Origin of the sequence: Massilia consociata, from assembly GCF_042432755.1 — a bacterium.
GTDB lineage: Bacteria > Pseudomonadota > Gammaproteobacteria > Burkholderiales > Burkholderiaceae_D > Telluria > Telluria consociata.
The window spans coordinates 56,504-98,931 of sequence record NZ_JBHLWP010000007.1 but is presented as its reverse complement, the minus strand read 5'-3'; the positions used below and the strand labels follow the sequence as shown (position 1 = coordinate 98,931).

Genomic DNA, 42,428 nt, shown 5'->3' with positions numbered 1-42,428 from the left:
AGACGTCCAGCGTGGCCAGGTCCTGGCCAAGCCGGGCTCGATCAAGCCGCACACCAACTTCACCGGCGAAGTGTACGTCCTGTCGAAAGACGAAGGCGGCCGTCACACCCCGTTCTTCAACAACTATCGTCCGCAGTTCTACTTCCGTACGACTGACGTGACCGGTTCGATCGAACTGCCGGCAGACAAGGAAATGGTCATGCCAGGCGACAACGTGTCGATCACCGTCAAGCTGATCGCTCCGATCGCGATGGAAGAAGGTCTGCGCTTCGCAATCCGCGAAGGCGGCCGTACCGTCGGCGCGGGCGTGGTTGCCAAGATCCTGGCCTAATTTCGGTTAGCCGGACAGGAAGGGCGCTCGCAAGGGCGTCTCTTCCACCCAACGATGGGGACAGACTTTTTGGTCTGTCCCCATCTTTATGAGAGGGAACGATGTTATACTCCCGCCTCTTGAGCAGTACCGAAGTACCTTTTACACATTGCCGGCACCTCGCCGGAACGTTCTTTTAAAGGAAATAGCATGTCCGCTCCGAACCAGAAAATCCGCATCCGCCTGAAAGCGTTCGACTACAAGCTGATCGACCAGTCCGCCCTGGAAATCGTCGATACCGCCAAGCGCACCGGCGCGGTTGTCAAGGGCCCGGTCCCGCTGCCGACCCGCATCCAGCGTTTCGACATCCTGCGTTCGCCGCACGTCAACAAGACCTCGCGCGACCAGTTCGAAATCCGCACCCACCAGCGCCTGATGGACATCGTTGATCCGACCGACAAGACCGTTGACGCACTGATGAAGCTGGACCTGCCGGCTGGCGTCGACGTCGAAATCAAGCTGCAGTAATCCTCAGCCAAGCCGTACATTCGCAGGCGCAGCAATGCGCCGCGGAGCGAGGGCCGGGCCGTCCGCGAGGACGCCCGGCCCTTGTCATTCCGGGCTCAGTTCATGAACTGGTACAGCACCGGCACGAGCAGGCCCGCAAGCACCGTGCCGCCGCCGAGCAGCAGCACCAGCAGCGCGTAACGGCCGAGCCAGCCGATCACCGTGGGGTCGCGCGACATGCCTGTGAAATGCGAGCGCAGGCCGGCGGAAGTAAGGCGCGTGGCATCGTCCGGCAGATGTTCGAAGTCTGGCATGGGGCCTCCAGGCAAAAGCCCATTGTCGAGCCCGCTCTCGCAGCACACTTTGCGCTACCGCATATCGCCTGCGCAGGATTGCAGGCGTGGCAGCGCTTTCCAGTACCGCGTCACCGCGCCATCTCCTGCCGTACATCGACCGCCCCGAACCGCTCGCAGCCCGCGTCAACGCAGGCTGAGCCAGGGCGCGGCGCGCCCCGGCCAGGCGCTGACAGGCCCGTTCAGCCCTTGGTGCCGGTCTTCCAGCGCAGGCCGAACCCGAAATGCCGGTCCATCAGCTCGTGCGCGCTGGTGCCGCCTTGCTGCTGGAAGTACTCGGCCAGCTTGGTGACCTGCAGGCTGCCGCCGCGGTTCTCGATGAGGGCGATCGCGCACATCATCTGGTTGCCGCCGCCGTCCAGCCGCACCTCGATCGGCGCCTGTTCCGGCGCGGAGATGGTCACCACGCCGTCGGTCGCCGCCCAGTTGGGCACACCCTCGTAGATGAAGGAGAAGATCAGCGCGCGCCGGATCTGGTCGAAGCGCTCGCCGTTGATGTACAGGTTTTCGCCGCCGGCCGCCGCGCCGGTACGGTCGTCGGCATCGAGCCGGATGAACGGCTCGCGCTCGAAGTCGCCCCAGGCGTTGCCGAGCGCCTGCACCAGGCCGCGCCGGCCGTCGGCGAGCTCGTACATGCAGCCCAGGTCGAGGTCGATGCCGCCGCGTCCCTTGCGGGCCGCGCCACCCAACCCGCCCAGCCCGCCGCCGATCAGCTTGTCGAAGAAGCCGGTTTTTGCCTGCGGTTGCGGCGGCTGCGGCGCCGCCGATACCGACTGGTTCCAGTTCAGGTTGACATGGATGCGGCCGAAGCCCCTGCCGGCGCGCTTGTCGAGCGAGACCTTGTCGCCGCGCTTTTCCAGCGTCACCTTCGACAGCGAGACCTTCGGTTGGGCCGGCGCCGGCGGCGGGGCCGCAGGGGAAGCGGGAGCGGGGGCGGGGGCGGCTTCGGTGCCGCCGAAATGGGCCAGCAGCGCCGACAGGCCGCCATTGAAACCCTGGCCGACCGCACCGAAGCGCCAGGTGCCGTCGCGGCGATACAGCTCGCCGACGATCACCGCCTTTTCGTCCCCGAAATCCGCTCCCGACCACGGGAAGCGCACCGCGCTGCCGAGGTTCAGGGAGCAGGCGCCGAGCGCACGCATCGTCTGGGCGCCGTCGATGGCCGCCACGAACACCAGCTTGGCGATGGTGGCCGGCAGCCGCTCGAGGTCGACGGCGAAGCGCGCCGCGCCGCCCGCCAGGTCCAGCCGCACCGCGCCTTCCGGGCTGGCCAGCTGGTTGTAGAACACCATGTAGCGGTCGTCCGACAGCCGCTCGGACGCGTCCAGGCCGAAGCACGAGACGTCGACCGACATGCCGGGGGCCTGGATGGCCACCTCGACCGTGAATGCGGTGCCGCAGCCGAGGTCTGCCAGCTTGCCTTTCTGGCCACGTGCGAACAGGTTCATGAGGGTTCTCCTTCCATCGATGGGGTGCGTCCCGACGCGGTGCGGCCGCCGTCGAACGCGTGGGCGCCGAACAGGCGCGATTGCGCCACCAGGCGCTCGGCCCAGGCGCGGTGGGTGGCGACCTCGCACATCGCGTCGTCCATGCGGAATACCGCCGGGCTGGCGTCGTCGAGGATGGCGTGCGCCACGGCGAGATCCTGCGGGCGCACCTTGTAGTGCTGCTCGATCGGCGCGATCTGGGTCGGGTGGATTGCCGTCTTGCCGACCATGCCGTAGGCGAGATCTTCCGTGACTTCCTGGTCGAGCAGTTCGGGCAGGTCGAGGTATTCGAACACCGGCGCCGTCAGCGCGAAACCGTAGGGGCGGAAGGTCGTCACCAGCCGCGCGATGACGGGGCCGAGCGGAGTGCGGTAGATCGTCATGCCGCGCGGACGGCGCAGGCCGAGCAGGGCGAGCAGGTCGTTGCCGCCGATGCGCAGGGCCAGGATGCGGTGGCGCACGCCAGGCGCCTCGAACACCGTGCGCAGCTGCTGCATCTCGTTGTCGCTGAAGACTTCCGCCGTCTCCAGCGTCGGCATCAGGACGTGGCCGGTATCGCGCACGAGGCGGAAATAGGTGTCGAAGTTGTGCCGCGTGACCTTCGGCAGCACGAAGCCGGTCAGTTTCTCGACGCCGGGCATGGCCAGCACGCGCGCCATCACTTCCGGATTGCGCACGCGCACGAAACGTTCGGCCGCGATGTCGGTCTTCATGTTCGCCAGCACGACCGACAGGTTGAACAGCGACCAGCTCAGTTCGCGCTCGGCAACCGCGTCCTCGGTGCAGAAGATGAGCGAGCGCGCCTGCGGCAGCTTGTCGCCGTTGGCAATCTGCGCCAGGTTCTTGTGATTGGCAGGCACGTACAGCGATGCCCCCATGGGCTTAACCATCTGATGCACTCCTGATCAGGGATACTGCGTGATAGGGCAGTGCCGGGTCGATCTCGACCGGCACCTGTTTTTCCTCGGCCAGCACCAGAAGGTGGGCAAGGGCCGGATGCGCCGCATCGGCCGCCCCGGGCTGGCGCAGCACCAGCAGGCGCGGCACGCGGCGCAGCAGCACGCGCGTGGCCTCGCCGATGCCGGGCTTGATGAGGTTGACGTCGGCAATGCCGTAGCGCCGCATGGCGTGGGCAAGGTAACTGCGCGAGCGCTCGGCGGCCTGCGCGGCATCGAGTGCTTGCGCCGCGGGGAGGCCGGCGCCGGCCTGCGACCTTGCCAGCTCCACCAGCGCATCGGCAAAGCGCTGCGACTGGTCGTGTTCGGCGAACTCGCCGTAATACACGCAGCCGTGAAAATCGTCCGGGCCGATGCGCTCGTCCAGCACCGTGCGGCTGACCAGCCCCGACACCGTCGCGTTCAGGATGCTCGACGGGATCAGGTAGTCGTCTCCCGATGCCGCGCAGGCGGCCGCCCCGGCCAGGTCCGACAGCACGTACAGGCCGTTGTCGATGTGCGATCCGTGGGCGGCATTGAAGGCGGAGACCGACAGCGCCAGCTCGCGCGCGATCACGCCCTTGCCCGTCCAGCCGTCCACGAACACGATCGACTCCGGGGCGTGGCCTTCGGCCAGGATGTGGCGCAGCGCCGCGCCGTCGATGCCGCGGTCGCGCACGATCGATACCGAATAGTGGACGGCCTGGCGGCCGAGCACTTCGCGCAGCAAGCGCGTGACGACGACGCCGACCGGCGTGCCGGCACGCGCCAGCGACACGATGGTGATCGGGCCCGCGCGCCGCGCGGCGACCAGCGCCGCCAGCCGCAGGCAGTCCGCCGCCATGCGCGCGTTGTTGGCGCGGCAGGCCTGCTCGAACAGCGCCATGTAGCGCGCCGACGGCACCGATTCCGGCGACAGCATCTGGCTGTAGTGGCGCCGGCCCGACTGGATCAGCCGTTCCTTCTCCGCCACGCTGGTGAATTCCTGCGCCTGCAGGCGCGTCAGCAGGAAGTCCACCTCGCCGCTGCGGTAGCTGCCGGAGAAGCTCACAAGGCCTCCACGGTCAGGCGCGCGAGCTGGGTCGCGCGAGGGACGATGGCGTAGTCGCAGGCCGCCATGAAGCGTGCGTCCGAGCGGCTGTCGCCCATGCCGAGGGTGACGATGTCGCCGTGCTCGGCGCGCAGCAACGCGGTGACGTGGGCCACGGCATGCGCCTTGTCGAGCGCCTTCGGCAGGATGGCGAGGTTGTTGCCGTTGCGGTGGACGAAATAATCGCGCTCGCCGTCGGCGATCCACGGCCGCACCACCTCGGCCTCGATGCTCGCCAGGCGCTCGTGGCGCTTGTCCGGGTCCTTCACGACCAGGAAGAAGGGCGTGGCGAAATCCTCGATCATGCGCGCGCGGTCCTGGTAGCCGGTGCGCGCGCCATGCTCGTCGATGTGCCGGGCCAGCTCCTGCAGGCCGGGCAGGGCGGCATGCATCGCGCCGCGCATTCCTTCCAGCCAGCCCTGGTCGGCGCTGCCGCCGGGCTCCAGCACCACGCCGCCGTAGTTGATGATGGCGTAGCTGTCGAAGGGCAGGTGCACGCGGCGCAGGCCGTCGAGGTCGCGCGCGGTGGTCGGGATCACCGTGGTCCCGTCCTGCACGAAACTGAAGAAGGCGCGCTGCGCACGGGTGGTGTACGAGCACACGCTGCCGTCCTTGTAATAGGCGGCCGGTTCGAGCGCGTCGGCCGCGCCGCACTTCTCGAACGTCTGGAACAGCGTGTCGTCCAGGTCAGCAAACAGGAACTTCTTCAACGTGGTCCTCGGACTTGAAGTGGAACAGGCGCGCACCCAGCTGGCTGGCCAGCTCGCGCAGGGCGGCACTCGGCGCGGTTTCGTGGCAGACCAGGACATGGTCGTACTGGCCGGGCGCCACGTTATAGATGAAGTTGGCGACCCCTTCGCCGTAGTTGTCGGGGAAGCGCAGGACGTGGCCGACCGCGCCCCAGGCGAGAATCGGCGAGCGGGTCGTGGACTGCACCCGGACGTCGACGCCGCGCCGCTCCAGGGCGGCGCCGAGCAGGGTCGCCGCATGCATGAATTCCCCGGTGCCGAGCACCGCCACTGTCGCGCCGGGCGCGAATTCGCCGGCCAGGCGCGCGGCCAGCGTCTCCGGCGCCGGCAGGGCGCCGGCGAGCCCGAGGCGTCCGAAGCGCACGCTGGCGCCGCGGTCGGCGTCCGGGTCGAAGCGCTGGGCCTCGCCTGCCGGCACGGTGTACTCGCCCGGCGTGAAGCGGTATTCGCCGCTCACCAGCGCACCCATCGTGACCGGCAGGCCGAAGCGGGCGGTCAGCGCCTGCGTGGCCTGCTCGCCCATGAAATTCGTGATCGTTGCCAGGTGCACGCGTTCGATGCCCGGATTCAGGCGGCGGCAGGCGTTGGCCAGGTTCAGGAAGGTATTGCCGGTGCTGGCCTCGTCGTCGACCAGCACCAGGGTGCGCGCATGCAGGAGCAGGTCGCGCAGGGCCGGGTCGTGCGGCAGGTGCAGGAACTGGCGCGGCGCATGGCTGTGCGCTTCTTCGAATTCGATCAAGGGGCCGCTGCCGACGCGATAGCGCGTGGTATGGATGAACAGGGCCGGGTGGCCCGGGTGCGCCCGCAGCCAGGCTTCGAACACGCCCTGGCCCAGGCCGATCGCGGTTTCCGCCATCGCGATGAAGACGACCGGTGCGCCGGAGCGCGGCCCGTCCGTGGCCGGCACGGTCGCGGCCAGGCGGTCGTGGATGGCGATCATGCAAGATGGCGTCACCGGCCAGTGCTTGCCGAGCACCTTGCTCAGGAACAGGAAGCCGCGCTTGGCGTTGGCGCGCGCGGCAAAGCCGAGCAGCTCATCGACTTCCTCGCTACCCTGCTCGAGGGTGAGTTCGAGCGTGCCGGTCGGGAGCTGGACGCTGCGCCGGGCCAGCAGGCCCGGGTCGGACTTCGCATTCATGCCAGCTCCACCGCGTTGGACACTTCGAGCACGCGCATGCCGTCGGCCACCGCCGGCACCTCGACCGTATCGAAGCCGTCGGCAAATCCCTTCAGCGCGATCCACGGCAGGTTCGGCCCGGCCGCGCAGGCCATGGCGATTCCGCCCGACATGCGCGGATTGATCTCCAGCAGGCGCAGCTTGCCGCCGGCTTCGCGGAACTGCACGTTGAACACGCCATTCAGGCCATGGTCGGCCGCCAGCTTCCTGGTCGCCTCGACGATTTCCGGCCGCATGTCGATCAGCTGCCCGGCGCCGGCCTGGGTCAGCTTGCGCCGCGCCACGGCGGCCACCAGGCGGCCCTGGTCGCCCACGCAGTCGACGCTGTATTCATGGCCGTCCAGGAATTCCATCAGCAGCATGGTGCGGAACTGGCCCAGTTCGGCCAGGCCCCGGCGCAGGTCCTGGTAGCCGATGTGGTACTCGACGCCGCCCAGCAGCAGGGCGGCGCTGCTGCGCGCCTCGTCGATGACGGCAAAGCCGATGCCGTAGATCCCGCGCGACGGCTTCAGGCACAGCTTCGCGTGGCGCGGGCGCAGCTCGGCCCAGGCCGCATCGAACTGTTCCAGGTTCTCGAAGCGGCGGAACTCGGCCACCGGCGCCTGCGGCAGGTGCGTCTCGGCGTAGAAGCCGGCCTTGTCGTGGATGAGCTGCAGGCGCGCAGGCGAGGCTGCGCTCAGCACGCGCGTGCCGATCGCGGCAAAGCGGTCGTGCTGGGCCGCCAGGGTCGTCGCTTCGCGGCCCGGCACGAAGAGGTCGATGCGGTGCTTGCGGCAGAAGTCCAGGCACCAGTCCACGTAGGCTGCCGGCTCCAGCCCGGTCGGCTCCAGGTGGAACTCGTGCGCCAGGGGCGCGGCCGGCGTGTGGCGGTGGGCGTTGCTGTGGATGAGGGTGAAGCGGCCGCCGACATCGGCGTCGCGGATCAGCTTGAGGGCGGCGTAGACGGACGAGAACGTCCTGTTGTACCAGACGCGCATGGAGTCCTTTTAGGGCAGATGAAAATGCAGGCGCCTGCGCATGAGCCCATGTGCAGGCGCCAGGAGGATCAGACGTTCACGCCGAACGAGCGCGCGAGCGGGCCAAGGCCACCCTTGAAGCCCTGGCCGACGGCGCGGAACTTCCATTCGCCGCCATGGCGGTACAGTTCGCCGAAGATCATCGCTGTTTCGGTCGAGCTGTCTTCGGACAGGTCATAGCGTGCGATCTCGGCTTCGCCGTTGGCGTTCAGGCAGCGGATGTAGGCCTTGCCGACCATGCCGAAGTTCTGGCGGCGCGCGTCGGCGTCGTGGATGGTGACGCAGAACGAGATCTTGTCAATGTCGCCCGGCACGCGCGCCAGGTCGACCGCGATCTTCTCGTCGTCGCCTTCACCCTGGCCGGTGGTATTGTCGCCCGCATGGACCACCGAGCCGTCGCTCGACTTGAGGTTGTTGTAGAAGATGAAATCGGCGTCGCCGCGCACCTTGGCGTCGGTCTTGAGCAGGAAGGCGCTGCCGTCCAGGTCGAAGGCGGTGCCGTCGGTCGAGCGTGGGTCCCAGCCCAGGCCGATGATGACCTTGGTGAGCCCTGGAGCTTCCTTGCTCAGGTTGACGTTGCCGCCTTTCTGCAGACTGATTGCCATATGCACTCCTTTTCTGATGGAAGGGGATGGCCCCTGATGCTGCTCGCAGTGCGCGGGGCGGCACCGGGGCCATCGGGATCAAACGCCAATATAGGCGCTAATTGCTCGATTGTACACAGCAGGATTCCAGCGCGCGATGCCGCATTGGCCGCGTGAATGTGTCCATACAGCGTTGCCGGTTCCGTAACAATCCCGTCATAATGTCGGCCGGAAGGAGTCAGGATGGCAACAATGAAGCAGGTGGCGGAGCGGGCGGGTGTATCGACCTCGACCGTCTCGCACGTAATCAACAGGACACGGGCCGTCAGCGGGGAGGTACGCGAGCGGGTGCTGGCAACCATCGACGCGATGGGGTACATCCCGAACGCCATGGCGCGCGGCCTCAAGAACGACAAGACCACCACCATCGGCGTTTCCATCCCCGACAACACCAATCCCTGCCTGGCCGAGCTGCTGCGCGGGATCGAGGACGCGGCCTTCGAGGTCGGCTACAACATCATGCTGTGCAACGGCTACGAGGACCCGCAGCGCCAGGCCGCCCACCTGCGCGGCCTGATCGAGAAGCGCATCGACGGGCTGGTCCTGGTCGCCGGGGCGGCACGCGACGAACTGGCGCCGCTGCTGGCCCATCAACGCGTGCCGATCGTGCTGGCCGACCACGAGGTGCCGGACGTGGACAGCGATTTCATCGGCCTCGACCATGAAGCGACCGGCTATGTGGCCACCCGGCACCTGGTCGAGCTGGGCCATCGCCGCATCGCCTGCGTGGCCGGCCCCGAAGCGGAGCCGGCCGGCCGCGAGCGCCTGGCCGGTTACCGCCGTGCGCTGGAGCAAGCGGGTCTGGTTCCGGACCCGGCGCTGGTCATCCACGGTGCGCCGGATGCCGCCGGCGGACATGCCGCCGCGCAGGCGCTGCTGGCCTTGGCCGCACCGCCCAGCGCGCTGTTTGCCTGCAACGACCTGATGGCGCTGGGCGCCCTGTGCGCCGCCCAGGAAGCCGGCATCGCGGTGCCGGGCCAGCTGTCGGTGGCCGGCGGGGACGACCTCGGCATCGCCGCCTTTTCCAGCCCGCGCCTGACCTCCGTGGCCCAACCGCTCTACGCCATGGGGCGCCAGCTGGCCGAACTGCTCATCAGGCGCATCCGCGGCGAGGACGGGCCGTGCCGCCGCCTGCGCCTGCAGGGCGCGCTGGTGGTGCGCCATTCCAGCGCCCCCCCGGCGCCAGGCCACTAGGCCGCGGCGCGTTCGTCGCCCGGATCGGCAACCGGCGCCACCGCCGGCCGGACTTCGCCGGTCTGCGCCCCGAGGTGCACGATCTGGGCCGGCAGCGCCAGCCGCACGCCCTGTTCGGCCAGCATGGCCACCACGCCCAGGTAGATTGCCTGCTGCGCGTCCATGAAGGCGAGGTAATCGGCGCTCTCCACGTAATACACGACTTCGAAGGTATAGCCGGGTGGCGCCAGGTTGCTCAGGTGGGCGCGGTCGAAGCGCACCTGCGGCTGGGCGGTCACGATCGCCTCGATCAGGCCGGGCAGGGTGCCCAGCAGCGGCGCGGGCGTGTCGTAGGTGGCGGTCAGCTGGAACATCACGCGGCGCGCCTCCATCCGGCGCAGGTTGCGGATCCGGCTCTTGAGCAGGTCGGCATTCGAGAAGATGATCTGTTCGCCGTCCAGGCTGCGCACGCGCGTGGTCTTCAGGCCGATGCGCTCGACCGTGCCCAGCATCTTGTCGACGATGATGAAGTCGCCCACCACGAAGGGCTTGTCCAGCACGATCGACAGGGACGCGAACAGGTCGCCCAGGATGCTCTGCACCGCCAGTGCGATGGCGATGCCGCCGATGCCCAGGCTGGCCACCAGCGTCGTGATGTTGACGCCCAGGTTATCCAGGATCATGAGGAAGACCACCGCCCACAGCACCACCCGTGCCAGGAAGGCGATCGCGCTCGAGGAGGTCATGCGGTCCGGGTCGCTCGCCTGGCGCTCGCGCGCGCCCGCCAGCCAGGCCCGGACCGCATGGTCGCCCCAGATCGCGCATTGCACCAGTATGGCGGCGATGGCGGCGCGGCTGGCGAACAGCTGCACCCGCTCGGGCAGGGCCAGCAGGCTCGCGCCCGCATACAGGCCGACGATCGCCAGCACCGCGAAGCGGGTGGCCGACAGCGCCGCCGCGGCGGCGCCCAGCGGATGCGAGCCGCTGCGTTCGGCCAGCCCCGACAGGCGGCGCAGCAGGATGGATTTGGCGGCATCGAGGCCGGCCGCGACGACTGCCACGGCAGCCAGGGCCACCAGCCAGTCCGCTACCGGGTTGCCGAGGATAATCAGGTCCATGGTGCTTCTCCGGTCAGGCCGCGGGACGTTCGTCGGTGCCCGTGAACGGCGCCTGCTGCGGGGCGGACGACTTGAGCGCCGCGAGCGCGGCCAGGAAGCCGTCGCCCCAGCGCGCCACGTCGTGGTCGTCCACGATCATCGCCAGCCGCTCCGAGCGGTAAGCGGCTTCATCGGCACCCATCGTCAGCGCCTGGTACAGCGTCTCGCTCATGGCGTTGGCGTCGTAGGGATTGACCAGCAGCGCGCCGTGCAGCTCGACCGCCGCGCCGGCGAATTCCGACAGGATCAGCACCCCCGGCCGCCCCATGGCCTTGCGGGTGGCCACGTATTCCTTCGCCACCAGGTTCAGCCCGTCGCGCAGCGGCGTGATCCAGGCGATCCCGCTGGCGGCGTAGTGCGCCACCACCTCCTCGAACGGCAGCGAACGGTAGAAGTAGCGCACCGGCACCCAGTCGAGCGTGGAGAAGCGGCCGTTGATGCGGCCGACCGTGCGGTCGAGCTCCTCGCGCAGGCTGTCGTAGATCTCCATGCCGCTGGCGGCGGGGGTGACGATGTTCAGCAGCGTGACCTTGCCCAGCAGTTCCGGGTGCTGCTCCAGCATGCGCTCGTAGGCCTGCAGCTTTTCCAGCGAGCCTTTTACATAGTCGAGGCGCTCGATCGAGACGATCCCGGTGCGGCCCGCGAGATACGCGTCGATGTCGGCCACCTGCCGCTGCACGGCTTCGCTGGCGGCCAGGCGCCGGATCAGGGCGACGTCGGTGCCGACCGGATGCGCGCCCAGCGCCACGCGGCGTTCGCCGACGTCGATGGCGGTCGTCATGCGGTCGACCCCGAGCGCGCAGCCGTAGGTGAGGAAACGCGGCGCGCAAGCCACGTTGCCGAGTGACTCGAGCGGAGCGAACGAGCGCACCGCATCGACGAAGTTCTCGACGTAGCGCGGCACATGAAAGCCCACGTAGTCGCACTGCAGCAGGCTGCCGATGATGTCGCGCCGCCACGGCAGGATGTTGAACACGTCGCTCGACGGGAAGGCCGTGTGGTGGAAGAAGGCGATCGTCAGGTCCGGCCGCAGCGGGCGCAGGAAGGCCGGGACCATCCACAGGTTGTAGTCGTGGATCCAGGCGGTGGCGCCCGGCGCGGCTTCGCGCGCGGTCTGCTCGGCGAACAGGCGGTTCACTTCGAGGAATCGCTCCCAGTGCGCCTGGCGGAACTCGGCCTTGTCCGGGAACGAGAAGATGATCGGCCAGAACGCCTCTTTCGAGAACTTCTTGTAGAACAGGTCGATGTCTTCGTGGGTGAGGGGAATGCGCGCCGCCTTCAGTTGCGGGTAGGCCTGGGCGTCGACCGCGACGTGCGGCTCGAAGCCGGCGGGAGCGCGGCTGTCCTGCTGCGACCATGCCACCCATGAGCCCTTGCGTCCGCCGGCGAAGAAGCCCAGCAGGGTCGGCATGATGCCGTTCGGGCTTTTCGGGCGGCGCTGCACGGTCACGCCGTCGACCACCACTTCGTCGTAGGGCAGGCGGTGGTAGACCATCACCAGGTCGGCATCGCCGCAGGCGGGGGCCGCGCGGCTGCCGCCGTTCCCGTCGAGCGGCATGCCATGGCGCGCCAGGCCTTCGAGGATGCCGCCGCAGCCTTCGGCGGTGGCGATGTGCGCACGGGCGTTCTTGCGCACGCGCTCGACCAGGGCCGGCTCGGCGCCGCCCACCACCACGCCGCGAAAGCCCGCTTCGAACATCGACAGGTCGTTCAGGGTGTCGCCGGCGACCACCACGCTGGCCGGGTCGAAGCCGGCCCAGGCGGCCAGCCGGCGCAGTGCCGCGCCCTTGCCGACGCCGCGCGGCAGCACGTCCAGGTAGCGGCCGGCGGAGAACAGCAGGTCGCAGCCGAGCGCGGCCACTGCAGCCTGCAGCGCCGGCGTGAGCGCTTCCTCGGGAGCCAGGAACGAGCAGCGCCGTTCCTGCGGCACGCTCTGGCGCACCAGCTGCGGGAAGCCGGCCAGCGCCTTCAGCACCGCCTGGCTGCCGGGCCAGTGCGCGGTCAGTTCGTGCTGCAGCGGTTCGACCGGGCGCAGGTCGCCGTGCACGATGGTGGCGCCGACGTCCGCAATGATGTAGTGCGGCTTCGGGATCGTCGGGTCGCTCAGCAGCGGGATCACGGTCTCGAGTCCGCGGCCGGTGACGAACACCAGCGTGGCGCCTGGAAGCACACCCGTAAACAGGTCGCGCACGCGGCGCCGGGCTTCATGGGTGCCGGCCAGCAGTGTGCCGTCGAGGTCGGTGGCGAGCACCAGGCGGGCGGGGTCGAGCGGGCGGGACCAGCGTTGCGAGTCGATTACTACAGTCATGCGTCATCCTTTTCAGTAGGCCGCCATGGCGCGGTGCGTGCGCATCGCTGCCGGCGGGCCGGGTCTGGGCATGGGGCGGGGCCGGGGAGGCGTCCATGCCGGGGAAGGGCAGCGCGCGCGCTGCCTGCGAAGAAATGAGGGGGCGAAGCTGCCGCCCATGGCCGGGCGAGAGGAGGTCCGGCACCAAAAGCATTTGTACAATAGCATTTCGAGTCGGCATCGACAACCCGCAATCTGTTCCCGGTGGCGGGCACGGATTGCGCCATCGAAAAAAAGCTATTGCAAAATCCAGCACACGCTACGTATAATGCGGCTCCCCGGGCGGTTAGTTCAGCTGGTTAGAATACTTGGTCGACATCCAAGGGGTCGCAGGTTCGAATCCTGCACCGCCCACCAGACTTCCAGATCGCAGGCTCCCAGTAATGGTTGTAGCCTGCAGAGAAAAGGCGCAGCGGTGTGCCTTTTCTGTGCTGACCAGCAGGTCAGATTCCTCGCTCTCTCCAGGACACTGCGGAAAACGCAACAGGCCGAGGTCACCTCGATTTATCCTGTTGCGCCGTTGCCGTTTGCGCGCTATACTAGCCGGCTTCGGTATGGGCATGTCTTTTTTTAGCCCATGCTTTTTTAGTAGTACTAATTAGCCCCGCCCAATCGTAGGTGGGAATGGAGAAAAAATGAGCCTGGGCCTCCTCGGTCGCAAGGTTGGCATGATGCGTATCTTCACGGATGACGGCGATTCGATCCCTGTCACCGTGCTGGACGTGTCCAACAACCGTGTTGCGCAAGTCAAAACCCCTGAAACTGACGGTTACACTGCAGTTCAGGTCGTCTTCGGTCAACGTCGCGCCTCGCGCGTGAACAAGGCCGCTGCCGGCCACTACGCCAAAGCTGGCGTCGAAGCTGGCACGATGCTGCGTGAATTCCGCATCGATTCCACCAAAGCCGCTGAACTCAAAGCCGGCGACACCATCAATGCTTCGATGTTCGAAGTGGGCCAGAAAATCGACGTGCAGGGCACCTCGATCGGTAAGGGCTACGCCGGTACCATCAAGCGTTACAACTTTGCTTCGGGTCGTCAGACCCACGGTAACTCGCGTTCGCACAACGTTCCTGGCTCCATCGGTATGGCGCAGGATCCGGGCCGCGTGTTCCCGGGCAAGCGCATGACCGGTCACATGGGCGACGTTACCGTCACCACCCAGAACCTGGAAATCGCCCGCATCGACGCTGACCGTCAACTGCTGCTCGTGAAGGGTGCCGTTCCTGGCGCCAAGAACGGCCAGGTGATCGTCAAGCCGGCTGTCAAAACCAAAGCCAAGAAAGGAGCCTAAAGTATGGAACTCCAGCTCCTGAATGAGCAAGGTCAAGCTGGCGCCGGCGTTGCAGCTGCCGACACTGTGTTCGGCCGCGAATACAACGAAGCCCTGATCCACCAGATCGTGGTCGCCTACGCCGCCAACGCGCGCAGCGGCAACCGCAAGCAGAAAGACCGTGAAGAAGTCCATCACACCACCAAGAAGCCATGGCGCCAAAAAGGTACCGGCCGCGCTCGTGCTGGTATGTCGTCGTCGCCTCTGTGGCGCGGCGGTGGTCGCATCTTCCCGAACACCCCGGACGAGAACTTCTCGCACAAGGTCAACAAGAAGATGTTCCGCGCAGGTATCTGCTCGATCTTCTCGCAGCTGGCCCGCGAAGGCCGCCTGAACGTTGTCGAAAACCTGTCGATCGAAGCGCCGAAGACCAAGCTGCTGTCGCAAAAGCTGCAGGGCATGGGCCTCGAATCGGTCCTGGTGATCACCGACACCATCGATGAAAACCTGCTGCTGGCATCGCGCAACCTGCCGAACGTGCTCGTCGTCGAGCCGAAGGCGGCCGACCCGATGTCGCTGGTGTTCTACAAAAAAGTCCTGGTCACCAAAGCAGCACTGGCCAAGATCGAGGAGATGTACGCATGAGCACCGCAATCAAATTCAGCGAAGAGCGCCTGATGAAGGTGCTGCTGGCTCCGGTCATTTCCGAAAAGGCGACCTTCGTCGCTGAAAAGAACGAACAGATCGTGTTCAAGGTTCTGCCGGATGCGACCAAGCCGGAAATCAAGGCTGCCGTCGAACTGCTGTTCAAGGTCGAAGTGGAATCGGTGCAAACCGTGAACCGCGAAGGCAAGCAGAAGCGTTCGGGCCGTTTCACCGGTCGCCGCAACCACACCAAGCGTGCTTTCGTGTGCCTGAAGCCGGGCCAGGAAATCAATTTTGTCGAGGAGGCTAAATAATGGCACTCGTAAAGATGAAGCCAACCTCCCCAGGCCGCCGCGGCATGGTGAAGGTTGTGAACAGCGACCTGTACAAAGGCCGTCCGTTCGCAGCCCTGGTTGAAAAGAAATCGAAGACTGCTGGCCGTAACAACAACGGTCACATCACCACCCGCCACATCGGCGGTGGCCACAAGCACCACTACCGCCTGGTTGACTTCAAGCGCAACAAGGACGGCATCCCGGCCAAGGTCGAGCGTATCGAATACGACCCGAACCGCACCGCGCACATCGCTCTGGTGTGCTACGCGGACGGTCACCGTGCGTACATCATCGCCACCAAGGGCATGGCTGTGGGCGACACCGTCATGAACGGCTCGGAAGCGCCGATCAAGGCCGGTAACTGCCTGCCGATCCGCAACATCCCGGTCGGTACCGTGATGAACTGCGTCGAAATGCTGCCGGGCAAAGGCGCACAGATGGCCCGCACCGCCGGCGCCGCTGTCGTGCTGATGGCCCGTGAAGGCACCTACGCCCAGGTTCGCCTGCGCTCGGGTGAAGTCCGTCGCGTGCACATCGAGTGCCGTGCAACCGTGGGCGAAGTCGGCAATGCCGAGCACAGCCTGCGCAAGATCGGTAAGGCCGGTGCGATGCGTTGGCGCGGTGTGCGTCCGACCGTCCGCGGTGTCGTCATGAACCCGATCGACCACCCGCACGGTGGTGGTGAAGGTCGTACGGCAGCGGGTCGTCACCCGGTGTCGCCATGGGGCCAGCAGACCAAGGGCAAGAAGACGCGTTCGAACAAGCGCACTTCGTCGATGATCGTCTCGCGCCGCGGCAAGAAATAAGGGATAACACATGACTCGTTCATTGAAAAAAGGGCCGTTCGTTGACGCCCACCTGGTGAAGAAGGTCGAAGCCGCGCAAGCGACCAAAGACAAGAAGCCAGTCAAAACCTGGTCGCGCCGCTCGACGATCACTCCTGACTTCATCGGTCTGACCATCGCCGTGCACAACGGCAAGGTCCACGTGCCGGTGTACGTCTCGGAGAACATGGTCGGCCACAAGCTCGGCGAATTCGCGCTGACCCGTACGTTCAAGGGCCACGCTGCTGACAAGAAGGCGAAACGATAATGGAAACTAAAGCAATCCTCAAAGGCGTTCGCCTGTCGGAACAGAAGGGTCGCCTCGTTGCAGACCTGATCCGAGGCAAGAAAGTTGACGCAGCACTCAACATTCTGCAGTTCAGCCCGAAGAAGGGCGCGACCATCATCAAGAAGGTTCTGGAGTCGGCAATCGCCAACGCGGAACACAACGATGGCGCCGACATCGACGAGCTGAAGGTCGTGCAGATCTACGTTGAAAAGGGCCCGATCCTGAAGCGCTTCACCGCACGTGCGAAGGGCCGCGGCGATCGCATTTCGAAACAATCCTGTCACATCTACGTGACTGTCGGTAACTAAGGGGTCACACGATGGGTCAGAAAATCCACCCAACCGGCTTCCGCCTGGCGGTCACCCGTAACTGGGCATCGCGCTGGTACGCTGGCAACGGCAACTTCGCCGAAATGCTGAAGGAAGACCTGGAAGCTCGCGCTTTCCTGAAGAAGAAGCTGAAGAACGCTTCGGTCGGCCGCATCGTCATCGAGCGTCCGGCCAAGAACGCGCGCTTCACCGTGTTCAGCTCGCGTCCTGGCGTCGTGATCGGCAAGAAGGGCGAAGACATCGAAGTGCTGAAGTCGTCGCTGACCAAGATCATGGGCGTGCCGGTCCACGTGAACATCGAAGAAATCCGCAAGCCGGAAATCGATGCGCAACTGATCGCCGACTCGATCTCGCAGCAGCTCGAAAAGCGCATCATGTTCCGCCGCGCGATGAAGCGTGCGATGCAGAACGCCATGCGCCTGGGCGCACAAGGCATCAAGATCATGTCGTCGGGCCGCCTGAATGGCATCGAGATCGCACGTACCGAATGGTACCGCGAAGGCCGTGTGCCTCTGCACACCCTGCGCGCCGATATCGACTACGGCACCAGCGAAGCATCGACCACCTACGGCATCATCGGCGTCAAGGTGTGGGTCTACAAGGGCGATCGTTCGGCAACGGGCGAAGCACCAGTGATCGACACCCCGGCCGACGAGAAGAAGCCACGTGGTCCGCGTCGTGACGATGGCAAGCCAGCCGGCCGTGGCCGTCCGGGCGCCAAACCAGGAGCCGCTCCAGCAGGTCGTCGCGCCGCTGCCAAGCCGGCTGAGAAAGCAGGAGAATAAAGATGCTGCAGCCATCCCGCAGAAAGTATCGTAAAGAGCAGAAGGGCCGTAACACCGGCATCTCGCACACCCGCGGCACCTCGGTGTCGTTCGGCGAATTCGGCCTGAAGGCAGTTGCCCGCGGCCGTATCACCGCACGCCAGATCGAAGCGGCGCGTCGCGCGATGACCCGTCACATCAAGCGTGGCGGCCGTATCTGGATCCGTATCTTCCCGGACAAGCCGATCTCGAACAAGCCGGCCGAAGTCCGTATGGGTAACGGTAAGGGTAACCCGGAGTACTACGTCGCTGAAATCCAGCCAGGCAAGGTCCTGTACGAGATGGACGGCGTTGCTGAAGAACTGGCGCGCGAAGCGTTCCGCCTGGCCGCTGCCAAACTGCCGCTGGCGACCACTTTCGTGGTCCGTCAAGTCGGCCAATAACAGGAGTTGAATATGAAAGCATCGGAACTCCGCGGCAAGGACCAGGAAGCGCTGCAAAAGGAGCTGAATGAGCTGCTGAAGGCCCAGTTCGGCCTGCGCATGCAAATCGCTACCCAGCAGCTGGGCAATACCGCGCAGCTCAAGAAAGTACGTCGCGACATCGCGCGTGTGAAGACTGTGATGAACTCGAAGGAAGCCAAATGAACGACACCACTAAAACGGCGCTGAAGCGTACGCTGGTCGGCAAGGTCGTGTCCGACAAGATGGACAAGACGGTAACCGTCCTGATCGAGCGTCACGTGAAGCACCCGCTGTACGGCAAGATCATCGTGCGTTCGAACAAGTACCACGCGCACGACGAAACCAACCAGGTCAAGACCGGCGACACGGTCGAGATCACGGAAGGTCGCCCGATCTCGAAGACGAAGGCCTGGACCGTGACCCGTGTTGTGCAGGAAGCACAGGTCATCTAAGCCTTAAAATTTGTCTTGCGTGGCCCGCTGGTATCTGTGATACTAGCGGGCTTCGTTCATGTGTTGCCGCAGTTTGTATTCCTCGGTAACTGCGGCCTGTAACGAATGGAAAGTCCATCACCCAAACGTATTGCTCCAGCAGGGGCGGTGCGGCGGGACCAAGACTGACCGCAGGCCCACGGTTTCCGTGGGGTTTTCTACGGCTTAAGTTGGGAAAGAAAATACTATGATTCAAACCGAAAGCCGGCTCGAAGTGGCCGACAACACCGGTGCCAAGGAAGTTCTGTGCATCAAGGTGTTGGGCGGCTCGAAGCGCCGTTATGCGAGCATTGGCGACATCATCAAGGTCACCGTGAAGGTGGCTGCGCCGCGTGGTCGCGTCAAGAAGGGCGAAATTTACAACGCCGTGGTTGTGCGTACCGCTAAAGGTGTGCGCCGCCAGGACGGTTCCCTGGTCAAGTTCGACGGCAATGCCGCTGTCCTTCTGAACGCCAAGCTGGAGCCGATCGGCACCCGTATCTTCGGACCGGTCACGCGCGAACTGCGTACCGAGAAGTTCATGAAGATCGTGTCGCTGGCACCTGAAGTTCTGTAAGGAGTCGACATGGATAAGATTCGTAAAAACGACGAAGTCATCGTTTTGGCCGGTAAGGACAAGGGCAAGCGTGGCGTCGTTCAGAAGCGTGTAGACGCTGAGCACGTCATCGTTGAAGGCGTCAACGTCGCTAAGAAAGCGACCAAGCCGAACCCGATGACCGGTGTTACTGGTGGTATCGTCGACAAGACTATGCCGATTCACGTGTCGAACGTCGCGCTGTTCAACGCTGCGACCGGCAAGGCAGATCGCGTTGGCTTCAAGGATGTGGACGGCAAAAAAGTCCGCGTCTTCAAGTCGAACGGCGAAGTAGTGAAGGGGTAAGATAAATGGCCCGTCTCCAACAAATTTACAAAGACAAAGTCGTCGCCGAGCTGACCGAGAAATTCGGTTACAAGTCGATCATGGAAGTCCCGCGCCTGACCAAGATCACCCTGAACATGGGTCTGTCGGAAGCAGTCGCCGACAAGAAGATCATCGAGCACGCAACTGGCGACCTGACCAAGATCGCCGGCCAGAAGCCGGTCGTGACCAAGGCGCGCAAGGCAATCGCAGGTTTCAAGATCCGCGAAGGCTACCCGATCGGTGCGATGGTCACCCTGCGTGGCAACCGCATGTACGAATTCCTGGACCGTTTCATCACCGTGGCCCTGCCGCGCGTGCGTGACTTCCGTGGCGTGAACGGCAAGTCGTTCGACGGCCGTGGCAACTACAACATCGGCGTCAAAGAGCAAATCATCTTCCCGGAAATCGATTACGACAAGATCGATGCGCTGCGTGGCATGAACATCTCGATCACCACGACCGCTAAGACCGACGAAGAAGCCAAAGCGCTGCTCGCCGCCTTCAAATTCCCGTTCAGGAACTAAGAGCATGGCAAAACTTGCACTGATTAACCGCGAACAGAAGCGTGCAGACCTGGTGGAGAAATTCGCCGCAAAGCGTGCAGCTCTGAAAGCGATCATCAACGACCAGTCGAAGTCGGAAGAAGAGCGTTACGAAGCGCGCCTGAAACTGCAGGCACTGCCGCGCAACTCGGCCCCGACCCGCCAGCGTAACCGCTGCGCCATGACCGGCCGTCCACGTGGCACTTTCCGTAAATTCGGTCTTGCCCGCACCAAGCTCCGCGAATTCGCCATGAAAGGCGAAATCCCGGGTATGACCAAAGCTAGCTGGTAATAGGAGAATAAGCAATGAGTATGAGCGATCCTATCGCCGATATGCTGACCCGCATTCGCAACGCACAAGTTGTCCAGAAAACCACGGTCGCAATGCCGTCGTCCAAAGTCAAGGTTGCCATTGCCAACGTCCTGAAGGACGAGGGTTACATTGAAGATTTCGCCGTGTCCACCGAAGGTGGCAAGTCGGAACTGAAAATCGGTTTGAAGTATTACACCGGCCGTCCGGTCATCGAGCGCATCGAGCGCGTGTCCCGTCCTGGCCTGCGCGTCTACAAGGGCAAGAACGAAATCCCGTCGGTCATGAATGGCCTGGGCGTGGCAATCGTCTCGACCCCGCAAGGCGTCATGACTGACCGCAAAGCACGTGCTACCGGCGTCGGTGGCGAAGTGCTGTGCTACGTGGCTTAAGGAGTAGACATGTCTCGAGTAGCTAAGATGCCAATCGCTGTCCCGGCAGGTACCGATGTCGCGATCACCGCGTCGTCGATCACCGTCAAGGGCCCGCTCGGCACCCTGACCCAGCCGCTGAACGGCCTGGTCAAAGTGGAAAACAACAACGGCACGCTGACTTTCGACGTGGTGGACGATTCGCGTGAATCGAACGCCATGTCGGGCACCCTGCGCGCCCTGGTCAACAACATGGTTACCGGCGTCACCAAGGGCTTCGAGAAGAAGCTGAACCTGGTGGGCGTGGGCTACAAGGCAGCTGTGCAGGGCAACGCCCTGAACCTGTCGCTGGGCTTCTCGCACCCGGTGCTGCACGCGATGCCGGAAGGCGTCACCGCGGTCACCCCGACCCCGACCGAAATCGTGATCAAGGGTATCGATCGCCAGAAGGTCGGCCAGACCGCCGCTGAAGTGCGCGCTTACCGCTCGCCTGAGCCTTACAAGGGCAAGGGCGTCCGTTATTCGGACGAAGTGGTGAAGCTTAAAGAAACCAAGAAGAAATAATCGGAGCTGACATGGACAAGAAACAATCGCGTCTGCGTCGCGGACGTCAAACCCGCATCAAGATCGCCCAGCTGGGCGTGAACCGCCTGTCGGTTCACCGCACCAACCTGCACATCTATGCGAACCTGATCAGCCCGGACGCAAAGGTGCTGGTGTCGGCTTCGACGCTGGAAGCAGAAGTGCGTGCTGAACTGGCTGGCAAGACCGGCGCCGGCGGCAACGCCGCAGCCGCTGCCCTGGTTGGCAAGCGCGTCGCTGAAAAAGCACTGAAAGCAGGAATCACCGAAGTTGCGTTCGACCGCTCGGGTTTCCGTTACCACGGCCGTGTGAAGGCGCTGGCAGAAGCCGCGCGTGAAGCCGGTCTGAAGTTCTAAGGAAGAATCGTCATGGCAAAAATGCAAGCGAAAATGGCAAGCGACAAGCCGGATGATGGCATGCGCGAAAAAATGATCGCGATCAACCGCGTCACCAAGGTGGTGAAGGGTGGTCGTATCATGGGTTTTGCAGCGCTGACCGTTGTCGGTGACGGCGATGGCCGCATCGGCATGGGCAAAGGCAAGTCGAAGGAAGTTCCTGTCGGCGTGCAGAAGGCAATGGAAGAAGCCCGCCGCAACCTGATCAAGGTGCCCCTCAAGAACGGTACGCTGCACCACACCGTCACCGGCCGCCACGGCGCGTCGCGCGTGATGATGTCGCCGGCCAAGCCGGGTACCGGCGTGATCGCTGGTGGCGCAATGCGCGCTATCTTCGAGGTGATGGGCGTGACCGACGTCGTCGCCAAGTCGACCGGTTCGTCGAACCCGTACAACCTGGTTCGCGCGACCCTCGACGGTCTGGCAAAAATGAGCACTCCGGCTGACATCGCTGCCAAGCGCGGCAAGTCGGTTGAAGACATCCTGGGTTAAGGGGAACAAACATGGCAAACACTGTCAAAGTCAAGCTCGTCAAGGGCCTGATCGGTACCCGTCAGGATCACCGTGCCACCGTGCGCGGCCTGGGTCTGCGTCGTGTCAACTCGGTTTCCGAGCTGCAGGACACCCCGTCCGTGCGTGGCATGATCAACAAAGTCGCGTACCTCGTTAAAGTTGTTTCGTAAGCCGCGGCTTACGTACGGAGAAATCAATGGAACTCAATACCATTCAACCAGCTGACGGCGCCAAGCACGCGAAGCGTCGCGTTGGCCGCGGTATCGGCTCGGGCCTGGGCAAGACTGCCGGCCGCGGTCACAAGGGTCAGAAATCGCGTTCGGGCGGCTTCCACAAAGTCGGCTTCGAAGGCGGTCAGATGCCTCTGCAGCGCCGCCTGCCGAAGCGTGGCTTCAAGTCGCTGAACGCGACCTTCAAGGCGGAAGTGCGCCTGTCGGACCTGAACAACCTGGCTGTCGGCGAAATCGACATCCTGGTGCTCAAGGCAGCAGGCATCCTGCCGGTGGTGGCACGCGACGTGCGCGTCATCCTGTCGGGCGAGATCACCAAAGCGGTGACGCTCAAGGGCCTGAAGGCAACCGCCGGCGCGAAGGCGGCGATCGAAGCAGCTGGCGGTTCGGTCGCTTAATTGCGGCCCTGCCTGATCGGAGCAAAAATTGGCGACTAATTCACAACTTGGTAAAAGCGCCGCTTCCGGCTTCCCTTGGAACCGGCTGTGGTTTTTGCTTGGCGCATTGGTCGTATACCGCATCGGTGCTCATATCCCGGTCCCCGGGATTGACCCGGTGCAGCTGGCAGCGCTGTTCAAGCAGAACGAAGGCGGCATCCTGGGCATGTTCAACATGTTCTCGGGCGGCGCCTTGTCCCGCTTTACCGTGTTCGCCCTCGGCATCATGCCTTACATTTCGGCTTCGATCATCATGCAGCTTGCATCGATCGTCTCGCCGCAACTCGAGGCGCTGAAGAAAGAGGGCGAAGCCGGCCGCCGCAAGATCACCCAGTACACCCGTTACTTCACGGTGGCACTGGCTCTGTTCCAGGCGTTCGGTATCGCGGTTGCGCTCGAGTCGCAGCCTGGTCTCGTGCTCGATCCGGGCATGGGCTTCCGCTTCGTCACGGTCGTGACGCTCCTGACCGGCACCATGTTCCTCATGTGGCTGGGCGAGCAGATTACCGAGCGCGGCATTGGCAACGGTATTTCGATCATCATTTTTGCCGGTATCGCAGCAGGTCTGCCGTCGGCCCTGGGTGGCCTGTTCACCCTGGTTTCGAACGGTTCGATCAGCAGCATCTCCGCGATCATCATCGTGATCCTGGTGGCAGCGGTAACGTATGCCGTCGTGTTCGTGGAACGCGGGCAGCGCAAGATCCTGGTCAATTACGCTAAACGCCAGGTCGGCAACAAGATCTACGGTGGCCAAACCAGCCACCTGCCCTTGAAGCTGAACATGGCCGGCGTGATTCCGCCGATCTTCGCCTCGTCGATCATCCTGTTCCCGGCGACGATCGTCGACTGGTTCACGCGCGGCAAGGACTCCACGAGCCCGGTTATCGGGTTCCTGAAGGACCTTGCAGCGTCGATGGCACCGGGCGAGCCGATCCACGCGTTGCTGTATGCGGTGGCGATCATTTTCTTCTGCTTCTTCTACACGGCGCTGGTATTCAACAGCAAGGAAACGGCGGACAACTTGAAGAAGAGCGGCGCATTCGTTCCGGGCATCCGTCCGGGCGAGCAGACTGCCCGCTACATCGACAAGATCCTGATGCGCCTGACCCTGGCCGGTGCGGTCTACATCACCCTGGTGTGCCTGGTGCCGGAGTTCATGACCTCGCAGTGGAAAGTGCCTTTCTACTTCGGTGGCACGTCGCTCCTCATCGTTGTGGTGGTGACGATGGACTTCATGGCACAAGTGCAGAACTACGTCATGTCGCAACAGTACGACTCATTGTTGCGGAAGGCTAACTTCAAGGGCGGGATTCCGTCGCGATAAGCGGGGAAGGCATAGACCGAATGGCAAAAGACGACGTCATCCAAATGCAAGGGGAGATTCTCGAGAATCTCCCGAACGCAACATTTCGCGTGAAGCTGGAAAACGGGCACGTGGTTCTAGGACATATCTCGGGTAAAATGCGCATGAATTACATCCGCATTCTCCCGGGTGACAAGGTAACGGTGGAGTTGACCCCGTACGACCTGTCCCGGGCCCGCATTGTGTTCCGCACCAAGTAAAAATCATCAAAGTAAACGAACCGAAGAGAGTGCAAAATGAAAGTTAACGCTTCAGTCAAGCGGATCTGCCGCAACTGCAAGATCATCAAGCGCAAGGGCGTGGTCCGTGTGATCTGCGTCGAGCCGCGTCACAAGCAGCGTCAAGGTTAATTTCGAGGAATAACGAATGGCACGTATTGCAGGGGTTAACATCCCAAATCATCAGCACACCGTGATCGGCCTGACGGCGATCTACGGCATCGGCCGTCCGCGTTCGCAGAAGATCTGCGACGCGACCGGCATCGCTACCAACAAGAAGGTCAAGGACCTCGACGATAACGAACTCGAGAAGCTGCGTGACGAAGTTGCGAAGTTTGTCGTGGAAGGCGACCTGCGCCGCGAACTGTCCATGAACATCAAGCGTCTGATGGACCTGGGCTGCTACCGCGGCATGCGTCACCGCAAGGGCCTGCCAGTGCGCGGTCAGCGTACCCGCACCAATGCACGTACCCGCAAGGGCCCGCGCAAGGCAGCTCAATCGCTCAAGAAATAATCTAGGAACCGACCATGGCCAAGCAACAGAGCAGCGCAGCCGCAGCAGCAGCCCGCGCACGCAAGAAAGTCAAGAAGAACGTCGCCGAGGGCATCGCCCACGTGCACGCGTCCTTCAACAACACGATCATCACGATCACCGACCGTCAGGGCAATGCCCTGTCGTGGGCAACCTCCGGCGGCGCCGGCTTCAAGGGTTCGCGCAAATCGACCCCGTTCGCAGCGCAGGTTGCTGCCGAAGCCGCAGGCAAGGTCGCTCAGGAGTCGGGCGTGAAGAACCTGGAAGTGCGCATCAAGGGCCCAGGCCCGGGCCGTGAATCGGCTGTGCGTGCACTGAACAACCTGGGCATCAAGATTACCGAGATCCAGGACGTTACCCCGGTTCCGCACAACGGCTGCCGTCCGCCGAAGCGTCGTCGTATCTAATCGATACTTCGTGCTGGCAGTTGGCGGTCTCCGGACCGCTGACTGTGGCGAAAAGCCATCATACGGGGCCTTGCGCCCCGTTGTGTTTTACGAGATTGGCCGGTGCAGTGCCCTGAAAATGGGTTATACTGCCCGGCTCTTGTCGTCTGCCGTTCATACGGCCGGCGTTTTTTCAAGCCACGTCCGCTCTCCCTGCAGAAGCGGACTAGCGCCTGCCGCATCGCCTGCGATGCCTCTGGGGCGTGATTTAATTTATAAAGGTATTCAACGTGGCACGTTATATCGGACCAAAAGCAAAACTGTCGCGCCGTGAAGGCACCGACCTGTTCCTGAAGAGCGCACGCCGCTCGCTCGATTCGAAGTGCAAACTGGACGTCAAGCCAGGCCAGCACGGCGTCAAGTCGGGTGCCCGCACCTCGGACTACGGCAACCAGTTGCGTGAAAAGCAGAAGGTCAAGCGTATCTACGGCGTGCTCGAGCGCCAGTTCCGCCGCTACTTCGCAGAAGCGTCGCGTCGCAAGGGCAACACCGGCGAAACCCTGCTGAAGCTGCTGGAATCGCGCCTGGACAACGTCTGCTACCGCATGGGCTTCGGCTCGACCCGCGCCGAAGCGCGCCAGCTGGTGAGCCACAAGGCCTTCACCGTCAACGGCCAGGTCGTGAACATCGCTTCGTACCAGGTCAAGACCGGCGACGTCATCGCCGTGCGCGAAAAGGCCAAGAAGCAAGTGCGTATCCAGGAAGCCCTGTCGCTGGCTGAACAAGTCGGCATGCCGGCCTGGGTGTCGGTTGACAGCAAGAAGATGGAAGGCACCTTCCGTTCGTTCCCGGAACGTAACGAAATCGCTGCTGACGTCAACGAAGCGCTGATCGTCGAACTGTACTCGCGTTAATCGACTTCGTCGCGGTCCTGCCGCGACGAAGTCGTCCCCGCGAAGGCGGGGATCCAATTTTTGGTGGCTTAGCCGCGAGAAATTGGGTTCCCGCCTCCGCGGGAACGACGTGGTGGTGTGCGAGCGCAGCAAGCACGGCTTGGCCTCGCAACGAAGACGATTCGCAAGAATCCGATTTCTCCACACCGTCGTTCATCGAATCCGTATCACCGCCTGCTCCCCAGCAGGCGCTTTCTTTTTTTATTAATGCCATCAGCCTTATCGGTGTAACGAGCCGAGGGTATTGAAAAGGACATTTCATGCAAAACAGTCTGTTGAAACCACGTATCATCGATGTCGAAGCACTCGGCGCCGGCCACGCGAAAGTCGTGATGGAGCCGTTCGAGCGTGGTTATGGCCACACCCTGGGCAACGCGCTGCGTCGCGTGCTGCTGTCGTCGATGGTCGGCTACGCGCCGACCGAAGTGACGATCGCCGGTGTCGTGCACGAGTACTCGTCGCTGGACGGCGTGCAGGAAGACGTCGTCGACCTGCTGCTGAACCTGAAGGGCGTGGTGTTCAAGGTGCACAACCGTGATTCCGTCACCCTGACCCTGAAGAAGGAAGGCGAGGGCGCGGTGCTGGCTTCGGACATCGACCTGCCGCATGATGTGGAACTGATCAACCCGGATCACGTGATCGCCCACCTGACCGCCGGTGGCAAGCTCGACATGCAGATCAAGGTCGAGAAGGGCCGCGGCTATGTGCCGGGCAACGTGCGCCGCCTGTCGGAAGACACCAACAAGACCATTGGCCGCATCATCCTGGACGCCTCGTTCTCGCCGGTGCGCCGCGTGTCGTACGCGGTGGAATCGGCCCGTGTCGAACAGCGTACCGACCTGGACAAGCTGATCATCAACATCGAGACCAACGGCGTCATCACCCCGGAAGAAGCGATCCGTCAATCGGCGCGCGTCCTGGTGGACCAGCTGAACGTGTTCGCCGCCCTGGAAGGCACCGAAGCCGCCGCCGAAGCACCGTCGCGCGCCCCGCTGGTCGATCCGATCCTGCTGCGTCCGGTGGACGACCTGGAACTGACCGTCCGTTCGGCAAACTGCCTGAAGGCCGAGAACATCTATTACATCGGCGACCTGATCCAGCGTTCGGAAAACGAGCTGCTGAAGACCCCGAACCTGGGCCGCAAGTCGCTCAACGAGATCAAGGAAGTCCTCGCGTCGCGCGGCCTGACCCTCGGCATGAAGCTGGAAAACTGGCCGCCTGCTGGCCTCGAGAAGTAAGCTCGATAAACCTGCTGCGCGGGCACATTTCGGGTCTGCGATGCTCGCCGTACCGTAAGTATGGCTGCGCTTCTCGACCCGAACTGAGCCCGCTCGCTACGGTTTCTCGAGCTTACGAAGCTGTAGTGGTCTGCAAAGATTTTGTTGTACCTGCTGTACCCGTCTAAAGCATGTTGCTGTAGGCGTTTCAAACTTGAACCGGTCCGCGGTCACGCGCAAGCGTGAACGATCGAAGAACTGGATTTTATACACTCGAAAGGAAGTACCATGCGTCACCGTCACGGCCTCCGTAAGCTGAACCGTACCTCGTCCCACCGTCTCGCGATGCTGCGCAACATGACCGTCTCGCTGCTGCGTCATGAAGCCATCAAGACCACCGTGCCGAAAGCCAAGGAACTGCGTCGCGTCATCGAGCCGATCCTGACCCTGGGCAAGACCGACACCCTGGCCAACAAGCGCCTGGCATTCGCCCGCCTGCGCGACCGCGAAATGGTGCAGAAGCTGTTCGCCGAACTCGGCCCGCGTTACGCCAACCGTAACGGCGGCTACCTGCGCATCCTGAAAATGGGTTTCCGCGTGGGCGACAACGCGCCGATGGCGTACGTCGAACTGCTGGACCGTCCGGAAGTGACCTCGGCTGAAGAAGCACCGACCGCCGAGTAATCGCTCCTGCGACTGAAGAAACCAGGCCTCGTGCCTGGTTTTTTTTCGCCCGGAAAAACGATGGGTGCACGCGGCGGCGCCCCGGTGTACCATGCCGGGGCGCTGTAACAACTCATCCGATACCATGGCCGTTTCGATCCAACGCTGTTCCCGCCTGTTCCTGCTCGCCTGCCTCGCCCTGTTTGCCGTCCTGTTCGCCGGTCCGAACGGCGCCCGCGCCGCCGACGAGTTCCTCGACCCCGCCATCGCCTTCCGTTTCGACGCCCGCATGGCCGATCCGCAGACGGTCGAGGTCAGGTACCAGATCGCCGAGGGTTATTACATGTACCGCGAGCGCTTCGCGTTCCGCGCCGGCGGCGTCACGCTCGGCGCGCCCGAGATCCCGCCGGGCAAGGTGAAGTACGACCAGACCTTCGAGAAGGACGTCGAAACCTACAAGGGCACGCTGGTCATCCGGATTCCGGTCGAGGGCAGCGGGCCGTTCACCCTGACGGCGGCGAGCCAGGGCTGTGCCGACGCCGGCCTGTGCTACCCGCCGCAGGAACATATGGCCTCGCTGTCGGCCGGCGCCGGTGTGGCGGCACCGCCGCCGCTGCCGATCGGCGCGAATGCGCCGCAGATGTCGACCGGCCCGCTGTCGTCGACGCCGGCGACGGATGCCGCGCCGGGTTGGCCAGTCCAGGCCCCGCCTTCACAGGCCACGGCGCAGCAGGCCATCCCGCAATCCTCGGCTGCGCCCGCCAGCCAGCCGTCCGAGCTGTCCGGCATTGCCGCGATCCTGGGCGACGGCCGCCTGTTGACCATCGTCCCGGCCTTCGTGCTGCTCGGCCTGGGCCTGGCGTTCACGCCCTGCGTGCTGCCGATGGTGCCGATCCTGTCCTCGATCATCGTCGGCGAGGGGAAGCAGGTGCGCCGCTCGCGCGGCTTCATCCTGTCGGCAACCTACTCGCTCGGCATGGCGATCGTGTACACCGCGCTCGGCGTCGCCGCCGGCCTGGCCGGCGAGGGCCTGGCCGCCGCACTGCAGAACCCGTGGATGCTGGGCGCCTTCGCCTTGCTGATCGTCGCCATGGCGATGTCGATGTTCGGCTTCTACGAGCTGCAGCTGCCCTCGGGCCTGCAAAGCCGGCTGGCCAACGCGTCCGGGCGCCAGTCCGGCGGCAAGCTGGCCGGTGTCTTTGCGATGGGGGCGATCTCGGCGCTCATCGTCGGCCCCTGCGTCGCCGCGCCGCTGGCCGGCGCGCTGGTCTACATCAGCCAGACGCGCGACGTCGTCGTCGGCGGCGCCGCGCTGTTCGCCATGGCGATCGGCATGAGCATCCCGCTGCTGCTGGTCGGCGTGTCGGCCGGCTCGCTGCTGCCGCGCGCAGGCGCATGGATGGAGTCGGTCAAGCGCCTGTTCGGTGTGCTGATGCTGGCCATGGCCTTGTGGCTGGTGTCGCCGGTGCTGCCGCCGGTGGCGCAGATGCTGGGCTGGAGCGCGCTGCTGCTCGGCTACGGCTTCTACCTGATGCGCACGCACCGCCATTGGGCGGCGATGGCCGCGGGCGCCGCGTTTGCCGTGCTGGGCGCGACGCAACTGGTCGGCGTGGCCAGCGGCGGGCGCGATCCGCTCGCGCCCCTGGCGCACCTGGGCGGGGCCCCGCACCAGGAGCTGGCCTTCAAGCGCATCAAGACGGTGGACGACCTGGACCGTGAACTGGCGGCCAGCGCCGGCAAGACCGTCATGCTCGATTTTTATGCGGACTGGTGTGTGTCGTGCAAGGAGATGGAACGGTTCACGTTCGTGGACCCGGCGGTGCAGGCAAGGCTGGCCGATACCGTGCTGCTGCAGGTCGACGTGACCGCCAACGATGCGGCGGACAAGGCGATGCTCAAACGCTTCGGCCTGTTCGGGCCGCCCGGGATCATCCTGTTCGACCGTGAGGGAAAGGAGATTCCCGATAGCCGGGTGATCGGCTACCAGGATGCGAAGAAATTCCTGAATTCGCTGGCGAAGCTGCCGTGATCTGAACGGGAAACCGGTGTCGGCAGGGTGGCCGCGTGAGCCAGGCAGTGGCCCGCGCGACGAACGCCGGGCCTGCGACTGGCTATCGATCAGCCGTGCATCATGCCATGGCCGCCATGGCCACGATGATGGCGGCCGCCGCCACGGCGTTGCTGCTCGTCGAACACCTTGCGCTGTTCCGGCGTGAGCGCCGCATACAGGCTGTTCAGGGCCGACAGGCGGGCTTCCATGCGCGCGGTGCGCTCCTTCTGCAGGGCGATGTGGCGCTCCAGTCGCTGCGGCGCGGTGAGGGCGGCGCGCTGCTCCTTGCTCAGGCGCTGGCCGGCGCGTTCGCCCTTTTGCGGCGGCGTCTGGCTCGCCACGAAGGCCTGCCACACGGGCTGCTGGGCCGGGGTCAGCTTCAGCGCGTCCTGCAATTTGGACTGGCGCGCGGCGCGCATCTCGGCGCGCTTGGCGCGCAACTCGGCCATCTTGGCCTGGCGCTGTTCCGGGCTCAGGTTACGGAACTCGGCGCGCTTGGCCTGGCGCTCTTCCTGTTTCATCGCGTGGCCGTGGCGGCCTTCCTGCGGAGCGGTGGTCTGCGCCTGCACGCCGAGCGAAGCGCCGGCGATGCCGAAGGCGGTCAGGGCAATCACAATATTCTTGCGGACGGTGTTCATGTGTCTTCCTTTAGTGAGAGTCGGGTGGGTGTGCACTTTGCATCCGGACTGCTCGCTGCACGGTTCCCATCATCGCCAGAAACTGTAACCGCGGGATTTCCCCTGTCCGATTCTTTGTATCAATATGTTTCGCGCTTCCCGGCATATACAAGCCGATACAAAACGGCTGTCCACGCAAGCCGCGAATCCGGATAATTGAGGGTATGGACAATCCCTCTACGATCCTGATCGTCGACGACGACCGCGACATCCGCACCCTGCTGGCCGACTACCTCGAGTCGAACGGCTACCGCACCATTGCCGCCGCCGACGGCACCGGCATGTGGAAAGCGCTCGACGACGCGCGCCCCGACCTGATCGTGCTCGACCTGAACATGCCGGGCGACGACGGCCTGACCCTGTGCCGCAAGTTGCGCGCCACCTCGAGCCTGCCGGTGATCATGCTCACCGCCCGCAACGAGCCGCTCGACCGCATCCTGGGCCTGGAGATGGGCGCCGACGACTACCTGCCGAAGCCGTTCGAACCGCGCGAACTGCTGGCCCGCATCCGCAGCGTGCTGCGCCGCTCGCACGCCATGCCGTCCAACACGCCGTCCGAGAATGTGCAGCAGATGCGCTTCTCCGGCTGGACGCTCGACCTCACCGCGCGCCACCTGGTCAACCCGCAGGGCGTGGTCATCATGCTGTCGGGCGCCGAGTTCCGCCTGCTGCGCGTGTTCCTGGAACATCCGAACCGCGTGCTCAACCGCGACCAACTGCTCAACCTGACTCAGGGTCGCGACGCCGATCCGTTCGACCGCTCGATCGACATCCAGATCAGCCGCCTGCGCCAGAAGCTGGGCGAAGACGCGCGCATGCCGCAGATCATCAAGACCGTCCGCAACGGCGGCTATGTGCTGGCAGGGCAGGTGACCGTGGAGCCCCCGGCGTGAAGGCATTCTTCGGATCGATGACCGGCCGCGTGTTCGTCACGCTGCTGCTGGGCATTCTGATCTCGGCAACACTGACCCAGCTGGCGGCCGACCTGGAGCGCCAGCATGTCATCGAACAGCAGCGCGACCAGCACCTGCTCGAACGCGCCGAACAGCTCGTGATGGCCACCGAGATCGTGCCGGCCTCGGCGCGCTCGGTCTACCTGTCGGTGGCGAACCGTCCAGGCCTGCGCCTCGAAGTCGGCGCACCCCAGCCGCTGGCCGAGGAGCCGACCTGGTTCGCCAGCTCGCTCGCAGCGCGCCTGGGCGAAGGCTACAGCATCACCTCGGCGGCAGGCCGTCCGGCTTCGTGCGACATGTCGCACCAGCAGACCGTCCTCTACGGCCTGATCCGCACCCAGTGGCGCGGGGCCTGCGAAACCCTGAACGTGCGCCTGCGCGACGGCGAAGAACTGCGCCTGTCGGTGCTGCCCCCGCGCTCGGCCTTCACCGGCCCCGAAACCGATTACCGCACCGTCATCGCCCTGTTCCTGGTCAGCATCGCTGCGCTGGCCTACGTGGTGGCGCGCATGACGACCCGTCCTTTGAAGGTGCTGGCGCGCGCCGCCCAGGACCTGGGCCACGACATCAACCGCGCGCCGCTCGACCTCAACGGCGCCAGCGAGATCCGCCAGGCCAGCGCGGCCTTCAATGCGATGCAGGCGCGGATCCGCCAGTACATCTTCCAGCGCACCCAGATGCTCGCGGCGATCACGCATGACCTGCAGACGCCGCTCACCCGCATGCGCCTGCGCCTCGAAAAGGTGGCGGACGCGGAACTGCAGGAACGCCTGATCGGCGACCTGTCGGCCATGCAGGCGATGGTGCGCGAAGGCCTGGTACTGGCGCGCAGCATGGACACCACCGAGAACATGCAGATGCTCGACCTCGATTCGCTGCTGGAGGCGGTCTGCGCCGACGCGGTCGATGCCGGCCAGCAGGTCGAGCTGAGCGGCCACGCGGGCATGGCCCTGCTGGGCCGTCCGCTCGACCTGCGCCGCTGTCTCGGCAACCTGATCGACAACGCGGTGAAGTACGGCCGCGAAGCGCACGTGACGGTCGAGCGCATGGGCGGCGCGGCGCGCGTGCGCATCCGCGACAAGGGGCCCGGCATTCCGGCCGGCGAGCTGGGGCGGGTGTTCGATCCGTTCTACCGCGTCGAGTCCTCGCGTTCGCGCGAATCGGGCGGCACCGGGCTGGGCCTGACGATCGCCCGCAACATCGCCGAGCAGCATGGCGGCAGCATCGCGCTGGCGAACCACCCGGAGGGCGGCCTGGAAGTGACGCTGGTGCTGCCGGAGTACTACCCGAACAAGTAACGAATACGGTTCATTATCCTGAAACTTGGGTGTGCGAGAATGCGGCGCCGCGTGTTGACGTCGCAGGGTGCGCGCACCGAATATTAGAAATAGCCGCCGGAACGGGCGGCAAGGGACAAACATGAAAAAGAAGAATGCTGGATTCATCGCTGGTGTCGTGGCCATCGCCATCGCCGGCGGCTGGTACCTGAACAAGGGAGACGGCGCGCACGCCGAGGGACAGGCGGGCCAGGGCCCCGGCGGCAGGGGCGGCATGCCCCCGGTCACCGTCAACGTGGTGGCGCCGCAGCGCCAGGACGTCGGCGTCGAGCTGTCGGCCAACGGCACCGTCACCCCGGTGCGCACCGTCGACCTGCACCCGCAGACCACCGCCACCATCCGCCAGGTCCACATTCGCGAAGGCCAGTTCGTCAAGCAAGGCCAGGTCATGTTTTCGCTGGACGACCGCGCCGACCGCGCCAACGTGGCCCGTGCCGAAGCCCAGGTGGCGCAGAACCGCGCCACCCTGGCCGACCTGGAGCGCCAGTACAAGCGCAGCCAGGAACTCGCCTCGCAAGGTTTCCTGTCGCAGAGCGCCGTCGACTCCCTGCGCAGCCAGGTCGAGGCGGCCCGCGCACTCGTGCAGAGCAACGCCGCGGCGGCGCGCGCCAGCCAGGTCAGCGCCAGCTACACCACCATCCGCGCCCCGATGTCGGGCCGCGTCGGCGCCATCGACATTCACCCGGGCGCGCTGGTGCAGCCGACCACCTCGCTCACCACCATCACCCAGCTCGACCCGATCGACGTCTCGTTCACGCTGCCTGAATCCGCGCTCGGCGCGCTGCTGACGGCCCAGCGTGCCGGCAAGGTCGCGGTGCAGGCCAGCACCGGCCACGAAGCCCGCCCGCTCACCGGCGAACTGAAGTTCGTCGACAATGCCGTCGACCCGGCCGCCGGCACCATCCGCGTGAAGGCGCAGTTCGCCAATCCCGAATCGACCCTGTGGCCGGGCCAGTACGTGAGCACCCGCATTACCGTCCAGACCATCCGCGACGCGGTCGTGATCCCGCAGAACGCGATCATCACCAGCACCCAGGGTACCTTCGTCTACGTGGTGGGCGAGGGCAACGAGGCGCGCCAGGTCAAGGTGGCGCGCCTGCACGGATTCGGCGAGTATGCTGCCGTGACCGGCCTGTCCGGCAACGAGCAGGTCATCACCGAAGGCAAGCAGAACCTGCGTCCGGGCGGCAAGGTACGGACGGCCGGTGCGCCCGCCGCCGGCGCCCCGGCGGCGGGCGCCGCGCCGCAAGCTGCAGCGACCGAGACGGCCGCCAAGAAAGGTGAAAAGGCATGAACCTGTCCGAACTGTGTATCCGCCGTCCGGTGATGGTGGTGCTGATGTCGCTGTGCCTGGTCCTGGTCGGCGTCCTCGCATACATGCACATCCCGGTCGCGGCGCTGCCGAGCTATAACACGCCGGTCATCAACGTCAATGCCAACCTGCCGGGCGCCAGCCCGGAGAACATGGCCTCCTCGGTCGCGCTGCCGCTGGAGAAGCAGTTCGCGACGATCGCCGGCATCAAGATGATCAGCTCGACCAACACCCAGGGCAACACCTCCCTGACGCTCGAGTTCGATGAATCGATCGACGTCAACGAGGCCGCCGTGGACGTGCAGGCCGCGCTGCTGCAGGCCCAGCGCCAGCTGCCGCAGGAAATGACCGACCTGCCGTCCTACCGCAAGATCAATCCGGCCGACGCCCCGATCCTGTTCATGCACATGACCTCGCCGTCGATGGACCTGTCGGAGCTGAACGACTACGCGGAAAACCTGGTCTCGCCGGCGATCTCGACCCTGCCGGGCGTGGCCCAGGTGTCGGTCAACGGCGGCAAGCGCTTCGCGGTGCGCGTGCGCGCCAGGCACGACCTGATGAACGCACGCAATATCTCGATGGCCGAGCTGGCCACCGCGCTGCGCTCTGCCAATTCGATCACCCCGCTCGGCATCCTGGATGGCCCGACCCAGAGCCTGACCATCCAGGGCGGCGGCCAGCTGATGCGCGCCGCCGACTTCTCCGGCCTGATCGTCGCCACCCGCGACGGCCTGCCGGTGCGCCTGCGCGACATTGCCGAGGTCGAAGACAGCTACCAGTCGGTCAAGGCAGCCGGCAGCCTCAACGGCGAACGCTCGATCGTGCTGATGGTCCAGCGCCAGCCCAACGCCAACACCGTGCAGGTGGTCGACGCCGTGCGCGAACTGATGCCGCGCTTTAAGCAGCAGCTGCCGCAATCGATCACGATCCACCTGGTCAACGACCGCTCGGACTCGATCCGCGAGGCGATCCACGACGTCAACCTCACGCTCGCCGGCACCGTGGTGCTGGTGATCCTGGTGATCTTCCTGTTCCTGCACCGCGTGACGGCCACCTTCATCCCGGCCGTGACGGTGCCGATCTCGCTGCTGGGCGCGCTGTCGCTGCTGTATGCCTTCGGATACAGCCTCGACAACATTTCCCTGCTCGGCATCACGCTGGCGGTCGGCCTGGTGGTCGACGATGCGATCGTGGTGCTGGAGAACATCGTGCGCCACATGGAGATGGGCAAGAAGCCGCTGCAGGCCGCGCTGGTCGGCTCGCGCGAGGTGGCCTTCACCATCGTCTCGATCTCGATCTCGCTGGTGGCGGTGTTCATTCCGATCTTCTTCATGCCGGGCGTGATTGGCCTGCTGTTCCGCGAGTTCGCCGTGATCGTCGGCCTGGCGGTGCTGGTGTCGGCCCTGGTGTCGCTGACCCTGGTGCCGATGCTGTCCTCGCGCATGATCAAGCATGGCGGCCACGTCGATCCGAAGGACATGTCCTGGGTCGGCCGCCGCTTCGAGGCGATGTTCACCAATGTGCGCGACGGCTACACGCGCACCCTGGACATGGCGCTGCGCCACCGCTTCTTCGTGCTGATGGTGGCGGTCGGCACCTGCGTGCTCACCGCCGTGCTGTACATGACCATGCCGAAGGGTTTCTTCCCTGAGGAAGACATCGGCCAGATCCGCGTCACGGTCGAGGCCTCGGAAGACACTTCCTCGCTGGCGCTGCAGAACCTGCAGGCCAAGGTGGTGGACGCGGTGCGCGCCAATCCCCACGTGAAGGACGTGACCTCGTTCACCGGCGGCGGCAATACCGGCCGCATGTTCCTGGTGCTCAAGCCGCGCAGCGAACGCCCGGCGATGCCGGAGGTGGTGGACGAGCTGCGCAAGGCCACGCGTGGCATCGCCGGCGTGCAGGTGTTCATGGCGCCGGTGCAGAACCTGCAGCTGGGCGGACGCCAATCGAAGAGCCGCTACCAGTACACGCTGCAGAGCGTGTCGGGCGGCGAGATCGGCGGCTGGGCCGAGCAGTTCCTGGAACGCATGCGCGCCGACCAGCGCTTCCGCGACGTCACCAGCGACTCCCAGAACAAGGCGCTGCAAGCCACCATCGACATCGACCGCGACAAGGCCGCGCTGCTGGGCGTGGAAATGGCCGACATCCGTACCGTGCTGTACGCCTCGTTCGGCGAGCGCCAGGTCTCGACGATCTACTCGACCGCCGCCAGCTACTACGTGATCCTGGAGGCGGCGCCGTCCGACCGCTACTACGACGAAGCGCTGTCCCGCGTGTCGGTGCGCGCCAAGTCCGGCGAGCTGGTCAGGCTGTCGAGCTTTGCCAGCGTCAGGCGCACCGTCGGTCCGCTGGCGGTCAACCACCAGGGCCAGCTGCAGGCGATCACGCTCTCGTTCAACCTGGCCCCGGGCGTGGCGCTGGGCGACGCCACCGCGGCGATCGAGGAGATGGGCCGCGCGATGAAGCTGCCGGCCTCGATCATCACCAACTACGGCGGCGACGCACAGGTGTTCAAGGACACCCAGTCGAGCCAGCTCATCCTGATCATCGCCGCGCTCGGCGTGATCTACGTGCTGCTTGGCGTGCTGTACGAGAGCTACATCCACCCGATCACCATCCTCGCCGGCCTGCCGTCGGCGGCCGTGGGAGCCCTGTTGACGCTCTGGGTTTTCGACATGGACCTGACCCTGATCGCGATGATCGGTATCCTGATGCTGATCGGTATCGTCAAGAAGAACGCGATCATGATGATCGACTTCGCGCTCGACGCCCAGCGTACCCTGGGACTGAGCCCGCAAGAGGCGATCCGCGAGGCCTGCATCCTGCGCTTCCGTCCGATCCTGATGACGACGCTGGCGGCGATGATGGGCGCACTGCCGATCGCGCTGGGCATCGGCGCCGGCGCCGAGCTGCGCCAGCCGCTGGGCCTGGCGGTGGTGGGTGGCCTGATCTTCTCGCAGGTCATCACGCTATACATCACGCCGGTGATCTACCTGTACCTCGACAAGTACAGCGGCACCGGTCCGATGACCGACAAGCAGCTTGCCAAGCTCGAGGCCGCCCACTGACGGCATCATCGAACGCACCGGCAGGCGAAGCATTTCCGCCTGCCGGTTGCCGCTCTCCTGATACATCTTGTAACACTCATCAACGTCCCTGGCGGGTAAGCTGTACGCCATCTTAAGGCTGCATGAGGTGCAGCGCTGCCGCAAAACGGTTAGACTGCGGCTCTCTGCTGCATTGACACCCAACCCGACGCTGCCCCAGGAACCGTTCGACCTTGCGTGATTATTCCCACATCTGCGACGAGCAGACTGACGTGTGCGCGCACTGCGGCCAGCCGCTGCAGGGGCGCTCCGTGCCCGTCTATGGCCGCCAGGGCCTGAACCGTCCGGCGCTGGTCGGTACGGTGCTGCTGCACCTGCTGCTGGTGGTGATCTGGCTGTTCCAGCCCGACAAGGAAAGCAAGCAGGCCAAGCCGGCATCGGGCAACGAGGGTGAGGTGGTGTATGTCGCGCCGATGCAGCAACCGCCCAAGGCCGCGCCGCGCGAACAGGCGCCCAGGCCGACTCCGCCACAGTCCAAGCCGGTACCGAAGCCGCGCCAGGAGCGCATCGAGATCGCGCGCCTGCCGGACACCATCACCACGCCGCCGGAGCAGCCGGTCGAGCAGCCTCAGCCGCAGCCGCAGCAGAAGTTCGACGAGCAGCAGCCGATGGACATGCAGGCCTTCATCGAAGCACGCCGGCGCCAGCGCGGCGCGGCGACAGGCAGCGAACAGCCGGCCGAGGAAAGCGAAGCCGCGCGCGGTACGCGCAATGCGCTGGCAAATATTGCGGCCATCAACGGCCGCGGCCGCGAAGACCGCAACGAGACCGGCGGCGTGTTCTCGGTATCGAACAAGACCTTCCACAGCATGGACCTGAAGTTCCGCGGCTGGAACCCGAATTTCAAGCGCCGCTGGCTGACGCAGGTGACGGTGGAGCAGGGCAGCGAACCGGACATCGAGATCGCCGTCGTCAAGAAGATGATCGAGCTGATCCGCCGCGAAAAGACCGGCGACTTCGAGTGGGATTCGCACCGCCTGGGCCGCATCGTCAAGCTCAGCGCACGGCCGCAGGATACCGACCAGCTGATGACCTTCCTGTTCAAGGAAATGTTCCCGGAGTACAAGCCGCCACCGCAGTGGCGCTGAGGTCCTTCGGATCGACTACCACGCGGTGCGGCGCCTGCCGCACCCGTATTTGCCATCCCGCGCCGTACACCCTCCCGGCCATGAAAACAAGCCGGTGCCCTCCGCATACCTGCACCTGAGAAATCCCTTCGATCTAGCGCAATGTCCTAGCGACTAGCATTGTTGTGCTTGCCCATATGACAACTCGGCCGGAGCGTTTACGCTGACTCCACGCTTATCCAAATGACATGGGTTAGCTGCCGTGTCCGGGGAATCGCCCTGGGCACGGTTCACACTTTACCGGAGAGCACGTCATGATCGACAAGCCATACGAGGTGTGCAACCAGTCGCGCCGCGCCGCCTTGAGAGCGGCCAGCCTCGCCCTCTGCACCACCATGCTGCCGCTCGGCGGCCTTGCCCGCGCCAACAACGGCGCGCCACGCTACCGCCGCTACAACGCGTCGGGTCCGCACGGCGCGCGCATGCTCAAAAGCTATGCGAAGGCGGTGCGCGCCATGCTGGCCCTGCCGCCCGAGGATCCGCGCAACTGGTACCGCCAGGCCATCATCCACACGCTGGACTGCCCACATGGCAACTGGTGGTTCCTGCCCTGGCACCGCGCCTACCTCGGCTGGTTCGAGCAGATCTGCCGCGAGCTGAGCGGCGATCCGCAGTTCGCCCTGCCGTACTGGGACTGGACCGTGGAGCAGAAAGTCCCGGATGGCATGTTCGACGACGTGCTCGACCCCAACCACTCGGCCTATACGGCGACCGCCGGTGATTTCCAGCGCGCCCTGACCGGCGTGATCGCGGGCGCCGGCTACTGGTCGCTGTCAGGCGGCAGCTTCAACTCCCGTTCGCAGCTCAGCCAGTTGCTGACGCGCCGCATCCGCTTCGAGCCGGACCTGATGTTCGACATGGTCGCCGATCCGCGCGGCCGCATGTTCTTCGACCAGCCGGGCGCACGGGGCATCCGGCGCGAGCAGCCCGGCTTCTCGCTGGCCACGGCCGACGCCTGCTCTCCGGCCACGATCCAGGCCGCGCTGGCGGCGCCCGATTTCCCCACTTTCGGCAGCCCGAAGACCTCGAACCACAGCACCCCGGCCGGCTTCGGCATCCTGGAAGCCCGGCCCCATAATTCGATCCACCGCTGCGTGGGTTCGCGCGACTGCAACTTCGTCGAGACGCGCGGCTTCATGGCCGACATGCTGTCCCCCGTCGACCCGATCTTCTTCCTCCACCACGGCAACATCGACCGGCTGTGGGAAGTCTGGACCCGCCGCCAGATGCGGCAGGGGCTGCCCTACCTGCCGGCCGGCGTCGAGCTGCGCACCGACTTGCCCGACGCACAGAAGTCAGCGGCAGAACGCGCGACCGATTACTACCGTTGGGCACGCCAGACCTTCCTGTTCTTCGTCGACAAGGACGGCAAGCCCGTCACCAAGACGCGCACCGATGACTACGCGTGGATGAGTTCGTTCGACTACGGCTACGAGCAAGGTTCCGGCGACGACTCGGTTCCGTCGGCTGTTCCCGTCCCGCGCCGGAAAGCAGTGCGCGGGCAGGTCGTCGAGGGCAGCGTGCTCAGGCGGCGTGTGGACAAAGGGCGGCCAGCCATCGCGAAAGTCAGTCTGCCCAGCACCATGGTCGACGCGGTCAAGACGAGCGGCCAGGTGCTGGTGGCCAACGTCACCCTGAACTTCCCCGAGATGGCCCACGACGCTTACATGGTGATCCTGGGCGGGCCCGACGACCTGTCGCACGTGGACGCGTCCAGCCCCCATTACCTGGCGACCATCATGATGTTCGGCCACCGCAGCGCCCACGGCGCCCTGACCTACACCTTGCCGCTGAGCGAGAAGCTGCGCCAGGCCAGCGCGGCGCAATCGCTGCCGGCGGACGGCACGATCCAGCTGCGCATCGTGCCGATGTGCGGGCCGGATTGCCATGAGCATGGCCATGACCATCATCATCACGATACGGCCCATGGGGAGGCGGTCGAGCTGGTCGCGGTGAACGTCCAGGCATATTGAGGGCTTGTGGAAAGAAAACGGCGCCATCGGCGCCGTTTGACTGGAAGAGCAGGCGATTCAGCCGCGCGCCTTGAGCATGCGCGCGATCTCCAGCGCAAAATAGGTCAGTACCCCGTCCGCGCCGGCACGCTTGAAGGCCATCATCGACTCCATCATGACCTTGTCGTGGTCGAGCCAGCCGTTGATGGCCGCCGCCTTGATCATCGCGTATTCGCCGCTGACCTGGTAGGCGAAGGTCGGTACCTTGAACTCGTCCTTCACGCGGCGCACCACGTCGAGGTAGGGCATGCCGGGCTTGACCATCACCATGTCGGCGCCTTCGGCCAGGTCGAGCGCCACTTCGCGCAGGGCCTCGTCGCTGTTGGCCGGGTCCATCTGGTAGGTGTTCTTGTCCGCCTTGCCCAGGTTGGCGGCCGAGCCAACCGCGTCGCGAAACGGGCCGTAGAAGGCGGATGCGTACTTGGCCGAGTAGGCCATGATGCGGGTGTGGATGTGGCCGTTCGCCTCCAGGGCGCCGCGGATGGCGCCGATCCGGCCGTCCATCATGTCCGAGGGCGCCACCATGTCCACGCCGGCTTCGGCCTGGGCGAGCGACTGGCGAATCAGCATCTCGATGGTCTTTTCGTTGACGATGTAGCCGTTCTCGTCCGGCAGGCCGTCCTGGCCGTGCGTCGTGTACGGGTCGAGCGCGACGTCGGTCATGATGCCCAGTTCCGGGAAGTTGCGCTTCAGTTCGCGCACGGCGCGCGGCACCAGGCCTTCCGGATTGGTTGCCTCGATGCCGTCATAGGTCTTGAGCGAGGCATCGACCACCGGGAACAGCGCCAGCACCGGGATGCCCAGGGCCACGCATTCTTCCGCCACCTTGAGCAGCAAGTCCACCGACACCCGCTCGACGCCCGGCATCGAGGCCACCTGCTGGCGCTGGTTCTCGCCGTCGAGGATGAACACCGGGTAGATCAGGTCGGATGCGGTCACGACGTTCTCGCGCATCAGGGCGCGCGAGAACGGGTCACGGCGCATGCGGCGCATGCGGGCGGCAGGGTAGGTGGCAGGCGTGATGATGGTCATGTAGGTTCCAGTGAGGTCCCGGTGAGCGTCCTGTGGGGTTATTGCGGAGCGTCGTCGTCGCCCGGTGCGGCATCGGCGGCGCCGGCATCTTCCTGCGGCGCGTCGCCGGCCGCATCCAGCCCGAGCAGCTCGATGATCTTGGCATCGGCTTCCTCGACGCCGATGCGCTTGAGCGCCGAGAACAGCTGCACCGTGAACGGGAAGCCTTCGCCTTCCTCGTCAACATAGCTGTCGAGCAGCTTCTGCGCCTGGCGCAGGGCATTGGTCTTTTCGTTCTGGTTCAGCTTGTCGGCCTTGGTCAGGATGCAGTGGATCGGCTTGCCAGTTGGGGCGAACCATTCGAGCATCTGGATGTCGAGGTCGGTGAACGGGCGGCGCGAGTCCATGATGAGGACCAGCGCGGCCAGTTGTTCGCGGCGCTGGACGTAGTCGCCCAGCAGCTTCTGCCAGTGCAGCTTGGCCGTGCCCGACACTTCGGCATAGCCGTAGCCCGGCAGGTCGACCAGCAGCGCTTCGATCTCGTCGACCCGGACCGCATCCTTGCGGTGCTGGCCCACGTGGGCGCCGCCGATCGAGAAATAATTGATGTGCTGGGTGCGGCCCGGCGTCTTCGACGCAAAGGCAAGCCCCTTCTGGTTGGTGAGAATATTGATCGCCGTGGATTTGCCCGCGTTCGAGCGCCCGGCGAAGGCGATTTCGGGCACCGTGGTGCCGGGAAGGTCGCGCAACTGATTAACGGTCGTGAAGAACCGGGCCTGCCATAGTTTGGACATGCAGATTGAACGTTTGGAAAGGTTGAAATGACAACGAAATGGCGATACGGAAACAAAGCTATTGTACAATAAGGG

51 protein-coding genes and 1 tRNA gene are annotated in these 42,428 nt (G+C 64.8%); 39 read left to right on the top strand and 13 right to left on the bottom strand.

The window, feature by feature from the left end:
- A partial coding sequence (locus ACFFJK_RS06605; protein WP_379678376.1) for an EF-Tu C-terminal domain-related protein occupies window positions 1-331 on the top strand: 331 nt, incomplete at its 5' end.
- Between the two features lie 189 nt (window positions 332-520).
- Window positions 521-838 carry a 30S ribosomal protein S10 gene (rpsJ, locus tag ACFFJK_RS06600; RefSeq protein WP_036209000.1) on the top strand — a complete coding sequence of 106 codons (318 nt, stop codon included), beginning with the start codon at window positions 521-523 and terminating at the stop codon, window positions 836-838.
- Between the two features lie 95 nt (window positions 839-933).
- On the opposite strand, the gene ACFFJK_RS06595 is transcribed toward rpsJ, so the two are convergent.
- The 8 genes from ACFFJK_RS06595 to ACFFJK_RS06560 all read right to left on the bottom strand — a co-directional run bounded on the left by ACFFJK_RS06595 (window position 934) and on the right by ACFFJK_RS06560 (window position 8,229).
- A complete protein-coding gene (locus ACFFJK_RS06595) occupies window positions 934-1,131 on the bottom strand; it encodes a hypothetical protein (RefSeq protein ID WP_379678375.1) in 198 nt (65 codons plus the stop codon).
- Window positions 1,132-1,352: 221 nt separating this feature from the next.
- Window positions 1,353-2,618 (bottom strand): TerD family protein, encoded by a 1,266-nt coding sequence (locus ACFFJK_RS06590; RefSeq protein WP_379678374.1) that lies wholly within the window; start codon window positions 2,616-2,618, stop codon window positions 1,353-1,355.
- Window positions 2,615-3,547, bottom strand: a complete 933-nt coding sequence (locus ACFFJK_RS06585; protein WP_379678372.1) for an HpcH/HpaI aldolase/citrate lyase family protein — start codon at window positions 3,545-3,547, stop codon at window positions 2,615-2,617. Before ACFFJK_RS06585 ends, ACFFJK_RS06590 begins: the two co-directional genes overlap by 4 nt.
- The gene (locus ACFFJK_RS06580) at window positions 3,540-4,643 is read right to left on the bottom strand and encodes a cysteine protease StiP family protein (RefSeq protein ID WP_379678370.1); all 1,104 of its coding nucleotides are present in this window, start codon (window positions 4,641-4,643) and stop codon (window positions 3,540-3,542) included. Before ACFFJK_RS06580 ends, ACFFJK_RS06585 begins: the two co-directional genes overlap by 8 nt.
- A complete protein-coding gene (locus ACFFJK_RS06575) occupies window positions 4,640-5,392 on the bottom strand; it encodes a hypothetical protein (protein ID WP_379678369.1) in 753 nt (250 codons plus the stop codon). Before ACFFJK_RS06575 ends, ACFFJK_RS06580 begins: the two co-directional genes overlap by 4 nt.
- Window positions 5,370-6,569, bottom strand: a complete 1,200-nt coding sequence (locus ACFFJK_RS06570; RefSeq protein WP_379678368.1) for a phosphoribosyltransferase domain-containing protein — start codon at window positions 6,567-6,569, stop codon at window positions 5,370-5,372. The genes ACFFJK_RS06575 and ACFFJK_RS06570 overlap by 23 nt, the downstream gene beginning before the upstream one ends.
- Window positions 6,566-7,585, bottom strand: a complete 1,020-nt coding sequence (locus ACFFJK_RS06565) for an ATP-grasp domain-containing protein (protein WP_379678367.1) — start codon at window positions 7,583-7,585, stop codon at window positions 6,566-6,568. The genes ACFFJK_RS06570 and ACFFJK_RS06565 overlap by 4 nt, the downstream gene beginning before the upstream one ends.
- Window positions 7,586-7,653: 68 nt before the next feature.
- Window positions 7,654-8,229 (bottom strand): TerD family protein, encoded by a 576-nt coding sequence (locus tag ACFFJK_RS06560; RefSeq protein ID WP_379678366.1) that lies wholly within the window; start codon window positions 8,227-8,229, stop codon window positions 7,654-7,656.
- A gap of 222 nt (window positions 8,230-8,451) precedes the next feature.
- Between ACFFJK_RS06560 and ACFFJK_RS06555 the strand changes: the two genes are divergently transcribed.
- Window positions 8,452-9,462, top strand: coding sequence for a LacI family DNA-binding transcriptional regulator (locus ACFFJK_RS06555; protein ID WP_379678365.1), 1,011 nt, complete (start codon window positions 8,452-8,454; stop codon window positions 9,460-9,462).
- Here ACFFJK_RS06555 and ACFFJK_RS06550 read toward each other — a convergent pair.
- Entirely contained in the window at window positions 9,459-10,559 is a 1,101-nt protein-coding gene (locus ACFFJK_RS06550; RefSeq protein ID WP_379678364.1) for a mechanosensitive ion channel family protein, read from the bottom strand. The genes ACFFJK_RS06555 and ACFFJK_RS06550 overlap by 4 nt on opposite strands.
- A gap of 13 nt (window positions 10,560-10,572) precedes the next feature.
- A complete protein-coding gene (gene ggpS / locus ACFFJK_RS06545) occupies window positions 10,573-12,906 on the bottom strand; it encodes a glucosylglycerol-phosphate synthase (protein ID WP_379678362.1) in 2,334 nt (777 codons plus the stop codon).
- Between the two features lie 319 nt (window positions 12,907-13,225).
- On the opposite strand from ggpS, the gene ACFFJK_RS06540 reads away from it, so the two are divergent.
- The 30 genes from ACFFJK_RS06540 to dsbD all read left to right on the top strand — a co-directional run bounded on the left by ACFFJK_RS06540 (window position 13,226) and on the right by dsbD (window position 29,999).
- Window positions 13,226-13,302: transfer RNA gene (locus tag ACFFJK_RS06540), tRNA-Val, on the top strand.
- 278 nt (window positions 13,303-13,580) lie between these two features.
- On the top strand, window positions 13,581-14,237 hold the full coding sequence (gene rplC / locus ACFFJK_RS06535; protein WP_036246294.1) for a 50S ribosomal protein L3: 657 nt from the start codon (window positions 13,581-13,583) through the stop codon (window positions 14,235-14,237).
- Between the two features lie 3 nt (window positions 14,238-14,240).
- Complete coding sequence (gene rplD, locus ACFFJK_RS06530) at window positions 14,241-14,861, top strand: 50S ribosomal protein L4 (protein ID WP_379678360.1); 621 nt, start codon at window positions 14,241-14,243, stop codon at window positions 14,859-14,861.
- Entirely contained in the window at window positions 14,858-15,175 is a 318-nt protein-coding gene (rplW, locus tag ACFFJK_RS06525; RefSeq protein WP_277485978.1) for a 50S ribosomal protein L23, read from the top strand. The genes rplD and rplW overlap by 4 nt, the downstream gene beginning before the upstream one ends.
- Entirely contained in the window at window positions 15,175-16,002 is an 828-nt protein-coding gene (gene rplB, locus ACFFJK_RS06520; protein ID WP_379678358.1) for a 50S ribosomal protein L2, read from the top strand. The genes rplW and rplB overlap by 1 nt, the downstream gene beginning before the upstream one ends.
- Before the next feature lie 10 nt (window positions 16,003-16,012).
- The gene (rpsS, locus tag ACFFJK_RS06515; protein WP_379678356.1) at window positions 16,013-16,288 is read left to right on the top strand and encodes a 30S ribosomal protein S19; all 276 of its coding nucleotides are present in this window, start codon (window positions 16,013-16,015) and stop codon (window positions 16,286-16,288) included.
- Window positions 16,285-16,617 carry a 50S ribosomal protein L22 gene (gene rplV / locus ACFFJK_RS06510; RefSeq protein ID WP_171085678.1) on the top strand — a complete coding sequence of 111 codons (333 nt, stop codon included), beginning with the start codon at window positions 16,285-16,287 and terminating at the stop codon, window positions 16,615-16,617. The genes rpsS and rplV overlap by 4 nt, the downstream gene beginning before the upstream one ends.
- Before the next feature lie 11 nt (window positions 16,618-16,628).
- The gene (gene rpsC / locus ACFFJK_RS06505; RefSeq protein ID WP_379678355.1) at window positions 16,629-17,423 is read left to right on the top strand and encodes a 30S ribosomal protein S3; all 795 of its coding nucleotides are present in this window, start codon (window positions 16,629-16,631) and stop codon (window positions 17,421-17,423) included.
- A 2-nt stretch (window positions 17,424-17,425) separates the two neighbouring features.
- Entirely contained in the window at window positions 17,426-17,845 is a 420-nt protein-coding gene (gene rplP, locus ACFFJK_RS06500) for a 50S ribosomal protein L16 (protein WP_036246288.1), read from the top strand.
- A gap of 12 nt (window positions 17,846-17,857) precedes the next feature.
- A complete protein-coding gene (gene rpmC, locus ACFFJK_RS06495) occupies window positions 17,858-18,049 on the top strand; it encodes a 50S ribosomal protein L29 (protein WP_027867254.1) in 192 nt (63 codons plus the stop codon).
- Window positions 18,046-18,318, top strand: coding sequence for a 30S ribosomal protein S17 (gene rpsQ / locus ACFFJK_RS06490; RefSeq protein WP_258826434.1), 273 nt, complete (start codon window positions 18,046-18,048; stop codon window positions 18,316-18,318). Before rpmC ends, rpsQ begins: the two co-directional genes overlap by 4 nt.
- Window positions 18,319-18,544: 226 nt before the next feature.
- Window positions 18,545-18,913: a 50S ribosomal protein L14 gene (gene rplN / locus ACFFJK_RS06485; RefSeq protein WP_005663451.1), complete on the top strand. Its 369-nt coding sequence runs from the start codon at window positions 18,545-18,547 to the stop codon at window positions 18,911-18,913.
- 9 nt (window positions 18,914-18,922) lie between these two features.
- Window positions 18,923-19,237: a 50S ribosomal protein L24 gene (gene rplX / locus ACFFJK_RS06480; protein WP_036208955.1), complete on the top strand. Its 315-nt coding sequence runs from the start codon at window positions 18,923-18,925 to the stop codon at window positions 19,235-19,237.
- Window positions 19,238-19,242: 5 nt separating this feature from the next.
- Window positions 19,243-19,782 (top strand): 50S ribosomal protein L5, encoded by a 540-nt coding sequence (gene rplE, locus ACFFJK_RS06475; RefSeq protein ID WP_036246284.1) that lies wholly within the window; start codon window positions 19,243-19,245, stop codon window positions 19,780-19,782.
- A 4-nt stretch (window positions 19,783-19,786) separates the two neighbouring features.
- Window positions 19,787-20,092, top strand: coding sequence for a 30S ribosomal protein S14 (rpsN, locus tag ACFFJK_RS06470; RefSeq protein ID WP_379678353.1), 306 nt, complete (start codon window positions 19,787-19,789; stop codon window positions 20,090-20,092).
- A 14-nt stretch (window positions 20,093-20,106) separates the two neighbouring features.
- Window positions 20,107-20,502 carry a 30S ribosomal protein S8 gene (gene rpsH, locus ACFFJK_RS06465; protein ID WP_379678352.1) on the top strand — a complete coding sequence of 132 codons (396 nt, stop codon included), beginning with the start codon at window positions 20,107-20,109 and terminating at the stop codon, window positions 20,500-20,502.
- Window positions 20,503-20,511: 9 nt separating this feature from the next.
- Entirely contained in the window at window positions 20,512-21,045 is a 534-nt protein-coding gene (gene rplF, locus ACFFJK_RS06460) for a 50S ribosomal protein L6 (protein WP_379678351.1), read from the top strand.
- Window positions 21,046-21,056: 11 nt separating this feature from the next.
- Window positions 21,057-21,419: a 50S ribosomal protein L18 gene (gene rplR / locus ACFFJK_RS06455; RefSeq protein WP_005663438.1), complete on the top strand. Its 363-nt coding sequence runs from the start codon at window positions 21,057-21,059 to the stop codon at window positions 21,417-21,419.
- Between the two features lie 12 nt (window positions 21,420-21,431).
- A complete protein-coding gene (gene rpsE / locus ACFFJK_RS06450) occupies window positions 21,432-21,950 on the top strand; it encodes a 30S ribosomal protein S5 (RefSeq protein ID WP_026354944.1) in 519 nt (172 codons plus the stop codon).
- A gap of 11 nt (window positions 21,951-21,961) precedes the next feature.
- Window positions 21,962-22,141, top strand: a complete 180-nt coding sequence (gene rpmD, locus ACFFJK_RS06445; protein ID WP_036246278.1) for a 50S ribosomal protein L30 — start codon at window positions 21,962-21,964, stop codon at window positions 22,139-22,141.
- A 26-nt stretch (window positions 22,142-22,167) separates the two neighbouring features.
- Complete coding sequence (gene rplO / locus ACFFJK_RS06440; protein WP_027867246.1) at window positions 22,168-22,599, top strand: 50S ribosomal protein L15; 432 nt, start codon at window positions 22,168-22,170, stop codon at window positions 22,597-22,599.
- A 28-nt stretch (window positions 22,600-22,627) separates the two neighbouring features.
- The gene (secY, locus tag ACFFJK_RS06435; RefSeq protein ID WP_379678350.1) at window positions 22,628-23,962 is read left to right on the top strand and encodes a preprotein translocase subunit SecY; all 1,335 of its coding nucleotides are present in this window, start codon (window positions 22,628-22,630) and stop codon (window positions 23,960-23,962) included.
- A 20-nt stretch (window positions 23,963-23,982) separates the two neighbouring features.
- A complete protein-coding gene (gene infA, locus ACFFJK_RS06430; RefSeq protein ID WP_005663428.1) occupies window positions 23,983-24,201 on the top strand; it encodes a translation initiation factor IF-1 in 219 nt (72 codons plus the stop codon).
- A gap of 36 nt (window positions 24,202-24,237) precedes the next feature.
- Entirely contained in the window at window positions 24,238-24,351 is a 114-nt protein-coding gene (gene rpmJ / locus ACFFJK_RS06425) for a 50S ribosomal protein L36 (RefSeq protein ID WP_005663407.1), read from the top strand.
- 16 nt (window positions 24,352-24,367) lie between these two features.
- On the top strand, window positions 24,368-24,733 hold the full coding sequence (rpsM, locus tag ACFFJK_RS06420) for a 30S ribosomal protein S13 (protein ID WP_036208931.1): 366 nt from the start codon (window positions 24,368-24,370) through the stop codon (window positions 24,731-24,733).
- A 14-nt stretch (window positions 24,734-24,747) separates the two neighbouring features.
- Window positions 24,748-25,158, top strand: a complete 411-nt coding sequence (gene rpsK, locus ACFFJK_RS06415) for a 30S ribosomal protein S11 (RefSeq protein WP_027867243.1) — start codon at window positions 24,748-24,750, stop codon at window positions 25,156-25,158.
- Window positions 25,159-25,427: 269 nt separating this feature from the next.
- Window positions 25,428-26,051 carry a 30S ribosomal protein S4 gene (gene rpsD / locus ACFFJK_RS06410; protein ID WP_379678349.1) on the top strand — a complete coding sequence of 208 codons (624 nt, stop codon included), beginning with the start codon at window positions 25,428-25,430 and terminating at the stop codon, window positions 26,049-26,051.
- Between the two features lie 299 nt (window positions 26,052-26,350).
- Window positions 26,351-27,328: a DNA-directed RNA polymerase subunit alpha gene (locus tag ACFFJK_RS06405; protein WP_005663401.1), complete on the top strand. Its 978-nt coding sequence runs from the start codon at window positions 26,351-26,353 to the stop codon at window positions 27,326-27,328.
- Between the two features lie 267 nt (window positions 27,329-27,595).
- Window positions 27,596-27,991 (top strand): 50S ribosomal protein L17, encoded by a 396-nt coding sequence (gene rplQ / locus ACFFJK_RS06400; protein WP_005663400.1) that lies wholly within the window; start codon window positions 27,596-27,598, stop codon window positions 27,989-27,991.
- Between the two features lie 124 nt (window positions 27,992-28,115).
- Window positions 28,116-29,999 carry a protein-disulfide reductase DsbD gene (dsbD, locus tag ACFFJK_RS06395; protein WP_379678347.1) on the top strand — a complete coding sequence of 628 codons (1,884 nt, stop codon included), beginning with the start codon at window positions 28,116-28,118 and terminating at the stop codon, window positions 29,997-29,999.
- Between the two features lie 89 nt (window positions 30,000-30,088).
- On the opposite strand, the gene ACFFJK_RS06390 is transcribed toward dsbD, so the two are convergent.
- On the bottom strand, window positions 30,089-30,658 hold the full coding sequence (locus ACFFJK_RS06390; RefSeq protein ID WP_379678345.1) for a Spy/CpxP family protein refolding chaperone: 570 nt from the start codon (window positions 30,656-30,658) through the stop codon (window positions 30,089-30,091).
- A gap of 203 nt (window positions 30,659-30,861) precedes the next feature.
- On the opposite strand from ACFFJK_RS06390, the gene ACFFJK_RS06385 reads away from it, so the two are divergent.
- The 6 genes from ACFFJK_RS06385 (at window position 30,862) to ACFFJK_RS06360 (ending at window position 40,509) form a co-directional block, all read left to right on the top strand.
- Window positions 30,862-31,590 (top strand): response regulator, encoded by a 729-nt coding sequence (locus ACFFJK_RS06385; RefSeq protein WP_379678344.1) that lies wholly within the window; start codon window positions 30,862-30,864, stop codon window positions 31,588-31,590.
- Window positions 31,587-32,948: an ATP-binding protein gene (locus ACFFJK_RS06380; protein ID WP_379678343.1), complete on the top strand. Its 1,362-nt coding sequence runs from the start codon at window positions 31,587-31,589 to the stop codon at window positions 32,946-32,948. The genes ACFFJK_RS06385 and ACFFJK_RS06380 overlap by 4 nt, the downstream gene beginning before the upstream one ends.
- Before the next feature lie 121 nt (window positions 32,949-33,069).
- Window positions 33,070-34,281, top strand: coding sequence for an efflux RND transporter periplasmic adaptor subunit (locus ACFFJK_RS06375; protein ID WP_379678342.1), 1,212 nt, complete (start codon window positions 33,070-33,072; stop codon window positions 34,279-34,281).
- On the top strand, window positions 34,278-37,370 hold the full coding sequence (locus ACFFJK_RS06370) for an efflux RND transporter permease subunit (protein ID WP_379678340.1): 3,093 nt from the start codon (window positions 34,278-34,280) through the stop codon (window positions 37,368-37,370). Before ACFFJK_RS06375 ends, ACFFJK_RS06370 begins: the two co-directional genes overlap by 4 nt.
- A gap of 212 nt (window positions 37,371-37,582) precedes the next feature.
- Complete coding sequence (locus tag ACFFJK_RS06365) at window positions 37,583-38,497, top strand: hypothetical protein (protein ID WP_379678338.1); 915 nt, start codon at window positions 37,583-37,585, stop codon at window positions 38,495-38,497.
- A 293-nt stretch (window positions 38,498-38,790) separates the two neighbouring features.
- Window positions 38,791-40,509: a tyrosinase family protein gene (locus ACFFJK_RS06360; RefSeq protein ID WP_379678336.1), complete on the top strand. Its 1,719-nt coding sequence runs from the start codon at window positions 38,791-38,793 to the stop codon at window positions 40,507-40,509.
- 57 nt (window positions 40,510-40,566) lie between these two features.
- Here the strand turns inward: ACFFJK_RS06360 and hemB are convergent, their stop codons facing one another.
- Together hemB and yihA are read right to left on the bottom strand one after the other, a co-directional pair.
- Window positions 40,567-41,580, bottom strand: coding sequence for a porphobilinogen synthase (gene hemB, locus ACFFJK_RS06355; protein WP_379678335.1), 1,014 nt, complete (start codon window positions 41,578-41,580; stop codon window positions 40,567-40,569).
- Between the two features lie 38 nt (window positions 41,581-41,618).
- Window positions 41,619-42,353, bottom strand: a complete 735-nt coding sequence (yihA, locus tag ACFFJK_RS06350) for a ribosome biogenesis GTP-binding protein YihA/YsxC (protein ID WP_379678333.1) — start codon at window positions 42,351-42,353, stop codon at window positions 41,619-41,621.
- Between the last annotated feature and the right edge of the window lie 75 nt (window positions 42,354-42,428).

What these genes read in the sequence shown, in the direction of transcription:
- rpsJ (WP_036209000.1), top strand. Translation starts at nt 521, where the DNA reads ATGTCCGCTCCGAACCAGAAAATCCGCATCCGCCTGAAAGCGTTCGAC.
- ACFFJK_RS06595 (WP_379678375.1), bottom strand. Translation starts at nt 1,131, where the DNA reads ATGCCAGACTTCGAACATCTGCCGGACGATGCCACGCGCCTTACTTCC.
- ACFFJK_RS06590 (WP_379678374.1), bottom strand. Translation starts at nt 2,618, where the DNA reads ATGAACCTGTTCGCACGTGGCCAGAAAGGCAAGCTGGCAGACCTCGGC.
- ACFFJK_RS06585 (WP_379678372.1), bottom strand. Translation starts at nt 3,547, where the DNA reads ATGGTTAAGCCCATGGGGGCATCGCTGTACGTGCCTGCCAATCACAAG.
- ACFFJK_RS06570 (WP_379678368.1), bottom strand. Translation starts at nt 6,569, where the DNA reads ATGAATGCGAAGTCCGACCCGGGCCTGCTGGCCCGGCGCAGCGTCCAG.
- ACFFJK_RS06565 (WP_379678367.1), bottom strand. Translation starts at nt 7,585, where the DNA reads ATGCGCGTCTGGTACAACAGGACGTTCTCGTCCGTCTACGCCGCCCTC.
- ACFFJK_RS06560 (WP_379678366.1), bottom strand. Translation starts at nt 8,229, where the DNA reads ATGGCAATCAGTCTGCAGAAAGGCGGCAACGTCAACCTGAGCAAGGAA.
- ACFFJK_RS06555 (WP_379678365.1), top strand. Translation starts at nt 8,452, where the DNA reads ATGGCAACAATGAAGCAGGTGGCGGAGCGGGCGGGTGTATCGACCTCG.
- ACFFJK_RS06550 (WP_379678364.1), bottom strand. Translation starts at nt 10,559, where the DNA reads ATGGACCTGATTATCCTCGGCAACCCGGTAGCGGACTGGCTGGTGGCC.
- ggpS (WP_379678362.1), bottom strand. Translation starts at nt 12,906, where the DNA reads ATGACTGTAGTAATCGACTCGCAACGCTGGTCCCGCCCGCTCGACCCC.
- rplC (WP_036246294.1), top strand. Translation starts at nt 13,581, where the DNA reads ATGAGCCTGGGCCTCCTCGGTCGCAAGGTTGGCATGATGCGTATCTTC.
- rplD (WP_379678360.1), top strand. Translation starts at nt 14,241, where the DNA reads ATGGAACTCCAGCTCCTGAATGAGCAAGGTCAAGCTGGCGCCGGCGTT.
- rplW (WP_277485978.1), top strand. Translation starts at nt 14,858, where the DNA reads ATGAGCACCGCAATCAAATTCAGCGAAGAGCGCCTGATGAAGGTGCTG.
- rplB (WP_379678358.1), top strand. Translation starts at nt 15,175, where the DNA reads ATGGCACTCGTAAAGATGAAGCCAACCTCCCCAGGCCGCCGCGGCATG.
- rpsS (WP_379678356.1), top strand. Translation starts at nt 16,013, where the DNA reads ATGACTCGTTCATTGAAAAAAGGGCCGTTCGTTGACGCCCACCTGGTG.
- rpsC (WP_379678355.1), top strand. Translation starts at nt 16,629, where the DNA reads ATGGGTCAGAAAATCCACCCAACCGGCTTCCGCCTGGCGGTCACCCGT.
- rplP (WP_036246288.1), top strand. Translation starts at nt 17,426, where the DNA reads ATGCTGCAGCCATCCCGCAGAAAGTATCGTAAAGAGCAGAAGGGCCGT.
- rpmC (WP_027867254.1), top strand. Translation starts at nt 17,858, where the DNA reads ATGAAAGCATCGGAACTCCGCGGCAAGGACCAGGAAGCGCTGCAAAAG.
- rpsQ (WP_258826434.1), top strand. Translation starts at nt 18,046, where the DNA reads ATGAACGACACCACTAAAACGGCGCTGAAGCGTACGCTGGTCGGCAAG.
- rplN (WP_005663451.1), top strand. Translation starts at nt 18,545, where the DNA reads ATGATTCAAACCGAAAGCCGGCTCGAAGTGGCCGACAACACCGGTGCC.
- rplX (WP_036208955.1), top strand. Translation starts at nt 18,923, where the DNA reads ATGGATAAGATTCGTAAAAACGACGAAGTCATCGTTTTGGCCGGTAAG.
- rplE (WP_036246284.1), top strand. Translation starts at nt 19,243, where the DNA reads ATGGCCCGTCTCCAACAAATTTACAAAGACAAAGTCGTCGCCGAGCTG.
- rpsN (WP_379678353.1), top strand. Translation starts at nt 19,787, where the DNA reads ATGGCAAAACTTGCACTGATTAACCGCGAACAGAAGCGTGCAGACCTG.
- rpsH (WP_379678352.1), top strand. Translation starts at nt 20,107, where the DNA reads ATGAGTATGAGCGATCCTATCGCCGATATGCTGACCCGCATTCGCAAC.
- rplF (WP_379678351.1), top strand. Translation starts at nt 20,512, where the DNA reads ATGTCTCGAGTAGCTAAGATGCCAATCGCTGTCCCGGCAGGTACCGAT.
- rplR (WP_005663438.1), top strand. Translation starts at nt 21,057, where the DNA reads ATGGACAAGAAACAATCGCGTCTGCGTCGCGGACGTCAAACCCGCATC.
- rpsE (WP_026354944.1), top strand. Translation starts at nt 21,432, where the DNA reads ATGGCAAAAATGCAAGCGAAAATGGCAAGCGACAAGCCGGATGATGGC.
- rpmD (WP_036246278.1), top strand. Translation starts at nt 21,962, where the DNA reads ATGGCAAACACTGTCAAAGTCAAGCTCGTCAAGGGCCTGATCGGTACC.
- rplO (WP_027867246.1), top strand. Translation starts at nt 22,168, where the DNA reads ATGGAACTCAATACCATTCAACCAGCTGACGGCGCCAAGCACGCGAAG.
- infA (WP_005663428.1), top strand. Translation starts at nt 23,983, where the DNA reads ATGGCAAAAGACGACGTCATCCAAATGCAAGGGGAGATTCTCGAGAAT.
- rpmJ (WP_005663407.1), top strand. Translation starts at nt 24,238, where the DNA reads ATGAAAGTTAACGCTTCAGTCAAGCGGATCTGCCGCAACTGCAAGATC.
- rpsM (WP_036208931.1), top strand. Translation starts at nt 24,368, where the DNA reads ATGGCACGTATTGCAGGGGTTAACATCCCAAATCATCAGCACACCGTG.
- rpsK (WP_027867243.1), top strand. Translation starts at nt 24,748, where the DNA reads ATGGCCAAGCAACAGAGCAGCGCAGCCGCAGCAGCAGCCCGCGCACGC.
- ACFFJK_RS06405 (WP_005663401.1), top strand. Translation starts at nt 26,351, where the DNA reads ATGCAAAACAGTCTGTTGAAACCACGTATCATCGATGTCGAAGCACTC.
- rplQ (WP_005663400.1), top strand. Translation starts at nt 27,596, where the DNA reads ATGCGTCACCGTCACGGCCTCCGTAAGCTGAACCGTACCTCGTCCCAC.
- dsbD (WP_379678347.1), top strand. Translation starts at nt 28,116, where the DNA reads ATGGCCGTTTCGATCCAACGCTGTTCCCGCCTGTTCCTGCTCGCCTGC.
- ACFFJK_RS06390 (WP_379678345.1), bottom strand. Translation starts at nt 30,658, where the DNA reads ATGAACACCGTCCGCAAGAATATTGTGATTGCCCTGACCGCCTTCGGC.
- ACFFJK_RS06385 (WP_379678344.1), top strand. Translation starts at nt 30,862, where the DNA reads ATGGACAATCCCTCTACGATCCTGATCGTCGACGACGACCGCGACATC.
- ACFFJK_RS06375 (WP_379678342.1), top strand. Translation starts at nt 33,070, where the DNA reads ATGAAAAAGAAGAATGCTGGATTCATCGCTGGTGTCGTGGCCATCGCC.
- ACFFJK_RS06370 (WP_379678340.1), top strand. Translation starts at nt 34,278, where the DNA reads ATGAACCTGTCCGAACTGTGTATCCGCCGTCCGGTGATGGTGGTGCTG.
- ACFFJK_RS06360 (WP_379678336.1), top strand. Translation starts at nt 38,791, where the DNA reads ATGATCGACAAGCCATACGAGGTGTGCAACCAGTCGCGCCGCGCCGCC.
- hemB (WP_379678335.1), bottom strand. Translation starts at nt 41,580, where the DNA reads ATGACCATCATCACGCCTGCCACCTACCCTGCCGCCCGCATGCGCCGC.
- yihA (WP_379678333.1), bottom strand. Translation starts at nt 42,353, where the DNA reads ATGTCCAAACTATGGCAGGCCCGGTTCTTCACGACCGTTAATCAGTTG.